Genomic DNA, 57671 nt, shown 5'->3' on the forward strand with positions numbered 1-57671 from the left:
ACCAACTGAGCTACGGACCCATTCCTTAAGAACGAAATGGATATTAGCTATATCCTATGAGGGGTGCAAGCATAAATTCACTAACTTTGATTCGTTTGGCGAAAATCTAAACTCAACACCCGCTTTTAGACGATTTTATCGACAAAGCATTGGCAGGTACGAGCTAAAAGTGTGATCTACTTAACTTTTATATTTTCGGCTAATTATCGTAGGACACTTCGCTGAGCATCCAAATTTGCAAAACTTGCGATACGTTTGGGCAATCGCCAAACAAAATTTGGTATTTAGGCTCGAAAGGTTCACCAATAAACGTGGTACGAATCAGTTTGCCAGTTTTTAGGTCCACCTGCGTACTCACCCTTCCCTTGAAGTTTTGAAAAATCGCAAATTGTTCACTGTGGTACACCATCTGCTCTCGATAGAACAAAAAGTGGTCTTGTGGTGTTTCAGTAAGTTGGCATTCTAGTGGTTTTAAAGGCTGCTGAGCTTGCACACTCAATGCCACTAGCAATGCAGATAGGCTCCATCCAAATCGCATCGTACGTCCCTATTCTTCTTTCTTTATCAAAGTATAGGAGCTATCGGGGTAACTGCAGCGAAGCTCGGAACTTGTGACTACCAAGAAAGAAAAAAGCTTCAACCAATCCAGTTGAAGCCTTTCTCTATCTCATTATCTGGGAACGAAATGTTTATTCGTCTTCGGTATCAAACACCACGTTGTAGTTTTCTGTGTAGGTACAGTTTGGCTGGCGGCTACAGGTAAAGAAGCGTCGACCTTTAAACTCACCTTGGCTTGCTGTTCTGATGATCATCGGACTGCCACACTTTTTACAAAAGCGGACTTCTTTATCCGGTTCAATCAAATCAATGTGTGCCGCCAATAAACGACGTAAACGCCCCACTTGATAACTGTGTTTCACCGATGCGCCAATCAAAGGAAGGTTCGCCGATTTACACACGTGCATCAGCAGTTTTTGGCGCTCGACTTTGCCTTTATGCAATTGCTGACCATTATCAAGCTCAATAATTACACGAGGTTCAAGCGTTCTAGGGTCGCAGATAACGTAATCAAAGTAGCTGCGTGAAATTCGGTTACTGGCAATAAAGAACTGTTTTTTGTTCTTAACCTCTTTTGGTGCGATCAACGTTGCCATGTTTACTTTGGCAAACACCACAGCATGATCACCAACCGCTGCTCTTAACGCATTAAAAAACGCGCCTTCCTGCCCTTTTAATAAAGGACCTTTCGAACGGTATGGGAAGTCTCGCGTGTCATCGTTTTTGATCACGTACTTTTGAATGATAAAGAAGAAAACAACAAGTAGAACAACAATGATAAAGATGTTGGTCATAGATAAAGTGCGCCTAAAACAACTAGTTGCTCAAAGCCTAAATGGAAATTTTAGCCAGAGCAACAAAACCGATAAATTTTGCGGGGTGATGATAACAGTAGCCAACGTTTTGAACACGATTTTTACGTCAAGTTGAGAGAACAAAAACGGACTCCATTAAGAGCCCGTTTGTTAATCATTGAGATGTAGAGAGAGTGCTAGCTGTTCGCGTCAGGTTGGTTCTCTGGCATGGCATCAATAAACGCAGGCAGTTGATTACATGCTTCTACAATCGAGCTAATTACCGGATAAGGAGTCATATCCACTCCAAAACGTAACGCATTGTACACTTGAGGCACTAAGCAAATATCAACAACAGAGGGAGAGTCAGTCACACTGTAGATACAGTTTCCATGTTGTTGTCTATGCTGGTTTAGCTTCTCTTCTAACGCAGTAAAGCCTTGGTTAACCCAATGATGAATCCACTCGACTTTCGCCTCTTGGTCACACGACAGCTGCCCTTCTAGGTACTGCAACACGCGCAAGTTATTGAGTGGGTGGACCTCCATCGCGATATCCTGAGCCATAGCCAAAGCTTGGTAACGAAGTGGCGATGGTTCTGGAATCACTGGAACTTGTGGATACTGCTCATCGAGATATTGAATGATGGCAAGAGATTGGTTGAGTTGAATATCACCATCCACCAGCACTGGCACAAGCTCAGAGGCGTTTAACTCATGGTATTCCGCGCTATGCTGCTCGCCGCCATTACGTACCAAATGAACCGATTTGGACTCGTACTTCAGCTCTTTTAAGTTCAAACAAATGCGAACTCGATAAGCCGCAGAAGACCGCCAATAGCCATAGAGGGTGATGTTATCGCTCATACTTCCCTTGCCCCTCCCTCTCAGTGTTTTAGGTATTGGCTGACTTGCTGATCAATCGCGCCAAAGATCGAGTTGCCATCTGCGTCAAACATCTCTAGCTTGATTGAGTCACCAAACGACATAAAGCTTGTCGACGGTTTACCATCACGAATGGTTTCAATCATGCGCACTTCTGCAATGCACGAATAGCCTACGCCCCCCTCTTCGATAGAGGTACCATGCTCCGTGCCCTGCTTGTTCGATACGGTGCCCGAGCCAATGATCGCACCCGCAGAAAGTGGACGTGTTTTGCTAGCATGGACAATCAAGTCGGCGAAATCAAACGTCATATCTACACCTGCATTTGGACAGCCAAACGGTGCATTGTTATAGGTTGAAACCAAAGGCAAATGAACTTTGTTTTCATACCATGCTTCTCCCAGTTCATCTGGTGTTACTGCAACAGGAGAAAACGCCGATGACGGTTTTGATTGGAAGAAACCAAAACCTTTCGCCAGCTCCGCTGGGATCAAACCGCGCAACGACACATCGTTAACTAGCATGATAAGACGAATTGCTTCTTGTGCTTCTGCAATGCTTGCTCCCATCGGGACGTCACCGGTGATCACGGCAACTTCACCTTCGAAGTCAATACCCCACTCGTCGCTGGCAAATTCGATGTTGTCGCAAGGACCAATAAATGCGTCGGAACCACCTTGATACATCAAAGGGTCGGTCCAGAAGCTTTCTGGCATTTCCGCACCGCGCGCTTTACGCACTAATTCGACGTGATTGACGTAAGCACTGCCATCCGCCCATTGATAGGCGCGAGGCAATGGTGATGCTAGATAGTGGGATTCAAACTCTTCACTTCCTGAAACCGAACCATTGTTTAGCGCGTTATAAAGATCTTCCAGTTGCGGAGCGACTTTATCCCAGTTATCCAATGCCACTTGCATGGTCGGTGCGAGATGCATCGCGTGGAAAATTTCGGTTGCCGGAACACATTGTGTCAGGTCTTTGCTCACGACCATCAACAGACCATCTCGAGTGCCATTTTTCTTGGTTGCTAATTTCATCCTTGCCCCTTACTTCTCTTGCCAGCTATAGACGTATTCTTTGTTTTCAACCTTATCGAGCTCGTCAGAAAACTCTAACGCGTGGCGCGTATCAATCATCACTGCCACTTCATCGGTGAACTTCTTCTTATACTCCTGACCCGCTTTGAACGCTTTCGGATGAGGGCCATGAGTAAAGCCTGCCGGATGGAAAGTCACCATGCCTGCTTCAATGTCGTCACGGCTAAAGAAATCCCCTGCGTGGTAGAACAAGACTTCGTCATAATCGTCATTGTTATGATAGAACGGTACCTTCAGTGCGCCAGGGTCGCTCTCGATTGGACGTGGCACAAACGTACACACCACGAATCCAGCACCAACAAATGTAGTGTGGGCAGAAGGTGGTAAGTGATAGCGATGCGACATCAAAGGTCGAATATCACGCCAGTTCACTTTCACCACTGCCAAGTCACCGTGCCAACCAATCGCATCAAGCGGGTTGAATGGGTAAGTAATCACGCTGACTTTGTCATGGCGCTTCACATGAACTTGGGTTTGCTCTTCTGAGTATTGCGCACGGAATTCGTCATTAATTGACGGCGTTTGCAGAACCGCTGGGTCAAATACAGCATGATTACCCACCATGCCTTTTTCTGGCAAAGAATAAGCGGCATCGGTGTTTTCAATCATCAGAACAAACATTGGCTCACTTGGTTCTAATCGCCAACTGGTTGAGCGCGGGATCATCACGTAATCGCCTTCGCTCACTTTGAGATGACCATAGTCGCAGTAAAGGTCTGCAGTTCCGTGATGGATGAACAGCAGCTCATCGCCATCGGCGTTACGCACCAAGAAGTCCATCTTCTCGTGCATACGCCATACACGGATCTTACAGTTGGCGTTGTGTAGAAGATGCGGCACTGCCCAAGGCGAAATCTGACTCGCCGTTTCGACTAGGTTGAAATCGAAAGCTCGCGGACGTAAATCGCCTTCCCACTCAGACCAACCTGTCGGTGCGTGTTGATGATGAAAGTGTGCCGCAGGACCGAAGAACCCACTTCGACCTGCTTCACGTTCGTAAATTGCCTCTTCCGGGAAATCAGCATGTGCTTGCTTGGAGCACACTCCCTCCCGATGAGGGAATGTGATCCATTTATGCATCGCTTAGTACTCCTCGGCGGATTTGATCTTCTTCAATCGATTCAAACAAGGCTTTGAAGTTACCTTCGCCAAAGCCCTCGTTGCCTTTACGTTGAATGATTTCGAAGAACACCGGACCAATAACGGTCTGGGTGAAGATTTGCAGCAAGATGCCGTCTTTGGTTGGCGCGCCATCAATAAGAACTTGTAGATCGCGCAGTTTGTTGACGTCTTCCCCGTGTCCTTTTACGCGCTCGTCGACTTTCTCGTAGTACGTATCTGGTGTCGGCATAAAGTCCATGCCACGATCACGCAGTGTTTGAACGGTTTGGTAGATGTCATCGGTGGTCATCGCGATGTGCTGAATACCTTCACCGTTGTATTCACGGATGAACTCTTCAATCTGGGATTTGTCGTCAGAAGACTCGTTGATTGGAATGCGGATCTTGCCACACGGTGCGGTCATTGCGCGGCTAACAAGCCCTGTCAGCTTACCTTCAATGTCGAAGTAGCGAATCTCGCGGAAGTTACCAATGCGCTCGTAAAATCCTGACCACACGTCCATGTTGCCTTGCTTCACGTTATGAGTCAGATGGTCGATTTCGTACATGCCAACGTCTGCTTCCGCTAGACGCTCTTCTGCATCATCGTAGAAGCGGAAGTCGACATCGTAAATGCTCTGTTTGCCGTAACGATCAACGAAGTACAGAAGACTCTCACCGATACCGTAAATTGCCGGAATGCTTAGCTCCATCGGACCGATTTCCGTTTTGTACTCTTCACCGCCGTTATCCAGCGCTTGCTTTAGCGCCACGTTAGCGTCTTGCACGCGAAATGCCATGCCACAAACGGAAGGTCCATGAACTTTAGCGAAGCCTTCTGCCTGACTGTGCGGCTGAGCATTAACGATAAAGCTGATGTCACCTTGTCGGTACAGCCAAGCCTCTTTAGAACGGTGTTTTGCGATTTCTGCAAAACCCAACGAAACAAACAGCGCTTTCAGTTGTTCAATACCTTCGCTATCCGCCGCTGTGTATTCCACAAATTCGAATCCATCCGTGCCTAATGGGTTGTAGGTGTCCACCATGACTTTCTCCTTATGTCATTGTTGTGTTTGAACATACGTTCTTGTTCGATATTTCTAACTTGGCGCAGGAGGAGAAAAATTGGAATACATACGAGGAAATCTAGCTTCATGCACTTTTTGCAACGTAATGTAAAAAATATGTTACACGACATTATTCGCCCGCAATCGTTTACGTGAAAAATAAGGAAAACACATAATATCAACGCATTAGCATATCGTTTTTAAATTTACACGCCCAATTAAGATGTAAACAGGTTGTTACCGCAATGACTTTTGTGGGCAGTAACGCGCAATTCTCATTCAAACAGTGTCAATATACGGACAATTATTCTGATAATATATGGAATGAGTGCCGATAAGTGGTAGTATCATTTTTTAACCACTACACTGGCAAATAGTTATGGCACGCCGAACTCAAGAAGATACCCAGATTACCATCAACACCATCCTCGATGTCGCGACAGAGCAGTTGATCAAGCTTGGTTACGAGAAGATGTCCTACACGACGTTGAGTGAGCAATCGGGAATATCGAGGACGGGCATAAGCCATCACTTTGCAAAGAAAGCCGATATTCCTCGCGCTCTACAAGGCCGACTACTAAAAATCATGGCCGATAAGTTGAACATGTCAGGTAATGAAAAAGACTTCATTGACAGTTGGGAACATGCGTTTGGCGATGAAGCGTTTATGGCGATTTGGCGTTTGGCATTTTTGATGACCGTTTGTGAGCATCACACACCTTATCTCAATGAGATTCAAACGCAGATTGAGACTGTTGCATCGTTCAAGCTTAACAAGTCATGCCAACGCACGATTGAATGGTTGATAGGCGTAACTTTATTGAGCTTGCAAAAAAGTTAACCCAATTATCTGGATACGAGGCCGAGTCAGTGACTCGGCTTTTTGCGTTTTTATACTCAGAAAACTTGGATTTGATTATTATTTAAGTATAGCGGCCGAACTCTTTGCAGAGTTCGGCCTATCCAGAAAGGCAGTGCGAGAGGACATGAATAAACAGAGACTGTATTAACCCATAGATGTGATACTGCTTCAATAATTACCCGTTAAATTACAATCGACTATGCAGTTATACTGTTAACTTTTCATCAATTACATAAATAGCTCGACTCTGTACATAAATACCACTCGCCCTTATATAAATCAGTCACTTTCGATATTTTTAAAAATTCGCTAAAAGCTCATAACAAACGATTAGTTTTTCTCTATCACCCCAAAAAACTGGGTGTTAGTCTTGTTTACATATTTACCTAGCCCATTTTTACTTTCGTGACCACCGCATCAGATCCGGTAATTCGTAGGTCAAGAGAATGTCAGGCAGCGGTATTTTTTGATTCAAGACAGTTTTGACACGGACTAGGTGTGTAATAAGAGGTGTTCTGTTCCCTTTCGGGCTCGCACTCTATACCGCTGCGGTCTCGACCAAGAAAGAAAGAGACATCCAAATGACACAAATTAATCAAGAACGTCTAGTTGAACATTTCTGCCAACTGGTTCGCATCGATAGCGAATCTATGAATGAAAAACAAATCGCAGAAACTCTGGCTGAGCAACTGGGCGAGTTAGGCTTTACGGTTCAAAAACTACCTGTACCAGAACACATTTCTAATGGCTTCAACGTTTATGCACGTCTAGAAGGTAAGAAAGAAGGCTCTATCCTCATGAGCTGCCACATGGATACAGTAACGCCTGGTATCGGCATTGAGCCGATCATCGAAGATGGCATCATTCGATCTAAAGGCAATACAATCCTTGGCGGTGATGACAAGTCTGGCATTGCTGCAATCATGGAAGCGGTTCGTTGCATCCAAGCTGAAAACCTAGAGCACAAAACGTTAGAGCTTGCTTTCACTGTGCATGAGGAAGGCGGTCTGTTCGGCTCTGAGTACTTCGACATGACACACGTAACGTCTAAAGAAGCGATCGTACTGGACACAGGCGGTCCTATCGGCACTATCGTGACAGCAGCACCTGGTCAGCAAAAAATCGTTGCAACAATCAAAGGTCGCCCAGCACACGCGGGGCTAGCACCTGAAGAAGGCATCAGCGCAATCATGGTAGCGGCAGATGCAATCAACCACATGAAGCTGCTTCGTATCGATGAAGAAACCACAGCAAACATCGGTATGGTGAACGGCGGTCAAGCGACAAACATCGTGATGCCAGAACTAAAAATCGTTGCTGAAGCACGCTCTCTAAACGGTGAGAAGCTAGAAGCGCAAGTGAACCATATGATCTCTACCTTCGAGTCAGTATGTGAAAAACACGGCGCAGAAGTTGAAATCGAATCAAGCCGCGCATACGACGCATTTGTTATCGAAGAAGACAACGCTCACGTCTCAGCAATCAAAGCGGCATTCGCTGACATGGGCATCGATGCATTCACAAAAGGCACTGGTGGCGGCAGCGACGCAAACAACTTCAACAAGAAAGGTCTAACAACGGTAAACCTTTCTACTGGTATGGCGAAAGTACACACAACTGAAGAATTCATCGCGGTTGACGACATGGTGAAAATCACGGAATTCGTTAAGCACTTCCTAGTGAAATAATCTAGAGAATAAAGCGTAACTAACGCTGAATTTGAAACGCTAACTCGAATCCCCTTCTTGCTTGTGCATGGAGGGGATTTTTATTTCCGTTGAGTAACGTCCCCTTCTATTACGCAGTTAAGCCACCAAAAAACAACGATTCCCCAGAGCAATATGGCGTACGCATACATAGAAAACACCATTTTGTATAGATGGATAAATGTGAATTTGGACATAAGGTACCAATCTGATTTCGTGATCAAATCAGAGCTGGAAGCAAAATCACAGGCATAATTCATGCTATCTATTTCGCCGGCGGTTCCCATCAGATAATCAAATCCATAAGCCACTTGCATTGAGAGTGCTTATGTAATCCCCCTCCATACTGTGTCGAGCTTCTGGCGACACATAAATGTCTATTCAATTGGCAAAAGTAGAGTCTAATATGAAGAAAAACACGCTCGCTTGGCTGATCTCATCCTTATTAGGAAGTACAGCCACTTTCGCATACGCGAACCACGATCTGACACTGGTCGAAATCGGAAACCAAACCTTTGAACGCATGGAAATGCTCAAGCAGTTAGCAGACAAAGGTCAAGGTACGTCTCAACGCGATGGCGAAACCTACCTTGATTTCCAAGGCTATGAATACTGGGTGAACTTTGATGGCTACCCTAAGTTCCCATTCTTATTCGGCGATCAAGACCAAGCCTACCGCAACGTGGTGGACTTCGTCGGTACTGAATGGGAATTCATCATGTACAACGGTGGCTTCTACCTGATGCACAAAGAGTTTGGCGTGATGAACCCAGACGACACAGGTTGCTACGTAGAATATATCCCTGCTGCGCGTGGCTCAAAGCGTCCAAATGGCGAATACATTTGGCAGTCGGACATGATTCAAAACATCGAGACTTCTGATTGTGGCGACCTATCTGCGCCAAACATCAATGCATTTAACGTAGCCAGCGTTTCAGATCAAGGTGTTCAGCTAAAATGGGCTACGCAAAACACGAATAACAATGTGGTTTTGACGTTGACCGAATCAGGTTCTGAGCCTGTTCGTTACGACAACGTTCAATCTGGCTTGTTCATTGATAACCTGAAACCAGACACTCGGTACACGGCGGAGCTTTCTTCGTGCAATGCGATTGATTGTATCGAGCCACAAAAGATTGAGTTCACGACAAGTGCAGCACGCCTTGGCTACGCAGACGAATTAACGCTAGTAAATCACTTGAATGGCGGTTTGACTGGTTCTATCCATTTTGCTCAAACCCATACTACCACCGCCCCGAATCAAAACGATGTGAACCTGTTCCCTGACTTGGTGATCGACCGTGAAGCTCTGCTTTTATTCACGCCAGAAGACAAAACCGTTCAGCAAGTTTGGGTAGAAGTGAGCTTTGAAGGCACTGTAATCACTCGCCTCCCAATGCTGTCACCAAGCGCGCTTGCGGCTTCTGATCAGCCAGATAATGGACGTTCTAAAGTGGTATTCTCCCATCACGCGTGGTCACTGCCGTTGCAATGGGATTGGATGAAGCCAGGCTTGTCGCTGCGCTTAACCGATAACACTGATCGCCAAGGCGACTTAGCTGCCAATGAACTTGTCTTTGGCGGCGCGCCGGAGCTTATCATTCAAAACATCGACATGGGTATGCTCACGGCGCCACGTGATGGCAACACCATGATCAAAAACATGGCAAAACTCAGCGCCGATTACTTCCAGAAAATCCCAGCATCTAAACTGGTGATGGCAGATTACACTGCCGCTTATTTCCCGAAAGTAACGCTGCCAAACGGTAAGGTTTACACCACAAGCTCCGATGGTGAAGGTGGCTGGCACGGTGGTGACATGCGTGAAGCCATTGGTAAAGCACTGGTATCTACAGGTGTGAATAATGCGAACGTCGGCATTGTCGATAGTGCCGGCTATTCGCAAGCTTACAATAAACGCTTCAACCACATTACTGCGCACACCAACCGCGGCGTGTACACCAACGGCGTTATTGACCATGGCGGCAGTGGCGGTGGCGGCATCGTGACGTTAACAGCGACAACCGGTAACGAATGGTCACACGAACTGGGTCATAACTATGGTCTCAGTCACTACCCTTGGTATGCTTCCACGCACGATTTGGAATCTGGTTGGGGTTGGGATGCTCTGCATCGCCGCTTTATCGGTAACTTACACTGGACAGGTGAAGCCACGACTAACGATGTGGGTGGTGAAGTGGTACCACCATTTGCGGGTGAATTCCGCTTTATGCGTGACGCTCAAGCCGGTGGTGAAGCCGCACTATTAGGCACCATTAGTCATTACACGTTAGAGCACCCTTCTCAGTCTCGCCGTGTACAAACTTGGCTCAATAACGGCTTTAACGTTGATTTAAACAGCTCGACTGGCTATGTTCGTTGGAATCAAGAAAGCCAAAGTTACGAAGAAGCACAAACCGACACGCCAGTACCTAGTGCGGCAGGCGTACCTGTTGTCACCATGTTGGGCATTTACGATCCGCGTAACGAACTTGCAAACCAAGTGTACCCGCTAATTTACTCCAACTACGGCAACGTATTTGAGCTGCCTTCTGCACCCGACGTAACTTACCATCCGGAAGGTTGGCAAGCGGTGTCTTCTTTGTCTGACGAGCAAATTCAACAAGATTTGTGGCAAACGATGAAGGTCAACAACCAGCAGGCTCGTATTTGTCAGTTCAGCTACACAGCAAGCAACGGCGAAAGCGCAAACTTCGTTGGTACAGTCAGTGCGGATATGGCTCGTTGTGAAAGCAGCGAAGATATGTACTGGGACATCAATGGTCACCGTGAGCGCATGATATCTCAAGATCATGACTACTCACTGCTGTCTAAATACGGTGAAGGCGCTGTGACTTACACGCCGAACACCGAAATTGGCGAAGTGCCACTTTGCGTGCTTGATAAATCTGGCACGAGCCATGATGGTGCGGGCTACTTTACCTCTTCCCATTGCCAACAGTTTAGCGGCGTGAAACACAACAACGGAGCAGATTGGCGTTACGCACGACATCAAGGTGGAATGCATCAACCGAGTATGATCTCTCAACGTAGCTGCGCAGTTACGGTGGAACGCCAGGATGGCTCAGTACAGAACATTGCGGTTGCAAGTAGCCGATTAAACGACTCACAAAGCAATAAGTTCCACTTTAACCTAGAGCAACTGCCACTGCCGACTCGTGTCACCTTAAGTTGTACTGACGTGAATGGTGAACAAGTGCTAGATAGCTTGATCCCTGATCAAAACCCAGCGATCGATAAGCTTGTTGGTCCTATCTTTGTTGGTCAGGAGCACGGTTACAAACAATACGTTGATGAACAAGTCATGTTTGCCGACAACGCAGCGTTAAACCGCATCGACTTTGGCTTTGTGGCTGACTTCGACAAGTTCGTAGCAGACAACTACGGAGCGGGTGTGCTGAACAATGGTGAGACAAGCGCAGAACGCCGCGCTGGTGCACTTTACGTGTACCCTAACCCAGTCACCGGCACTCGCGATTACTTCCTAATGCGTGATATCTCTGCGGCGGATTTCCCAACCAACCAAGCAGACAATGAAGGCTGGAAGTACCTAGGCTCAGCGGAAAACCATGTCCAGTTTGGTTTTAACCCACTGAAAGTCGATCGTAGTAACATCGACAATGCACAGCGCATTGCCAACTACTTCAATCAACCGCAGTTGCTAACGTGGGAACAAGCGAGTTCAACGGCATGGGGACAATCTGAGAACGCTATTTTCATTGATACCGATGAAAGTGGTGAGCGCCGTTACTTTATGCAAAAACGTCCGGGAGTGAACAGCGCGTTGCCAGTTCAAAACACCTCTGACGCTGATTGGCGCTTTATTGGTAGCGATACGGATATTGAACAGTACATTGCTGAGCTCAACAGTGACCTAGCTAAGTTTGAAGCCGAAATATTAAACTGGTACAAGCAAGATCGCATGGGAGTTTGGGGCGAGAACAACAACACGGGAACGATAAACGATATTTACGTGTACCACTTCCGTGGTGGTTACCATTACTACCGCCTCATTGACGGCAAGTACTGGTACTTCCCTTGGCCAACGGAGGCGAACCCAAACAACGCTGATTGGCAATATCTCGGTCAGTTCTAACTCGTAAAAATGTTCGTAGCATGATCATTTAACGTTAACGCCCTACCTAAGCTCAGACTTGTGTAGGGCTTCTTTCTATTTTATTTCTGCGGTCTTTTTGGCGTAGCCCTCAAACCGAGTTACACTACGCCCTCTTTTCCTTTTCTGATTCATTCCCATGACTGATGCTGATATCGAGCTGCAACACCTTTGGTTAGAAGTCCAAGCTGAGCGCTGGCAGAACCTGTCACGCTTTTTGTTTAGCTATTACTGCTACAAACACAACATCGTGAGTAAAACCAATAAAGTATGTTGGGAAACTGCCCGTGCTTCACTACCTTGTTCTAAGACAATTACCAAGCGCAAACATGCGGTTATCGAACCATTGATACCGGAAGATACGGTCGTTGGACTATTAAAAACCATCAGTAAAGATGGCGACATGAGCTTTGAAATAATGGTGAGCACACTCGACACATTTTTGCGCTATGTTGTGATCAGCAAACAAGAAAAAGCCCAGCTTAAACCCAACATGCCAGCAAGTTGGTATCAGCAAGAGAGCAAGCTATTAATGGCACGTTTTGAGCTCGCGGGAATTGTCGTTTAAGGTACGTCGATGCAATTACAAACCCTAGGTAAAGGACGCTTCGAGGCGCAATGGAGTGAAGATAAGCATCTCATCGAAAAAACGATCCGAGATTGCATCTGTACGCGCCGAATTTTTGATGAAAACGAAAAGCTCCTTACCCAAGGTGAGCATGTCGAAAACTTATATCTGGTCGATTCCGGTCGCATTTCCATGGGTGTCACGGCAAGAAACGGCAAAACCTTTCTGCTTGGTACGCTTGAGTGTGAACAACAAGTCTTTGGTGAGATGGAGTTCTTTACCGGCTATCGCTGCCAAATGGACATCGTTCCGGTAGAACCGGTTGAAGTTGCGATTATTGACGCGCAAAAGCTGCAAAAATGCTTGTTAGAACAGCCTCGACTGTCGCTTTACTTTGCCAGCGCCATCGCGATTGATTACCAAGATACGGTGGAGATTCTTTCTCGCCGATTACTCTACCCAATCACCTATAACGTGGCGTACGACATTTATCATCAGTATTTAAATGACCTGCCAGTGGATGGGTTCCAAAAGAACTATTTGGAAGCGGAGCGATTTGCCACCTCAGACCGTGTTTATCGCCGCGCAGTGAAAGAGCTTGAAAACAAGGGCTTTATCGCCAAAGAAAAGAAAGGATTACGTATTCTCGACTTGGACGGACTGCGTAATTTTGTTGAAGAATAGCTAAGTTCTTCAATCGTAAATGAGAAAAGGTCTGCATGGTGCAGACCTTTTTGTTCTCTTACTTAACTTCATTTAAGCGGTTTGCGTTTGCTCTACTGTCTTAAACTTCATTGAAACCACTAGCATTGCGACGACTACTGCGTAGATAACTGGGATAGCGTACATCACGGTTTGCAGACCAACCACGCTTTCCATTACCGAACTGATAGCTGGGCTAAACATCGCGCCCGCACTGCCGCTGATTAAGATGTAAGACACGTTCTTACTGGTTGCATTGCGCACAAACGATACACCATAAGCGATGAAAGCATTGTAAAGCGCTGCACAAGCAAAGCCGTAACCGTAAGTCAGGTATGACAACCATTCTAGTTTATCCGTAGTAACGATAACGCTGGTGATCACCATAGCAACAGAGATGATGGTCAGTAAGAAAGTCTGAATCTTCATGCGCGAAACAATCACGGTAGAAACCAACGCGCCAACCAGAGCTGCAGACCAGTATTGAGTGATGATGTTGCCCGCTTGCTCAAATGGAATATCAAACTTCTCTTTCACGAACATTGGCGCCCAAGTTAAGAAGGTGTATAGCGCAAGCATACCTAGGAACAAACCTACGCCACCGCTGATGATACCGAAGTTCCATTCAGATTTTGCTTCTTGCTCAGAGCCGCTTTCACCACCACATTGGTTAAAGTTGGTCAGCAGAGCAACAAACATGGTTGCCAACGCCACTACACCCACGCTTAGGTAACTGATGCTCCAGTTCATTGCGTTCGTCAGCGCGTAAGTGGTGATCAATGGGAAGACGACGCCTGCAACATTAAAGGTCGCATCTTGAACCACCAGCATGGTGCTTTGAATTTTGTCTTTCCACACCGATACTACGATAGTACCCGCGATACAAAGACCGACACCGCCACAGAAACCAATCACAGTCATGCCAAGCATCACGATAAACAGAGATGGCGCGACGTATAGACTCAGTGCTGCCGCGGCAATCGCGCCGTAACACAATACGGTCATGCGTTTAATGCCGACTTTTTCAATCAAAAAGAAAGCCGCGATCGTACCGGCAAGTGCGCCGCCGTTTAGCAGCGAGAAAATCGACGCGACTTCGTTAACGTTCGCATCAAAGGTGTTGGCAAGCGGTTCAACCAACATACCAAATTGGGTTGCAAAACCCGCCATGATGAAGTTGGCGAGAAAGCTAATTGCGGTGAGTGTTATTTTATTTTTCATAATTCACTCCAAGGGCTCATGAGATAGATGTTCTTAGTATTAGAGAGAGCCGACTAACCAGCTCTCAAAGAAAACTTAATTGTAGGGTTAAGCTTTAATCGCAGTTTCTAGCGCGATTTCAATCATGTTATTGAAAGAAAGTTGACGCTCTTCTGCTGTGGTTTCTTCACCAGTAATGCAGTGATCAGACACGGTCAAAATCGCCAGCGATTCAATGCCGAATTGGTGTGCCAAGCCGTACAAGCCCGCTACTTCCATATCCACACCAAGCGCGCCAAAGCGCTCTAGGGCTGGGATCATGTCTTCATCCGGATCGTAGTAAAGATCGCCTGTGAAGATGTTACCCACTTTGACATCAATACCCTTCTCTTTCGCAGACATGTAAGCGTTGTGCAGCAATTCAAACGTTGCAGACGTTGCCATATGGTAGCCACTGCTGCGCTTAGCATTCGTCGGTGAATCTGTGCCTGCCGCTTGGGCTAGGATAACGTCGCGCATGTGAACATCTTTTTGCGTCGCGCCGATGCTGCCGATTCGGATGATGCGTTTCACACCAAAGTCATTAATCAGTTCGTGACCGTAAAGCACCATTGATGGAATGCCCATGCCGTGCCCCATCACTGAAATGCGCTGACCTTTGTAGTAGCCGGTGTAGCCCAACATGTTACGAATGTCCGTAACCAGTTTGGCATCATCTAGGTAGGTTTCAGCGATGTATTTAGCGCGTAACGGATCGCCCGGCATGATAACAGTTGAAGCAAAATCTTCTGCAGAACCTGCGATATGAGCAGTCATAGTGTTTTCCTCTTTCGTTCTGATGGCGCAATCATAATGAGGAAACAGGACAAAGTTTCAGGACAAAAGTCCGGTTTGAAAGTGCGAGCTCTCATAACTGAGAAAACAGTAAATATGGGGTCAGTTCAACAGATAAACCGACGAAGTTGCATCGGTTCGAAGCGAATGATCATTAATGACTGAAATAGCTACGGTAAAGAAAGAAATATAAAAACAGATTACAAATTCTGTCATGGAGGTTTACAGGTTTGCTTTTTAATCAGAGGGCCGCTTATAACTTCAACTCATTCAATAAATCAGATTCATTGTCATTGATTTTTAAGAGCCTCTCAAAAGAAAAGTTGTAATTATAGTATTACTTTTCCTTTTTATTATATTTATAAAAATCACCTGTAGTTTTTATTTAGATTCAATAGTGAGTATAGATTCTGCAACAACCTTATTTCTTCCACTCAGTTTTGCTTTATATAAACACTGGTCTACTTTATCTAAGAAGTATCGAATGTCTAAGTGTGTTTCTACCCGTTGACTAAATACGCCAATAGAGCTCGTTAGCAAGTGAGCCTGAGCATTATTTTCGCATAGGATTGAAAGTTTAGAGATCGATTCTCTCAATGACTCTGCGCGCTCAACGCAATGTTCATGCTCTGAGTCGACAAGCACAATCAAAAACTCTTCCCCACCCATTCGAAAAGCGATTTCGTCAACACCATTGAATTGCGAAGATAATAACGTCCCAACCTTGGTGATGGCCTCATCGCCCTTTAGGTGACCAAGCTCGTCATTCAGTTGTTTGAAGTAATCTAAGTCAATGGAAATAAAGCTGACAGTTTGCTTTCCTGCTTGCGCTTTAGAAAGAATGTCTGGCGTCATGATGTTGAAGTATCGACGGTTATATAGTCCCGATAATTCATCAGTTATCGCAAGTTCTTGCAGCTTTTTGTTGAGACATCTCAACTCTTTCTCTGCCACAAAACGACGATGTTTTTCTCTAACAAGCTCGATGGATTGAGTAGACACTTCAAAATACATTTTGAGAACGGTATCTGCGACTAAGCCGTTGATACCTTGGAGTGTATCTACCGCATTCACTTTTGCCGTCTCTAAAGAATCGGTAGATTCCAACTCTTTCAACGCGACACTCATTTTCTTGTCGTCACCGATGATATGGAATACGAGCCAGCGAATTAAGAACTGCAGAATATGTTCGATAGATTCTTGCCAGTTGAGGGTTTTAGATTCAGATTGAATCTTGATGACTTCGTTAACGAACGATGCATGACTTTTCTTGTGATCATCATTCCAAACATCATCGAGAAAGTGTTCGTTCCAGATGCTTTCTTCAAAAGAGAAGTGATATTGAGCGTAGTCCTTTAATTCACTAAACACACCGTCAACTTCTATTTGGTCATCATAAATCAACGTATTGGCTAATTTATTTACCAATAAAAAGAGATGGTAATGTTGTTCATCGATCTTTTTAATCCCTGTCTCAAAATTGTGATTCCAAGGAAAAATGATCAGTTCATTATCAGACATAACTATTCATGCATTAACACTATTTCTTGTGGGGGATAGTACCCCATGTTATTTAAAGTTGATAGCCCTTATAATCAAATCAATTAAGCAGAACAATAACCAAATTTGTTATAAATATTAAATTAATAAATTTAATGTTAAAAAATAGCACCGACAGAGTGGTGCTATTTTTATGGGTTAGAACAGTATACTGTGAATAATTACTTTAATTCAATCCACGCTTTACGCTGCGCTTTGTCCATGTAGGACCAAGCTATAAAGCGGCTGATTTTTTGTCCTTGGCTCATTTCTACGATTCGGATCGCTTTTACACCCAACTTTTCAAGTTGCTTGCGCATCGGACGAACATTATCTTTCTTTGAGATTAACGTGGTAAACCAAAGCACTTGTGCACTGAATGCTTGGCTTTCGTTCGCCATCTTACGGATAAAAGCAGCTTCACCACCTTCACACCATAGCTCAGCATTTTGACCACCAAAGTTAAGCGTTGGTTTATTGGCTTTTACTTGCGGCGTTTTTGCTTGATTAGCATGAACCTTCACGCCCTTCTTACGCTGATTCGCTTTTAAATTCTCTAACTTACGCTGACTGCCCATCGCCGCTTCTTCAGCAGAGCGATGGAATGGCGGGTTACAAGTCGTAATATCGTAGCGATCGTTTGGCTGGATAATACCGAGGTAAATATTGGATTCACTGGTTTGTTGTACGAGTTCGATCTTACCGTTTAACGAGGCGTTACGTTCTGTGATTGCTCGTGCTGATTCAATCGATTTTGGGTCAACATCGCTACCGGTGTAATGCCATCCATATTGAGTCACACCTACGATTGGGTAAATACAGTTTGCCCCTACACCCACATCAAGCGCTCGCACTTTATGGTGGGCGTATTTGCCTTTTACTTCAGCATCAAGCAACTCGGCTGCACGATGAACGTAATCCGCGCGCCCAGGAATTGGCGGGCACAAGTAAGTATCAGGGATATCCCAATATTCAATATCATAGTGCGCCGCCAGCAATGCTTTGTTGAGCATCTTGACGGCTTTTGGATCGGAGAAATTAATTGAGTCTTCCCCTTTCGGGTTCTTTATCACAAATGATTTGAGCTGAGGCTCTGCTGTGATTAGCTTTTTGAAATCGTAGCGACCTCGATGTGCATTACGTTCATGCAAGCCACTTTTAGCAATTTTGATCACTTCCACATCGCTACTTTGGTTAACGGCGTTAGCTTTCAGACCAGTGTTTTTTGCTGCACTTGCGGCTTTTGCTGTCGGCTTATTTTTCACACGCTTTGGTTTGATCTTGGTGGCATCTTTGCTCGGCTTAGACTTCGCCGTTTTTGGCTGAGCTTGTTTCGCGTTGTGATTATTGGTCTTCATTCGAATTCGCTTTTAAATCGAGGTAAATCATAAACAGACGAGCATCAAATTCGAGTTGGTGATACTCAGGCTCCATATAACAGCACAGTTGGTAAAATGCTTTGTCGTGGTTTTTCTCACGAGTGTGCGCCAACTCATGCACCACCAGCATACGTAATAACGCTTCAGGTGCATCTTTAAACACGTTCGCAATACGTATCTCATTTTTCGATTTGAGCTTGCCACCATGGTTACGGCTGATCACGCTATGCAAACCAAGTGCATTGTTGACGGCGTGAATTTTCTTATCGTAGACCACTTTGCTAATAGGCGCGGCTTTCTTCATATAGCGGTTTTTGATCGCTATTGCGTACTCGTAGAGTGCCTTTTCGCTTTTGATTTGGTGTCTATCTGGGTAGCGTTTTTCGAACCAAGGCACCAGTTTACCGCTGTCGATGAGTGAACTGACTTGCTCAACAATGTTCTGCGGATAACCTTGAATGTATCGAAGTGACGGATGCATGCGTATTAAGTCTGCTATGACAAAAGAAAGGCGCTAAATATACCTGAGATAAGGAAGAGTTTCATCTTAGGTTTCGAGCTTTCCTTTGTTGCGAAACCTCGCTAAACTTCGCCTCCCGACGATAATGGAGAGAAATTGAATGAAACGTGTCGTTCTTTACGTCAAAGACAAATGCCCGCACTGCAAAGATGCTCAACGTTATCTTGATTCGAAAAATATTAACTACCGCTTGTGCAACGCAAAAGCATAGCGACCGATTTGGGGGAAGAAGAAAATGAAAAGATTGGTGTTATATGTCGCTGACAAATGCCCTCACTGTAAAGACGCTCAACGTTACTTGGATTCGAAAGGTTACAAATACAGGTTAACGAATGCGAAAATGCAAAGAGGTCGTAAGGAGTTGGACGCTATTGGTGCTAGGTCTGTGCCTGTGTTGAAGATTGGCGATCAAATCATGATTGGTTGGAATCAAAAGAATTTTGAGCGCATGTATAAAGCCTAACAAACAACAACTTAAATAAAATCAATAGCTAACACACTTATCCACAACCTTACCCACAGAATCAATAAAACTTATCAACATTGGCTTTTTCAAAAAAGTCAATTAGTTTGTTACTTCAGCAGCACAAATGTGACACAGATTAAGTTTTGACTCGCTTGTTTTTAATGAAATTGACGCTCCGTTAAGTTACTATGTGCGCATCAGACGTAATAATGACATGTTTTATGTCAGTTTGATAAAACCCTACTAAGCATTGCCGTGCTTTTCGGGTTTGAAAGGTTATCGCTTGGATAGCGACTTAATTACTTCAAAGAATTGTGATAGTGCTTTAATCAAACCAGTTGATGCTCTGATAAGTATCGATACTGCAATGATTACATACGCAAGATTGTATGGGTCGCTTATAGTCTTTCTCCTATATAGATTTCTATCTATGCCTCAGTAAATTACAGTTACCGAGGCAACCTTTCTTCTGTTCTTCATCAGAACGCAGCCATTATACAGCGTATTGTTTTTCGACACCAAATCACCTCTCTCGAACATATGTTGTAAGTTACTTAAAATACGTGGGTTTTTACACGTATTTCGGTCTATAACTGACCGCCTCAACCTCTAGCACACTTATATAAATCAATAAGTTACAAAGACCACAGTGATTAGATTCACAAAACTGAACATTTCTTTTTGGCACGTTTTTCTGTTAGTAGTCAAAAATCAAAAAAAACACTACATATAGTATTAAATGCACAAGCCATGCAACTACATGTAGATGTGACTTTTATATCTACAGCAGCAAATCTAAACCATGTTCTTGTCAACCGAATACTACTTCTTTTCGGATTGGTAGGATGAATCACCTTTCAAAACAATAAGTTTTCGATTGTCCTTTTTACCTCTGCTTTCGGATCTTAATTTTGTGATTGCCCTTTGCATTTTCAGACACTAAAACTAGATCTTATTTTTTGACCCTAACGGATAAAGAAATCACTGTTTACAGCCTGAAAAAACTATCGAGCACATTTTCAATGTAAACAACCGAATCGACGGTCAAAAAACACACAACCATTAGCAAGAGAACACGTTTCACAGAAAACCAGGTTACCTTTAAAACAACCTTCCACAATTACGCAAATAGTCTCGTATTCAATACCCTGTTTATGATTAAATCAAAAACATGCTAACTGTATGAGATGTCAGATGAAACTTGAAGAAAGAATTCATTGTCTATTAGAAGATGATAGTTTTCCTAGTATCCTTCTTTGCGATGGTCGTTGGGGGATCGGGAAAACTCACTATGTAAAGAACACTCTCAAACCTCACCTAGATGAATACTACAAGAAATCACACAAGAGCATCTACCTATCTCTATATGGTGTGTCTAGTTTAGATGACTTCAAAGATCGCCTACTCTCTCTCGCGTACACAAAGAATGACAACACAGCATGGTTTGCTCGTCGCTCAAACAGCGCTGCTGATTTTTCGGTACAAACTTTTGAAGGAACGAGAGGTGTCGGCAAAGCATTGAGTAGCATAGGCTCAATCGTAAAACAGAATTATTTCAATAAAATTAATAATTTATTGATATTCATTGACGATCTAGAGCGTTTATCTTCTGACGAACTAAGATCTCAAATCTTAGGCGAATGCTTAAACCTATGTGAGCAGAAGAAAGTAAAGATTGTAGTCATTGGCAACCTACAAAAGATCAAAGCCAAAGAAGATATGGAAAAAGCAGATATAGAGAAAGCATTTAGTGACATTGTGACTTTCAACCGTTCTCCATCTGAATTGATTGGAGTTCTAGACGACATGTATACTGGTTACAAAGCACTTTCAGAAAGTCAAAAACTACAGATCGAAGGAATTCTTACCGATTACAAAGTAGACAATATTCGAGTTATACGACGTTCTATTGACCGATACAATGCAATTAGCGGGCTATTTCAAAGAGACGATAACTTAGACTATTTACAGATCGATAGAAACAATCTCTTTACCTCATTCGCTGTATGTATCGCCATCTATAATCATGGTTTCACTCTAGACGAAGTATTCGAGGCTTTTCGCGAAAGTCCATATCGCGAAGAAACTAAACAGGATGACTCTCCGGAATCCCTATTACGAAGCCTAATACACCCATTACGCCATTTGGCTACCGAGAATCACATTCGATTCATCGCCTCATATGAAAATAACTTCAAAGATCTGACAACGGAGTTAAAACTGCCACTACCAGAAAATAAACTACAAGGAATCTTAGACTACAACTTCAGAAAAAACGACGACGATTGGCTTCAAGAACGGCTTCCCGAAATTAGACAACTGATAGCAAAACCAAAAAAAGAAGATTTCATAATTTGGATTCGAGCATGTAATGTCTACCTCTTCATGATAGATAACTTCTATGTAGAAGATGATGCTAGTAAGTTTCTATCACGAGTTAAAGACCTTTTGGAAACATCCAAATTCAGTTTACCCGAAGAACCAGAAGAGTTACGAAGTGATCTTAGATATTACGTCCATGACAAAGAACTAACTGAACTATTCTCACAATTCTTATCAGACACCGCTAAAAGTGAAAAAGACAGTAAGATTGAATCATACAAGCAGCGTTTTAGGGAGTCATGGCAGTTAGTAGTCGAAGAATCAAGGTTGGAGCATCATGACCGATTTTTACAATATTTTGAAAGCGAAGACTTTGACTTCATTCTGGAACATTGGAGCAATAAAGATATAAGTGACTTCGTCCGTTTTATTAGAAGCAGGTTTAACGTGGTTGATTGTGCCGGAGTTTATGGACAAGACCAAGTCCATATTGAATACCTGTTAGACAGTATCGACTTAAGACAGCCGCAGTTGAGCAAGGGTGCACGACTAGGTGTGATAACTGAACTTCGGGAGGAAGTCCTATCTATTTCTGAACGACTAAGAACAATTCCGGAGTTTGAAAAGCCTGTTTAATTTGGCATTAATAACAAAAAGAGGAAATCCGGAAAGGTACTCCGGCCCGTCCTATTTCTTTGTCTGTCGATCTTATTCAAACCACTACTCTGCAAAATTTCTGAATGTCGCATAATGGCAATTTTTAGTTACTCACACACTGTATTTTTACACTTAAGCCAACCGGTCTCAGTTTAATTCGCGCCAATCTTGCGTCGATGGTGAACTCTGACCATCTTTCTTCATCATTAGTGAGTGTTTATATGTCAGAGACAGCAGCAGAAAACCAAGTAAGCCAGACGCCGCGACCTGTTAATAAGGTCAAGCGCACAACCAATGCATTATTGGCACTCACTATGGTGTCCATTGGTACAGCGATTGTGGCAGATCGCATCATTCCGACGACCGACAATGTCCGTGTGGAAGGCAATGTCGTCTCATTGATCCCACAAGTTTCTGGCCAAGTAGACAGCGTCAGCATTAAGCCAAATACCGAAGTCAAAAAAGGCGATGTGCTACTGCAAATTAATACCACCGATCACCAGATTGCGGTCAAGCAAGCAGAAGCAAAGCTCAAAATCGCAGGACAGAATGTTGGCTCGCAAATGGCAGGTGTGATGTCGGCACAAGCTCAATTGACCACCGCGCTCGTGGCACAAGAAAATGCTAAACGCCAAGGTCAACGAGTTTTAGCCATGGCAGAAAAAGGCGTGGTTTCAAAATCAGATGCAGACACTACTCGCGCAGCCATTGATAAAGCGAATGCCGATGTCGTTAACGCCAAAGCGAACCTAGAAAAAGCAAAAGCTCAGGTGGGAGCGGAAGGTGAAGAAAACGCTCAGATCCAATCGGCTTTACTGGAACTGCAACAAGCGCAGCTGAACTTATCACGCACGACAATGCGAGCACCTTCTGATGGCGCTGTGACCAATTTTAATTTGTCGCAAGGCGCATATGCCACGGCAGGCTCTCCTTTGATGACGTTTGTTGAAAGCGACGGTTTATGGCTTGAAGCCTTCTTTCGCGAAAACAGCATGGGCAATATTAACGCCGGAGATAAAGTTGAAATTGCGCTCGATTATGCTCCCGGACAAACCTTCTCTGGCACGGTATCTTCCGTAGATTTAGGGGTTGCATGGGGCACGAATAATCAGCCAGGCACCTTAGCCACCGTAAAAAATCAAAATGGTTGGCTTCGCGATACACAGCGTATGCCCGTGACCATTAAGCTCGATGATAAACATGCGGCTGACTTCATGCGTATCGGTGGACAAGCAGATGTGGTGATCTACACCGAGAGCAATGCTCTATTTAACTTTCTGGGCAAGATTTGGATCAATCTAGTGAGCGTGTTCTCTTATGTTAGATAGTCTGACTCAAGAACAAGAACGTCGAATCCTGCGCTATGTTGTCACTGTAGGTTTGGCTACTTTCATCGCGTTATGGTTTAACTGGCCTTTGGCATTTTGTACGCCTCTTTTGACTGCAAAATTCATCGTCGATAAACCGCAGTTTCATATTCTACATGTCAAACAACTTGGCTATGCGTTGATCTCCACTGCGGTCATTGGCTTTTTGGTATCAAGCGGCTTGCCAGAGTACAAAATAGGTTTTCTGGCTGTTCTGTCGCTGGGCATGTTGTGGAGCTATTACCTATTTACCGATCCGAAATGGGTAATGTTTGCCACTTTCTTAATGATTGCCCTGATTTTGATTCCATCGGTTACTATCATCGACAAGCAAGCTGCGTTAGACGTAGGCATCGGTTTTGCGTTTTCTGGTATCGTCGCCGTAGCGCTTTACGGGGTGTCGCATGTTTACTTCCCAGAAGAGGATGCGACGGAATTTGCTGGCTTCCCTCCCCTCTAACTCAAGAAGTTCCTTGGAATGCTGCGATTCGAGCTTGGATGATGTCGTTTCCCTTGGTTTGTTTTTATTTCTATTTCCAACTGTCACAAATATTGCTCACCGTTGCGTTTGTCATGCTGCTTTCTCTGATGGCAACCAGCGACAAAGCGGGCAAAACATCATTGTTTTTTGTTATCAGTAATGTGTTAGGAGGACTACTCGCTTTCGCCGCTTTCGTTACCATTTCTCTGGTGCCAAATATGTACATCTACATGCTAGTGATGTTGGTGGTTATTACGTTACTTGGGACCAAGATTTACACCGAGCCCGCCAAAGCCCCAGTTTACGCCACTGCATTTACGGGCTTTATGGTGTTAATGGGTACCTCCATGAGCAGCGGTGCGCTAGACGATAAGTTTTACGTTCGGATATGGCAGTTAGTGTTGGTCGTTGCCTACATGGTATTTGTGACCTATTTCTTCGAATCTCGCGACAAGAAGATCGCGTAGTCGCATTAAGCTTGGACACTTTATGCTGCTCAAGCTTTCATCACTATTGTCGCAAACTGGCAATGAATATTTCATCAAATTGGTAATCTCATACCTTCCATATTGTTATTCACTGAAGGATGGGAAATACGCCATGCTCGATTCACTCGCTCAAAAATTCATCCCGCCAAAGCCTTACCTTGTGCTAGGCAACCGCATGTTTTTGCTTTCTATCGTGCTGCTTATCATCAGTGCGTATTTTTATGATGTCGGAGAAGCTTTTGTGGCGGTGGAAGTGGGAATCATCCACTACCTATACAATCTCAAATTCAGCACAACAAAGGACACGCTATTAGGTAGCCTTCATCCTTTGGTCATGACTTTGACTGCGGTACCACTTTCCATGGTGCCTATCGCTTATGCGCCTGTTACCAGTGCGCTGTTTGCTTTTTTACTCGTCATAACAGAGCGTGATAAACACCACCAAGGAGTACCAAAGTACATTCTGCCGCTGACGTTTATGTTGTTATCGATGATGATGCCAGTAGATATCCCAGCCACAGAACTCATGCTTCAACGTTCAGTATCGGTTGTGCTTGGCATCACTGTGGCGATCAGTGCTAGTACGCTGGTTTGGAGAAATACCAACGCCCAGAATGGCTCGATGAACACCACACATAAAATTGGTCGTGTTGATCTCAAGTACTCCAGCCGCAAAGCGCTAGGAATTGGCTTGGTGTTGTCGTTAGGCATATGGGGTGGCGCAGGAGCCGTTTTAGGTGCTTACCTATTTATGATGATCCATAGCCCGTTTAGTAAAGACTTAGCACCGAAAGCATGGCAACGGTTATCAGGAACCTTGCTTGGCGCATTAGTTTATTTGCCTGTGGGATTGCTATTGGGCTCGTTCAACGCCGACATGGCAATGACAATAACCATGTGGGTTTTGGTCATCGCTTCGCTTTACGGCATCCTTGTATATCTCGAGCACAACTACACCATTGCCACGGCTTGTATCATGCTGCTTATTCTTACTGTATCGGTAGGTCCTTTTAATCCGGAAATGGCTGAATTGATCTTTTCGCAGCGAGTATTGTTCACCGTAATCGGTGGCGCGGCCATGGTGGCTCTTGGGGTATTGATACCACTTAATGAGAAAGAGATAACTGCATAAAAAAGAAAAGTCTCCCAATTAAAGGGAGGCTTTCCATTGAATAGTTTGGTTTTGATTGGATGCAAATCAAACATACCGCTTCACAAAGTCAATGAAAGTACGGTCGGCGATGGATAGATAGCCTTGTTTTCGCCACGCGAGTGCAAGGTCGAGCTTAACGCTCGGTTCAAATGGAATACCCACCACCCCCTGTTCATGTTGTGTCACCAATTCGAGAAGCGCGGTAATAGCAAATTCTTGTTTAACGATACTCAGAATGAGCGGCAGCAAGTTGGTTTCGAATGAGGACTTCATCGTAAAGCCATGCTCTTCACTCACGTGGTCTAAGAATTCTCGGTGGAAGTAGCCATGTTGGAACATCACCAAGTCATGCTCGAAAAACTGATCAAATGTGATGGCATTACGCTGAGCTAAATCATGTTCCGGAGCCACGACGGCAACCATTTGGCTAGTAAACAAATGGTCAGTTTCTAAGTCGTCTGGTACATCGTCACAGCTGATCACGCCAATATCGAGCTGACCATTAAGTAACATTCGACGAATAGACTGAGTGCCCGCCTCCACCAGCGTCAGCTTTAAATCTGGATACTGGCTCTTAAACGCCATAACAATTCGAGGGAAAAAATAACTGCCCATCATTGAAGGCGTGCCAAGACGCACTTCCCCTTTGGCTAAACCTTTGAGCTCATCAATCGCTAGTTGCGCATCGTGTAACTGCTGAATTACTCGCTTAGCGTGAACCAACAAGGTTTCCCCTTCTTTGGTTAAGCTGATTTTCTTTTCTTCTCGGCGAAACAGCGTCACACCAAGAGACTGTTCGAACTTCTTAATTGAAATGCTTAACGCTGGCTGAGCAATGTGCAAAGCCTTAGCTGCATGAGTAATGTTGCCGTGTTCCGCGACCGCCAAAAAGTGTTTGAGTTGTTTCGATTCCATTAGATCAAAAATATATACCAACCATATTTTTAATATATTTTTTCAATCCACAACTAACTGATAGATTGATCACAGTTTCTTTATATTTGCTCGCTCGCATTAGGCAGGACTCATGGTCAGTTTCGGCACTCCGGAATACAAACGCATTACGCTATCTCTGGCGCTAGGCTCGTTTTTGGTTTTCTCAAACCTTTATCTCCTTCAGCCGATGCTGCCAAGCTTTGCGGTGCACTTTCAGATCTCGGAAACGCAGGTTAACTGGCTATTCGCCGCCACCACACTGGCTCTCTCCTTTAGCTTGGTTCCGATGGCTGTGCTCTCTGAATCGATTGGGCGCAAACCTGTAATGATGTTTGGTCTGTTTTCGATCCCTGCTATCTCCGCATTAATGCTGCTTGGCGATTCGTTTTTGTTCTTAGTGGTTTGTCGCGCTTTGATCGGTGTTGCGCTTGCCGCGTTTGCTGCTGTTGCCGTTGCTTATATGGCGGAAGAGCTAGATAAACACGCATTTTCAATGGCGATCGGTACTTATATCGCAGCCAATTCATTGGGAGGGATCGCAGGGCGTATCAGCGGAGGTTTGTTGGCAGACAACTTTAGCATCGATGTCGCCATCGAAGTTATGTTGCTATTCACCCTTATCGGCGTGGTCAGCGTGCATTACTTGCTGCCAAAACAGAAAAACTTCACCCCTTCTTCGAGCAGTTTAAGGCATCACAATCGAGCTATTATCGAACACTTCAAAAATCAACGAGTGTGGTTCGCCATGCTGATTGGTGGTTTGAACTTTGCGTTGTTCGTTAATCTCTATTCGGTAATGGGTTTTCGCTTAGTCAGTGCGCCACATAATGTGCCTGTCGGGTTAGCTTCTCTCATCTTTATTTGCTATTTGGGTGGTACGTTCTCTTCCCGCTGCGCCGGACATTGGAGTAAACGCTTTTCACCGATACTTGGCATGTTTTTGGGCTCTATCGTCAGCATGGCTGGCATGTGGATCGCGGTGATTGAAAGCATACCTGCGATGCTCACAGGGTTATTGTTGATCAGTTTTGGTGCGTTCTTCACTCACACACTCGCCTACGGCTGGGTTGGACAAAACGCGACACAAGCAAAAGCGACGGCGACCGCATTGTATCTCGTGCATTACTACATTGGCGGCAGTTTAGGTGGATTCCTATTGCTCTATTGCTGGCAAAACGGCGGTTGGTCGAGTGTACTCATCGGCGGTAGCACACTGTACATTGCCATGTTCGCTGCTATCGCATTCTTAAAACACATCACAGAGCGAATTGACGCTGGCGATAACGCAGACATAACGGCTTAGCAAAGCGTTAAGCCCTATTGATTTTATGTTGTGGCGCTGGTCTGCTATGCTTGCGCCACATTCATAAAAGCAAGAAAGTCGTATGCCAACGCGCTCAACACAAGAATCATCAAACACCGATACCAATGCGATCACAGAGCAAGTCGATCAATGGCTCAATGATGTCGTGATCGGGTTAAATCTCTGCCCATTCGCCGCTAAGCCACAGCGCAATAAACAAATCAAAATCTTCGTTAGTGAAGCCTCGCAAGAAGAAGCACTACTTGAAGACATTTTGCTGCAACTGATCGAACTCAGTAGTACCGAGCCAGAAAAACTGGAGACAACCTTGGTTGTGGTTCCAAACATGCTGCAAGATTTCTGGGATTACAACTTCTTCATTGATTGGGTTGAAGGCTTGATCAAACAGCAAGATTGGGAAGGCATTTTCCAAGTTGCCACCTTCCATCCTGATTACTGCTTTGGCGGTGCAGAACCAGAAGATGATGAAAACCTGACGAATCGCTCTCCATATCCAGTGTTTCATTTGATCCGTGAAGAGAGCATGGAAAAGGTACTCAAACACTACCCTGATCCCGAGTCCATTCCAGATACCAATATCGCACGTGTCTCAGCGCTTTCAGAAGAAGAACGTAAGAAGCTCTTCCCTTTCCTATTCCGCTAAAACTCACTCCCCAAGAGACAGATTTCTGACCAGTTAGAATGGGATCGCTTGGGGATTAAAGTTCGGTTTGATATGATTGCGACTTCAATCGATTCAATGGACATTAGAATGCAACTGTCAAAGCTAACCCAAGAGATTTTTGATCACCTATACCGTGACATTACCGAGTTCCGTAGCACTTTCGATCTACCAGTGGCGGATGTTGCAAGCCTAGACGCACAAGCAGATACTCTACACACTTCTCTTGCGATCGAAGAGCTTACTGAACTAGCGGAAGCGGATTGCAAAACAGAGCAAGCAGACGCAATCATTGACAGTGTTTACGTTCTAATGGGTCGTCTAGTACACCTTGGTGACAGCAAAGTTGAAGATAACCTTGCGATCAGCTACCTGATTGATCTACTGCTTAACGTAGCGGTGAACCGTGGTATCGACTTTATCCCTTGCTGGGACGAAGTACACTCAAGCAACATGAGCAAAGTGTGTCGCAACGAACAAGAATACGCAGAAACAGAAGCGTTCTACGCTGAACAAGGCATCAAACTGATGGCGGTTCAAAAAGGCGAATACATCATTGCGAAATGTGCAGAAGATTTTATATCTGAAGGTAAAACGGTACGTAAAGGCAAGGTTCTAAAATCGGTTTACTACCGCCCTGCAGACCTTAAGCCACTTACACAGTAAATCGTCGATTAGGCACTACAGATAAAATTCAGCGCCCACAATACTCGATATTGTGGGCGCTTTTTTATTCTGAGCTTTATTGAATGAGTGTCGAGAATTCAAGCTTTCACAGCATACACCGTAATATGGTTTGAAGTATTTCGTTCATATACCTCTACATTACGGACTTCAAAGCCTGCTTCTTCAAGTTCAGAAACGAGGTATTCTTTTGATGGAATACAGCGATAAGTGTACTCATCTTTGTACGTATGATGGCTGTTGCCATCTTTCGAGCACAAACTGCTCACGAAAAACACGCCATTTTCGGACAACAAGCGATACACATGACTGAGAAATGTGGCTCGGTCATTCCCGATAATACAGTGTAGGCAGTTACCATCGATGACAACATCATAACGTTCAGTAAGTTCCAGTGATGCTGCAGTTAAGTCAGCGACAACATACTCCCCAGCTATATCAGCCAATTGTGCTTTTTCTCTTGCCCATGCTATTGCTGTCTCTGAGATATCGACACCAGTCACTTCAAAACCATGTAGATAAAATGCCCTGCAGTGATGTCCTTCTCCGCAACCTAACTCAAGCAATCTTCCTCGTGTTGGACACCCTTCCAGCGCGAGAAAACGTTCCACCAAAATTGGCTTAGACATGCTTTTATTACCACCCCAGCCTTCCCACCCGGCTTGGCGCGCTTGAACATACATTTCTTCATGGACTAGATAGTTGGTTTTCATATCCTTTCTGCTATCACTCCCTGATAAAGCTCTACTCATCCAAATTGAATCTGCACGTTGCATTCCCAACTGCATTGTTATGCTCAAACTAAACACCTGTTCAGTATTTATTGATATTTCTGAGGTCTATCTCTCTGATAACCTTATCTCAGTTACCATATCGTGGATTACCTATGATTCATATATCTCAGGTGTTGCCGTTAGTCGAAAAACAGCTCAAAGAATTGCAGCCTAAAGAGGCGGTAGAGTTTAAGACTTACAAAAGAGATCGCGGCTTTCTGATTTGTTGCCTAGTTGACTGCGAGTTCCAAGTTGTTGAAACGGGGTATCACAATCAAACGATGACGGGAGATTTGGTCAGTACGCGTAAACACGTTAAGAAAGCCCTCAGACGAGAGCTTCCGAGAAGTAATAAAGAAAAAGCACCCAGTCTTTATGAGGTAGGTATTATCTACCATACGAGTATGCTTTAACTTTCGGTAAAACTGGGTAAATTTTTAAATCGACCTTGTATGGAGTTTGCCCTCTCAAGAGCTCTTCAATGTTGTAGTTCAGGTGCGATAACTTATAGCCATCAGATGTCGGAATGTCGCGTTTAGATATTGTTAACGATAAGCTATCGCTGCGGAATGTTTTATCAAACCGGACACCTCCTTTTTGTCCCCCTGAAAATCTGACGACAAATCTATTGAATACAGTGTTTTTCTTGAGCCCTACCCAATCTCTATAACCTTCACAATTGACTGTAAAAGAGGTGGCACTTTCAATTATTACTCGACATTGCTTAGGATATTTACTGGTCGCTTGAATCGGGTTGCCATAATAATATATATACTCCCAAAAAGGAGCCGACGTTTTGAATACTTTATTAGACGGGCTAATAACATCAACAACGTTGCACTGCTCCTCGCTCGATGACCTCGCTCTAGAACTAGACTCCACAGAGCAATACGATGAACAACTTGAGCTATCATCTGCCGCATCATCTGCGTAAACGTAAGGATACGCGCTTCCGTAACTGTCAGAGATTGCATCATTAACATAGTTCGCGTTATTTATGACACGAACTAAAGTGGGAGGGGTATTGACTCCAGTGGTAATATATTCACGGGCAGAAACAATTTGCTCAGCACTAATTCCTCCAAATGCAACAACTTCTGCCTGTCCTTGAAAGTAATAAGCAACATCCCAGAACCTCTGTCTTTGCGTAATTTGGCATCCCCTCAATAGGGTACTCGTTACATCATAGAAGTTATTGGTTGGCCTAATTTCATACACATAATAAGTAATTCCTGAATTTCTTCCTTCACTTAACCAGTTTACAGCGAAATCTGAGTGCAATGTTGTTGATATAAATGCTGAGTTCTGAGTACCTGAAAAGCATGACTCGCCTTCTACATGTTCAATAATACGATCATTATCACCTAGATTTTGGAAACCTGTATTAAAAACCTCTTCTGGAGGCCGCGTATCAGCACGATAAGTATTTTGTAGGACAATATTAAATATGTCATCTTCGTCCATTTGAGCATTTGCAACAGGAACGAAAAGAAATAATACAAATAACAATATTGTAGTTCTTGCCTCTCTCATAATGTTATTCCTCTTTTTATCTCATACTCAACGATATGAATAAAAAACCGCATCTAATTAGCATAAATAAAATATTAATATTGACCATGCTAACTATTGAGGCGCATTGAGATTTTTTGTACATTTCATACTTAACGATACATAGGTAGCCACATAAACATGAATGCCAGCGATAACATGTTGGCATAACTTCTTTCTAGCTTATGATGTCTATTTGAAATAGCTCGATAATGCTTAATTCTAACGAAATCATTTTCGATCAAGTGACGGTACCTATATAAGCACCAATCCGTACTGCCTTTGTCTGTATCTTGTCCATAATTTCGTTTAGTAATTACAGGTTTTCCGCCATACCTCTTAACAAAAAAACGGAAAGGTTCGCTATCATATCCTTTATCACAAACGATAGTATTAACCTCATCGAGTTGCTCTCCTAAATTTTCGGTATGCCCTATTTCGTGTCGCTAACCTTCTGACAAATAGAAATAAATCGATAAACCAAAACTATATACAGCCAAGTGAATCTTAGTTGAATTCCCTCAACGCTCCTTTCCGATGTGTTCAGGCCTTTCAGTAGCCAAACCCGTACTATATTGATGTGCTCGAACAATATATCCATCTAAGAAGCCCTATCCAAAATCAAGTCAAGACTCCAACGTGGTGATCTTGAGTTAGAATGGTCGTCCCTCAACTCTTAATTAAAACTTATGGGGAGTTTAAGACCTACAAAAGAGATTTCGGCTTTCTGATTTACTGTTTAACAGATAGTGAGTTCCAAATTGTTGAAACGGGGTATCACAATCACACGATGACGGGAGATTTGGTCAGTACGCGTAAACACGTTAAGAAAGCCCTACGACGAGAGTTTCCGAGAAGTAATAAAGTTTGGGTGGAGTACTTTCAGAGTGTCGATAACCCATTAGATATCAAGAAGTCCCATTCACATCAGATGCCTCTGTTTTAGCCTCGCAACAAATAAACAGTTTGGCATCTGGCTGCACTGTATTCCTTTAGGATACTAATCAAAAATCAGATACGGCCTTTCTTCTACTAAGACCTTCTTAACTTGAGTTTGGAACACCTCAGCTAATCCTTCTTCTGATAGCACTTCATCGGCGTTACCGGAAGAATGCAATACGCCGTTATTGAGCAGCAGCACCTTATCAGCATGCTTAAGTGTTCGGTTTAGATCGTGGTTTGCGACCAACACCCCGATGCCTTGCGCAGCGACGGCATTAATGAGCTGATATAGCAGTCCTTCTTGGGCAATATCCAACGGCGCTGCGGGTTCATCCAAAATCAATAGCTGAGAGTATGGGTTAATTGTGCGCCACACTTGCAAGCACACCCCAGCTAGACGGACACGCTGCCATTCACCACCGGATAATGTCTGAATGCTTCGATGAAGCTTGTCTTGCAATTGCACCAGCTCAATAACGATATTGACTACGTCCCGTACTTTCTCATCGCCGATATTGGCACCCGTTGGCAGTGAAAGTGCTAAGTATTGAAAGACGTCAACATTGAACGCAGGTCTTGATTGTTGACACAAATACCCGCGGATATGCGCTTGTTCTGAAAGTGGCATTGTGAGCAGGTCGTTATTGTCGACAAGTACTTCCCCACTTACACCTTCACGCTGATTTAAGGTTCCAGATATCGCGCCAAGTAATGTGCTTTTCCCAGAGCCGTTTGGACCCACGACATGCACAACCTCACCCGGCTTACATTCAAAGGACAACGGTAGCAGTCGACTTCCAACTGCGATGTGCTTAACGTGCATCATGACTTTTCACCAGCATCCAAATGAAGATAGGCGCACCGATAGAAGTGGTCATCACTCCGAGAGGTAGCTCTGCGGAATCGAGCAACAAACGCGCGCCGATATCCGCAAACACCAATAAAGCTGCGCCAGATATTGCCGACAGAGGCAACAGGTAACGGTTTTCTGTACCAAACGCTAATCGAAGCAAATGCGGCACAACTAAGCCCACAAAGCTAATGATCCCACCTAACGCAACGGAACCGCCAACAAGTACGGAAATTGCCAAAATGAGCTTCCAGCGCATCTGATGAACATCAATACCCAGTTGAGTTGCATGGATTTCCCCTAGCATCAACTTATCCAGCGGCTTGCCCTTGCTGCAGAGCCAAATCAGTACAGGTAGCATGACTAAAGTGACGGTGTGCTGATACCAACTTGCACCACCAATGCTGCCCATTAACCAGTACATTAACTGACGGAGGCTTAAGTCATCGCTAAAGTAGAATGCCCAAGTCACAATGGCGCTCGACAGAATACCCAGAGCAACACCGACAAGCAGCAGCCTTGCGGTAGTGAGATGCATCGCTCGCGCTATGCCAACCAATATGACGGTGAATAGCATCGAGCCAGCGATCGCGGCTAACATAAAAATCATTGGGGAAGGCAAAACAGGCAAAGCAAACATAGCTAGCACCATCGCCAAACTCGCGCCCCCCGAGATCCCGAGAACGCCGGGTTCGGCTAATACGTTCCCAAGCAAGACTTGCAATGTTGCCCCTGAGACCGCTAATGCGGCGCCAATTATCGCAGCGGCTACCAAACGTGGCAGACGCAAATCCAATAACAGTTTTTGTTCAAACGCAGAAAGAGATTGAAAAGGAGAAAGGAAAACCTCTCCGACCATCAAATGAATGGCAGAGAGCAGCACGAGAATCACTGACATAATCAAAAGATTGCGTTGCCAGCGTCGCTCCTTGTTCAGGATAAGTTGTTGAAAATCCATAGTAGCCGATAAATACAAACGAGGCTTAACCTTACAGTTAAGCCTCGGTAAATTGCAAATGTGTTCTTACGCTTTATTCGCCGAAATTAAAGCGATATGGCATTAATCGTAGACTAACTCACCATCTTCGTAGCGCGTTTTCACTTCACACACCATTAATGCTGCGCGTTGACCAATCGCGACGTGGCGATTTGGGAAAACAACGGCTTCGTTATCGTTCTTCGCCATCAATGGTTTGTCACCATCGTGACCAAACACTTCGCCGTGAACGAATGAGGTGAAGTTCTCAACATTGTCATCAAACATGAAATCGAAATCTTCGTGCAAGCGCACAATCGTACGACTAACACGGTACTTGATACATGGTTTAGACAAGTGCTCCGCTTTCGCCTCTGCAATTAGGTTACGCAGTGACAAATCGAACGCAGTCAGTTTGTCTAAGTCGTTTTCACCAATGCGAGCCACTCGACCAAGCTCCATCGTCAAAGCTTGAGCGCCGTAGTTCTCTGCACTGAACCAGCTGAATGTGCTGGTTGGTGAGTTAGACAGTAGCACGGCTTCAATATGTGCACTATCGAGGAAATCAATCAAAGCTTTGCTACGAACAGGATGGCGCGTTTTCGGACTCACCGCAAAGGTGTAGTGCTTTGAATCACGGATCGCACAGTGCAAATCTAAGTGCCAGCGTGTTTCCGCTGCCGTATCTTGATAGAAATCTCTGACTAACAATTTGAGAGTGTCAGCAATCGCAAGCTCTTTGGTTGGCTCGTGCTCTTTCTCATCAAACAGTCGGTTAAGGTTTTCTTCTAAAAATCGCGTGTGCGCCAGAGTCGATTCTGGGTGAGCGATAATGAATAAGCATCGAGCCTCGACTTTCTGGAAGCCAGATTCGATGTCTTTGATAATTGAATCCACCAGCTCCATCGGTGCGGTTTCATCCCCGTGGACACCACAAGAGATGATGACGTTCTTGGTTTCCTGAGTGTATTCATCAGGAATCACTTCTAGCACACCACGCTGATAGAGTTTAAGTTTTACACCATTAGACAGCACCTGCTCCGCTGGCGCGACATCAATATGAACATCTAACGTGTCAGTTAAAAACGATTGGCGAAAGAGAGACTTCGTCATGCGTTACTCCTTAATAGCACGGCGGGTATGTTAATAAATTGTACAAAGGATTTTTGTTGTTGCGATCCCACTTATGAGTAGAAGCCACCAAATTTATTTAAAATCCCATACCTTTTCGCGCCATGCACTCAAATCAAGCATTGAGGCGTTTATTTTTTAAACAATTACAAAGTGTTAGGGCTGTGAACTTTACCACAGCCCTAAAGAAGATCATTATGATTTGATCAACTTTTAGCGTTTATTCACCACGTTGTGCGAGTAAACGTTCAAATTCGTCTACTTTGTCACGAACTAGCTCCACACTCTGCTGCCAAAATTCTGGTTGCGTCAGATCCATTGAAAGATGCTTTTCGACAACCTCTTCAGCCATCATGTTGCCAGTGTCGCGCAATAGATCTACGTAATCGTCGTAGAAACGCTCCCCTTTAGCTTCACGTTGAGCGTAGATACCTTTACTGAACAAGAAGCCGAACAGATATGGGTAGTTGTAGAAGCTCACCCCAGAAATGGAGAAGTGCAGCTTGCTCGCCCAGAAATAAGGGTCAGCTTCGCTCATCACATCGCCATACCAATCTTTCCACGTTTCTGACATCAGCTCACAGAAGTCATCTGCTGTCAGTTCTCTCTCTTGGCGACGCTCGTAGAAGGCTTTTTCGAATTCGTAACGAACTGGGATATTGATCATCAGCGCCAACGCCGAAGAGAGCTCTTCCCACAGCATTTCGAGCTTATCATCCACACTTTCTGCTTTTGAAATCAGGTGATCACGAACGATGTTTTCAGCGAAAATTGAAGCGGTTTCTGCCAACGTCATCGGGTAGTACGTTTGGCAAAGCGGCAAGTCACGAATCACCCAGTTGTGGAAGGCGTGACCAAGCTCATGAGCAAGTGTCATAAGGTCTGAGCGGCTACCACTCCAAGTCATAAACACAAGCGGCGTACGCGTCGCCGGCAGCTTAGTACAGTATGCACCAAGGCGTTTATTGGCATTAGGCGCAGCATCAATCCAGCCGTTTTGTACCATCATGCGGACAAACTCGGACATGTCTGGATTCACGGTTTCGAACGCTTCACAAATGACGTCGATTGCTTCATCAAATGGGTAAACTTTCGCTTCACCACTCAAAGCAGGCATCGCAGCAAGATGATTCCACGGTTTCATCTCATCCAGACCGTGGACCTTAGCCATTAGCAAACCAGCTTTCTGACCGATTTCACGACTGTCTTTAGCCACTTTCATCATGGCATCCAACGTTTCGGATTTGATTCGGCTGCCATGCAAACTTGGATCAAGGAAATGAACATCGCGTTTAACAGAACGCTTTTTGTTTTCCGTTAAACGCCAGCCTGAAAGTGCATTGAGAATCGCTGCGAACGATTCTTGATGTGTGGCCATCGCCTTTTGCACACCGCGCCATGCACCTTCTTGACGCTCAAACTCCGAGCCATAAAGAATACTTGCCGCTTGGGAGAAGCCAAGCTCTTCACTTTCACCATCAGCGTAGTCAAGCTTCACTTTCAAAGAGCCCGTGAGGTTGTTGTATAACTTACCCCACGCAGATTTTCCATCCACGCTCATTGCCGCTAACAGCTTTTCTTCTTCGGTGCTTAAGCGTGTGTCAGCCAGTTTGCGAGAGTTTAAGATTGAAAACGCCTGACCACTGATATCTGGATTTTCATGATCCAAAACGCGAGTAATGAACTCTTCATCAGCGTGAGTCAATTTAAGCTCAAACGCACTGTAAGCTTGAGAAAGCTCAGAGAAAATACGCGTCATACGACCCAGCAGTGCTTTCGCCTCTGCATTTGTCGCATCCACTGACGCGTAACAGTTTGCGAAGTTAGCAATCGTGCCAGCCAAACGGCTTGCCGCCTCGCTGGTTAAGATTGCGTTTTGCATCACTTCAACAGAGTTACAATCGGCAGACTGTTTATTGAGTAGGTCAATGCATTGCTCTACAAGGGCAATGTCATCTCGAATTCGTGGGTCAGCGAGATCGTTATAAACGATGGATAAATCCCAGCTAGGAGCGGTCATTTATGGTTCCTTTTGATGTAATCGAGCCAGCCCTTTTCTCTCTTAAACTCGGTAGAGATCCAAGCGTTGGCTACTTCCGTGACTAATTTTCAAATAGTGGTACGCCTATCGAACGAATTGAGGCGTAAATCTGATCATCGATGGTAATTGTTATATGTGTTACTGACGCATTTCCTATAGCTAATGTCGAATACCATCGCGGATTGCGCCAATCTACACCCAATACATGGGCAAGAATTATTCTAATTACGCCACCATGCGTGACAATTAGCAAGTTGTCATTGATATCATTAATGATTTGAGACCAAGCACAAGTTACACGATGAGAGAAATCATCCAAGCTCTCGGCATTCGGTAAGGTTTGTTGTGCCGGTGCTTTCCAAAACGCATCAAGCTTATTCCAGTGCTCAGAAAGCATGTCAAATGGGATGCCGTCGAAATCACCAAAATCCAACTCTTGAAGTTGTGGCTCCACAATCAAAGGCAAAAGTTGCTGCTCAGCAAGTATCTCAGCAAGGTCGTGACAACGTGACAAAGGAGAGCTGATGACCCCTTCGACTTCTCGACCCGTTTGTTGCCACGCTTGAGCAATTTTGCGTTGCTCTGCTTCATCGACTTTTAAATCGGCTTGTCCGTGTAAACCTGGGGCAGCGTTCACTTTTCCGTGTCGCAGTAAATAGATATTCAGCGTTTTCATCTCTTCCCTTCCTGTGGTTTGAGCTCAAGCGGCAAGCCCGCAGCGACAAACGTGACTTGCTCACATACGGTCGCCAGTTTTTGATTCATCCGTCCCGCATTATCAACAAAGTAACGACTGACGGCGCCGAGCGGCACTATGCCCATACCGACTTCGTTAGAGACAAAAATCAGCGTCGCTTCAGATTGTGCAGCCGCATTTACCAACCGCCCAATTTTTTCCTCTAATCGCTCATTACAACAGTCATCACCAAGTTCAAAGATCCAGTTGTTGAGCCAAAGCGTGAGGCAATCAACTAACACGACATCTTGAGACGAAAATTCACAAATGAGCTCAGGCAAGTTAAGCGGACACTCATGTTCAATCCACCCAGCCCCTCGCTGCAGTCTATGGTGAGCAATGCGTTGCTTCATTTCATCATCAAAAGGCAATGCCGTCGCCACATAGTGAAGCGTTCCGTTTTTATTTTGTGTCCATTGTTGCGCCCTGCTCTCTGCTAAGCTCGACTTTCCTGAGCGAGCACCACCTAGAATAAGTTGCTTCATAATGAATGACTAAATGCGATAAGAATGAGATAAACAAGCAACTCTGAAAGCTGCTGCGCGGCACCAAGGCAATCGCCAGTAAATCCGCCGATACGTTTGGTCAGCCAGCGTTTAAAGCCGACACGAAACAGTGCCAATACCAATACAACCACAGCAGCCTGAGTCACGCCCAATAACAACGCGACAACCCCACCAGTTAAGAGCAGTATCGCGACCTCTAAGCTCGATTGTTTATTTGCTAACGGTTTGCTTTTCGAGGTGTCAGCGTCACTAACGTAAGGCATGTCGTATATGAGAGTGGCAGCCAGTGCTCGGCTCACGGTGTACGCCACAACAATCATCAGCCAAAATTGAGGTTCATTGGCTAACTCGCTCCAAAATACAAACTTCGCCAGCAGCGCCATCATTAGCGTTGCCGCGCCGTACGTCCCAATGCGGCTGTCTTTCATGATGGTTAAGCGGCGCTCTAACGTCATACCACCGCCAATGCCATCCGCCATATCCGTTAAACCGTCTTCATGGAACGCGCCGGTAAGCAATAGGCTAAAAGCCATAGTTAACACGATGGCAACTGAGTTTGGGAACAATAAACTTGCCAGTGAAAACACAGCTGCGCACAGTAGCCCAAGCAACACACCGACCAAAGCAAAATATCGGCCTGCTTGGTTCATGCGCTTTTCACTGTAAGGTAAATCTGCGGGCACAGGTATACGGCTAAAAAAGCTAATTGCGAGTAAGAAAAGCTCACTCTGATAGCGCAAAGAACGAGTCTCTGAAGTGTGGGTATTCTCAGAAGCAAACACTAAACCGTCACTCCCGCACTCTCAAAGCTCGCCATGTTGTTGTAAAACTGAGCCGCCGCTTTTACCAGTGGCAAAGCAAGTGCGGCTCCGGTCCCTTCACCCAAGCGCAACCCAAGATCCAAGAGAGGCTCCGCTTGTAGGCATTCCAGCACAAACTTGTGCCCATTCTCTTCTGAATTATGTGCAAACAGCATGTAATCTCGCGTCCCTTCATCTAATAGAGTCGCGACATAAGCGGCTACAGAGACGATAAATCCATCGACCAAGACTGGCGTTTTATGGCGTTTCACTTCTAAAAATGCGCCAACCATTTGTACGATTTCGAACCCACCGACTTGAGCCAACGCGCCTTTAGTATCAAAGTCACGACAGCGATTCACACCTTGTGCAACTAGCTTGATCTTGCGGTTGAGTTGCTCTTGAGTAATGCCCGTGCCATAGCCAACACAATGGTCGACTTCCAATGGACTCAGCGCAGTTAACAGTGCCGATGCCGAACTGGTATTGCCAATCCCCATCTCACCAAACATCAATAAGTTCGAGCCATTAAGGATCGCCTGCTGCGCGACTTGGGCACCATATTCCAAACCTAGCGCGACTTGTTCTAGTGACATCGCCGTTTGTTTAGCAAAGTTTGCCGTGCCATTTCCCAGACGTTTCTTAATCAAGTTGGGATGATTTTTAAAGTCAGGAACTAAGGTATCGATCGGTGACAACATGCCACAATCAATGACCATAAAGTCAATTTGGTTGAGATCGCAGAAACAATTAATGGCGGCGCCACCAGCGAGAAAATTCGCCACCATTTGTTGAGTCACAGCACTTGGCGCAATGCTCACCCCTTCTTCCGCGATGCCGTGATCACCAGCGAATACCAACATGGTTGGTTTGCGAATTTCTATTGTTTCAACCGCTTGCGGCTTATCTTGGCTTTGAATTAGCGCCAGTTCTAAGGCTACTTTTTCGAGCAAACCAAGAGCGCCTACTGGTTTGGTTTTGTTATCAATGCGAGCTTGAATTTCTGAGGCAAAAGAGCGATCCATGATGATGGTTCCTTATTCTTTATTTTGGACGAGCAACAGAGAACGTCTTTTCTAGCGTGGCGTACTCATTTCCACCAAGCCTTGCTAATGGGTCAACCGCAAGAGCGTCGACTTTTAAACGATCACCTTCCATGGATATGACCCGTTCATCAACATAAATGTGTTCAATCTCTGCAAAGATTAAACTTTGCGGTGTCAGCCCCATCTCTATCACTTCATGCAACTTACAGCCGAATGCAATTGGCGCGCCCTCTAGGCGTGGGAATTCGAAACCTTGGAAATCAACCGTCTCAAGTTGAGTCGTCTCCAGTTCAGATTCCCCATGTTCTAATGTGGCAGAAGATAAAGTGACTTTATCCGCGAGATCGCTGGGTGCGATATGGATAACCAACTTACCTGTCTCTAATGCATTTCGCGTGGTGTCTTTGATGTCACCATTGGGCTTTTTCCCCACAGAAATCATCAATAAAGGTGGGTGGCTGGAGACTGCAGTAAAGTAGGAGAATGGAGCGAGATTGAAGTTTTTCTCACCTGAGTCTGTGAGCACCCAAGCGATTGGGCGAGGAATGACAGTTTGAGTCATCAAATGGTACACCTGCGTTGGCGCAAGCGTACTGAGATCTATGTTCATACGACGTCCTTGGTCTGAAAAGTCTCGAATGAGCCAATGGCTCGTTTTTTAAAGACAACAAGTGTACGCCTCTTGTGTGCAATTTCACCTGATTTTCTCTTTTTGACAGCGCTTTTTGTCAATTCGACAGTCATATTGACAAAAATGTCACTTCAACAAGCTTGTTCCATTAAAGAGAGCGTTCAACTTAAACCAACTCAGTCTCAGTCATTTATTTTTCAGCGCTCTAATTGATAACGTCTGATGGTCAATATCAGTCTAACCAAACAACTTAAAGCATTGATAAATAAAACTATCCAATATCACGTCTAACAAAGATTGGGCGTAAATGAAACGAGAGCTAATTTCCTCATCGCCTGTATTTTGAAAGTTGGCACGTGTGATGCTGTAAATAAATCGTCCCTAACACAAAAAGCGAGAAATTATGTTTGCCAATCAAAGTCGTCGCCCCGCTAAGAGAGGCAAGCCTAACCCAACCCGCCAACCTCGGCGATCCATACCCTTATCATTCTCCTAATAAAAAAGACCCGTTTGTCCCGCGGGTCTTTTTATTTTTGAAAAGACAAAACAAACAAGTTAAATATCAAACATTGTATTCATGCCTAATGCTTGTTCAGGTAAATCAGCTACAATAGCGTAAGCATTTGTTCTCTATGAGGAAGAAGACAATGAGTAACAACACGAACGCATGCGTCATCATTGCTGGTGCGACTGGGCTTGTCGGCAAAGCTGTCATCAATAAATTGGTTTCACAACCAAGTATTGATTCGCTCTACTCCCTTTCTCGAAAATCGTTGACTGATGTCGCCGATCCTGACAACAAGATTATTTCCATCTTAGATGCTGAGTTAGCCATTCATGACTGGGACGAACAACAACCTACCCCAAACGTCGGCTTTATTTGCTTAGGAACGACGCTAAAACAAGCAGGTAGTAAAGATGCTTTGCGCAGAATCGATGTGGAATTGGTGTGTAAAGTCGCGCAACAAATGAAGATGATCGGTGTGAAACGCCTAGCTGTGGTTTCCAGCTTAGGTGCAAAAGCCTCTTCATCATCTCATTATCTTGCTTGTAAGGGCCACATGGAAAAAAACATCGAGAAAATGGGCTTTGATGAAGTGGTGTTTGCAAGACCAGGGCCTCTGGTCGGGCAACGAGAAAACCCTCGTACAGATGAGAAGGTTGTTCAGACTCTTTCTAAAGTAATTCGTCCGCTTATGCTGGGAAAACTGGCTAATTTTGTGCCTATTCAAGCTCAAGACGTCGCCAAAGCGATGATTTACCAAGTTTTCAGCTATCAACAAGACCCTATCGTTTTTTTGCATCGGAGAGAAATGCTCGACCTCATAAAGCACTACGATTAGACATCTGGTTGGAATTCGCTCTAAATCAATGATTAACGAGAAGTGCGTCGCGTATTTATATTCATTTTAGATCTATCTAATACCTGTTTTTCATTTTTAAAGTTATATCCCGAGCGTTATCTTACGCCATCAGTTTATAGCTCTATATAAAAAAACAGTCAGCATTTAGCGCTGATTGATAAGGTCAAATTATGAATTTCGCAGTGGTTGCCTCTCTGGCGGTGTTTATCGCCATATTATTCTTTCTTTTTAACCTACAACAAAAAAAGAACACGTTATCTCGTCTTGTGTTAATTGGTCTTGTGACTGGTTCACTTTTCGGTCTTGCTTTACAACTGATTCATGGCGAAGGCAGCGATGTGATTGCTCAAACGCTTGAGTGGGTTGGTATCGTTGGTAGTGGTTACGTTGGCCTGTTGAAGATGGTCATTATGCCATTGGTACTTGTCTCTATGATTTCAGCGGTTGTTAAGCTGGAAAAAGGCGGCTCTCTGGGTAAGATTTCTGGCCTTACGATTTCTGTTCTTCTCGTTACGACCGCTATCGCTGCCATGATTGGTATTCTGGTTACCACAACGTTTGGTCTTTCTGCAGAAGGCCTCACAGAAGGTGCGCGTGAAACAGCTCGTATTGCGGTACTAGAAAGCCGTGTAGGCTCAGTAAGCGACCTAACGATTCCTCAGATGCTAGTCAGCTTTATTCCAACCAACCCATTTGCTGACCTCACAGGTGCTCGCTCTACATCGATCATTGCTGTAGTTATCTTTGGTGTGTTAGTAGGTATCGCTGCGCGTAAAGTGATGGCAGAAAAAGAAGAGCTAGAATCTCCGATTCGCACTTTCGTTGAGGCTGCTCAATCTATCGTGATGCGTTTAGTTAAGATGATCATGGCACTGACGCCTTACGGCATCGCTGCGCTGATGGCAAAAGTCGTTGCCACTTCAAGTGCTGGTGACATCCTTAATCTGTTAGGCTTCATCGTGGCATCGTACGTTGCTATTTTACTTATGTTCCTTGTACACGGACTGCTAGTGTCTTTCGTTGGTGTTAGCCCAGCAGAGTACTTTAAGAAGATCTGGCCTGTACTGACATTTGCATTTACGTCACGCAGCTCAGCAGCAACGATCCCACTTAACGTTGAAGCACAAATCACCAAGCTAAATGTGCCACCAGCGATTGCGAACTTGTCAGCTTCTTTCGGTGCCACTATCGGTCAGAATGGCTGTGCAGGTATCTACCCAGCAATGCTTGCAGTGATGGTAGCGCCAACAATGGGAATTGATCCTCTAGACATCAACTTCATTTTGTCACTGATTGCTATCATCACGATTAGCTCATTCGGTATTGCCGGTGTCGGCGGCGGCGCAACGTTTGCTGCACTTATCGTACTCCCTGCAATGGGATTGCCAGTAACGATTGCCGCGTTACTTATCTCTATCGAACCACTAATTGATATGGCACGTACTGCACTTAATGTTTCTGGCGCGATGACAGCAGGTACGATTACTAGTCGACTATTGAAGTCTTCTGAAAAAGAGACACGATTGGAAGAACAAAAAGCGTAGATCACTCACTGTTTCAACCACTCAAATAATCAAGCCGATGGTTTTCCCGTCGGCTTTTTTGGTTTTCAGGCTCGCTAAAATAAAAGCATGGCGAATCTCCCCAACCTTTTTCAAAGACTTACTAGAGTCTAAATAAGATTTGCGGCAAATAGGTTTGTTAGCAAAATATGTTATGATATAACATTACAACAAATTAAATCCGCATACGAATAACATCGGAGGTTATATCATGACTTCAACTTTAACCGAGTCCATTACAACTGAAGCCTTGGGAAACACACACAAAACTGCATGTTTCAGTGCACGGAAAGAACCGACGGTGTTGGCAGACATTTATCAGGAAGACATAAATATCGCGATTTGGCAGCGTCAATTTGATCAACAACTGATTGATGCCAGCAAAGCGTTTGTTACATCAAACCCCAACTTTGGTAAGTCGTTGAGCGTCTCCCCAGAAAATGCTTTAGAAACATTGCAATTCGCAACTGACGGAAAAGCGCCAGACGTGCTACTAAGAAATATTGCTGAGTTGGTTGATATGTTTTGCTATTTGTTTGAACTAAAAGATACAGGATTACGCCTCGCAACGCTTAATAGCGCAATGTGCCCCCGCTTTCACGTTGACCAAGTACCTTGCCGATTGGTAACCACATATCATGGTACTGCGACACAATGGCTAGCCAACGATGACGTTAATCGCGCCAAACTAGGACACGGTAGCAATGGACTCCCAGACTCGAAGTCAGGTTTGTACCCGAAAGAGAGCGACATTCAACATTTGTCTGTGGGTGATGTTGCACTTCTGAAAGGTGAACGTTGGAGCGGCAATGAAAACAGAGGTCTGGTACACCGGTCTCCGAGCATTGATTCGAGTGAGCCTCGCTTGCTATTAACCTTAGATTTTGGGTGATACAACACCTCAATAGTCTAAGCATTAGTCAATTCCCAAATATTAAGCCGACGGTTCGCCGTCGGCTTTTCCATTTTCACAACTTCACCTTGCATCTTTCGTTGCGAGTCAAGGCGTTGAATGGTCTAATACTCCCATCGGTTCCGTAAACGGTAAGCAGAATGCACCAAGATAATCAGCCCACTTTTTTCTTCTTTGACTACGAGACTTGGGGTACAAGTCCAGCCAAAGATCGTCCGAGCCAATTCGCTGGCGTTCGTACAGATGAAAACTTCAATATCATCGGCGAACCATTAGTCATGTATTGCCGACCACCTGCTGATTACCTCCCTTCTCCCGAAGCAGCTTTGATTACCGGTATCACGCCGCAAAAAGCAATGCAAGAAGGCTTACCCGAGCCAGAATTTATTGCAAAAATTCACGCAGAGCTTTCGAAGCCAAAGACCACTAGCCTTGGATATAACAGTATTCGTTTCGATGATGAAGTGACACGCTACACCTGTTACCGTAACTTTATCGACCCTTACGCATGGAGCTGGCAAAACGGCAACTCACGTTGGGATTTGTTGGACGTAATGCGCGCATGTCATGCGCTTCGGCCGGAAGGCGTGGAATGGCCAGAAAATGATGAAGGCTTTACCAGCTTTAAATTGGAGCACTTGTCGGTAGCCAACGGTATCGAGCACAGTAACGCCCATGATGCGATGGCAGACGTCATCGCGACCATCGAAATGGCGAAGAAAGTCAAAGCGGCACAACCGAAGCTGTTTGATTACTTTTTCTCTATGCGTAACAAACGCAAACTGAACGACCTTGTTGATATCGTCAACATGACACCGTTAATGCACGTTTCTGGCATGTTAGGGCGTGAATGCCAGTATACAAGCTGGATCGTACCTGTCGCTTGGCATCCAACAAACAACAACGCCGTTATCACGATCGACTTGGCAAAAGATCCTCAGCCGATCCTCGACCTTTCGGCAGAAGAGCTAAAAGAACGCTTGTACACCAAACGCGATGAATTAGGAGACTTGCTTCCTGTTCCTGTCAAACTGGTGCATTTGAATAAGTGCCCTATTCTTGCTCCCGCAAAGACTTTGACAGCCGAAAACGCAGAGTTGATTGGTATTGATCGCCAAAAATGCTTAAGCAATCTTGCTTTACTTCGTCAGCATCCAGAGATCCGAGACAAACTTATTAGTCTATTCTCTATTGAGCGTGAATTCGAAAAGAGCGATGACGTTGATACGCAGCTGTACGATGGATTTTTCTCCCCAGCCGATCGAGCAGCAATGGATATCATCCGAGAAACGGATCCAAACAACCTCGCAGCTCTTGATATCGAATTCGACGATAAACGAATTAAACCACTGTTGTTCCGTTACCGTGCCCGTCACTACGCTGGCACACTGGATGAACAAGAACAAAGACGTTGGGCACAACACTGTCGTGAAGTTTTCGAAAGCCAAATTGAAGAGTATATGCTGAATTTAGAAAACTTAGTTCACGAACATGAAAGTGACGAAAAGAAGATAGCACTATTAAAATCTGTCTATCGTTACGTAGAGAGCCTAGCCTCCTAATTTCTTACCTTGTTCAAACGCACCTTCGGGTGTGTTTGTTGTTTTATATGCTGTCAAAATGATTAAAGACCGATTACTACAGCTGATCCATTTGCTTATTTCCCTCGCACTTATTATGGGAGCACTTGGTATCGGCAACACAATTCAAAAATTCGCTGGCATCTCCGTTCCCGGAAGTGTTCTTGGCATGCTTGTGCTGTTTTTCTCTATGACCCTTGGCTTAGTTAAAGTTGAATGGGTAAGGCCGGGAGCAACGCTTTTTATTCGTTACATGATCTTATTGTTCGTCCCAATCAGTGTTGGTTTGATGCAACACTTTGATATGTTGTTGGCAAACGCGCTCCCTATTATTGCGAGTGCAGTTGGCGGCTCACTGATTGTACTGGTCAGTTTGGCATGGTTCTTAGATTACTTGCTAAAGGAGAAGCATTAATATGTGGTTAATTGTCACTATTGTTGTTTTCCTCGCAGCACGTCAAATCGCCATTAAGGTCAATAATCCTATCGCGAATCCGCTACTGATCAGTATTGCTGTGTTAATTCCATTGCTTACCTTTTTGAAAGTACCGTTCGAGACTTACTATGCCGATAACGAGTACATCAGTTTCTTACTCCAACCCGCTGTTGTTGCGCTAGCGTATCCGCTCTATGAGCAACTGCCTCAAATCAAAGCCAATTGGCGCATTATCGCGCTGGCTTGTTCTTTAGGCAGCGTGATGTCTATGCTAACAGCGACACTGATTGCCGTTGCATTCAAAGCAGACATCAGTCTCATTGCAAGCTTAGTAGGCAAATCGGTAACTACCCCTATCGCGATGGAAATCTCTAGCCACTTAGGTGGTGAAGCCGCTGTTGCCGCCATTCTTGTGCTTATTGTTGGCTTATTCGGTGCGATTTTGGCGTATCCAATCTTCAATCTTATCGGCATCAAACACCCTATTGCGCGCGGATTAACAATGGGTACTGTTTCCCACGCGCTTGGTACGGCAACTTGCGCAGAGAAACAACCCGGTGATGCTGCCTTTTCATCACTCGCACTCGTGTTGTGCGGTATTATCACATCGATACTTGCGCCAAGCTTCTTTGCTTTAGCCGTTTGGTTATACCAATAAAGATAAATGCCAAAGCCTGCTCTTTCTTGACGTAAATAGACTGAGCAGGCTTTAACTCCTTTCCAAAAAACTCGCAGTATGAATCTGAGTTGATATAGTTATTTATGGGACAGAGATAACGTTAAGCCTCTGTGCAATCGAATACATGTGTGAGCTCACTCTAACTATGTAACGTAAATCATCATTACAGACATTAACGTGATCTAAAGCACAGAACATTTCCATCTTTCGCATAGAATAACTGTCCATGCAATAACAAGGATTCGACATGAAAAGTCGCATTGAACAGGCGCTAGCAAGCGCTCCTGAAGCACTTTCAACACATCTTGCTCCTATCGTTCTCGCTGACGATTTTGATGCCACTATTTCTGAGCAACAGTTTGATGAGCTGCTGAACGCTACCAACCTTTCAGACAAAGAGCTTCGTGTTGCTCTACTTCCTTTTGCCGCAGCGTTTTCTTACGCTCCGATTTCTGAGTTTTATGTAGGTGCGATTGTTCGCGGCCTATCAGGTCGTCTTTATTTTGGCGCGAACATGGAATTTTTCGGTGTTCAGCTAGGTCAAACCGTTCATGCTGAGCAGTGCGCGATTAGCCACGCTTGGATGAAAGGCGAACATGGCGTAAAAGACATTACCATCAACTACAGCCCTTGTGGTCACTGCCGTCAGTTCATGAATGAACTAAGCACCGCGAAAGAACTGAAGATCCAATTACCAGAACGTGAAGAAAAGTCACTTCATCACTACCTTCCTGAAGCGTTTGGTCCAGCGGATCTAGGCATTGAGTCAGGTCTTATGGCTGAGGTGAAGCGCGAGTTTGTTTGTGATGAAGACGATGCTTTAATCCAAAAAGCCGTCAATGCGATGAACATCAGCCACGCGCCATACACTAACAACTTAAGCGGTATTGCGCTTGAGATGAACAGCGGTCGCGTATTCCAAGGCGCGTATGCAGAGAATGCAGCGTTCAACCCTAGCCTTCCTCCACTTCAAGTTGCTCTGATTCAGATCTTGATGTCGGGTGAGCAGTTTGAAGACATCAAAGCAGCAGCCTTGGTTGAAAACTCACAAGGCAAGATCAGTCACCTAGCTGATACTCAATCAACGCTAGAAGCACTAAATCCTGATATTCCAGTGAGTTTTGTGAACGTTTAATTCATACGATGCTTAAGAGATAGGCTCTACTTGAAGTAGGGCCTTTTTTATTATCAAAAACCATGCGCAAACGTTTGCTTCATCCGTAAAAATCAGTATGATCCCCTGCAAATTCGGTTTCATCACTTTATTTTGTAAGGGAACACTATGTTCGGTACTGCTACTAGCACTCATGCTACCCGTGTATTACTTTTGGGCTCTGGCGAGCTTGGTAAAGAAGTGGCAATTGAATGCCAACGTCTTGGTTTGGAAGTGATCGCGTGCGACCGTTATGCCGATGCTCCAGCGATGCAAGTGGCGCATCGTAGCTACGTCATCGACATGCTTGATGGTCAGGCTTTGGAAGAGATCATCAATAAAGAGCAACCTGCTTACGTGGTTCCTGAAATTGAAGCTATCGCGACCGATAAATTGGTCGAGTTAGAAGAGAAAGGCTTGAACGTTGTTCCTACAGCGAAAGCAACTAAGCTGACAATGAACCGTGAAGGCATTCGTCGCCTTGCTGCTGAAGAGTTGGCCCTAAACACTTCCCCTTATCAATTTGCTGACAGCTTTGAGGACTTTAAAGCAGCAGTAGAACACGTTGGAATCCCGTGTGTTGTTAAGCCAGTGATGAGCTCTTCTGGTAAAGGCCAAAGCGTTATCAAATCAGAAGAAGATGTTCAAACGGCTTGGGATTACGCACAAGAAGGTGGTCGTACAGGTGCTGGGCGTGTGATTGTTGAAGGCTTTATTGACTTCGATTACGAAATCACACTTCTCACCGTGCGCGCAGCTGATGGAGTGCACTTCTGTGCTCCGATCGGGCATCGTCAAGAGGATGGTGATTACCGTGAATCATGGCAGCCACAAGCAATGTCAGACAACGCAATCAAAGCGGCTGAATACACGGCAGAGAAAGTCGTTAATGCACTGGGTGGCTACGGTATCTTTGGTGTAGAGCTGTTTGTTAAAGGCGATAAGGTTATTTTTAACGAAGTGTCCCCTCGCCCACACGACACCGGCATGGTAACCATGATTTCTCAAGAAATGTCTGAGTTCGCACTGCATGTTCGAGCGTTTACCGGCATGCCAATCAACAACATAGTTCAGTATGGACCATCAGCATCAGCGGTTATTTTAGGCCAAGGTACATCAACTGATATCCGCTTTGACAATGTTGCCAAAGCACTAGCTCAGCCACAAACTCAAGTACGTTTGTTTGGCAAACCTGAAATAGACGGTCGTCGTCGCTTAGGCGTTGTTTTAACGCGTCGCAAGACTATTGAAGATTCGATTGAAGATGCAGTGAATAACGCATCTAGAGTGCAGATCGTTTACTGATTTCATTAATCAGCCAAAGATAGACAAAAGCGCAGCTCAATTGGCTGCGCTTTTTCTTTCTGTGGGTTCGAAAAGTCCTTTATTCGCCCTCTATTAAGTACACTTCTTCAGAGAAGCGGCTTAGACCTTTCTTCGCAATTTTTGGATGGTTTTCGTCGGCTTGATCGACATTCAAACAAGTTACCTTATAACCCGCAAACAGCTGTTCAATCTCTTCGACTGGCACGCTAAATGGAGGGCCTGACATCTCATCTTGTGGGTAGTTAAGAGTCACAAGTAAAATACGTCCGCCAGGGTTCAACAGTTGCTTAAGACGAGCTACGTATTCTTCTCGCATTTCTTGCGGCAAAGCCACAAGCGCAGCACGATCGTAAATGATATCGGCTTTAGAAACAGGCGCAGTAAAGAAGTCGCCAGTGTAAATCGACAACTCATCGAACTGATACAACTCATGCATGCCGTTTAGTGATGTGACAGTCGGCGTGTAGAAGTGTTCAGCAAAAAACGCACGCACGGCGATAAGGCTGAGTTCGACACCTTGCACTTCATCATGCTTCGTCGCAAGCCATACCAAATCCTCTGACTTTCCGCACAAAGGAACTAACACGGTGTCTTCGCGTTTAGGATTGGTATGCTGCCAAAATGCAGGTAACAGTGGATTCACATCATCTAGGTGGAAACCAATTTGGTTACTCGCCCATTTACTGTGCCAAAATTCTTGATCTCTCATTTTACTTCTACTTGTCGGCTGATTGTGGATTCGAGCTTTGCGCTTCGCTTTTGTGGGGTAAGACTAATGATTTTTTCAAATTTGTCTATGCCGTTCATCTTTGGTTAATACTGCAATGGTAGTATGGCTATCGTTCAAGAATGAACCCTTCCTTTTTCTGGTTGTCAGAATAAAGGAAAGCAAAATGGTGATCTAGAACACGATTCCACCATACGGCTAAAAAACAGCCTTGGAATCTATCGTAGAGCCCCCATTAACTAGGTAGTACCTGATTTGCGAATCTTAGTGACCTTTTCGTTACCCATTTTCTAAGTGCAAGCAAGTTAAGGAGAGTGAATGAGCTTATTTCTACGTACTACAGCATTGATGCTTCTAGTACTAAGCCGTGCGCCGGCGTTCGCCGCACTTCCAAATGTCACAAATAACGAACAAGATCGTTCAGCTAGTCAAAACGAAGTTTGTTCAAAATTGTTCAAACATAGCCTTAGTGGTTTGTATGGCATTCAGTCAATCGACTCCAAACCAACTCAGCCTTATTCAGATTTCGACGTACTTTACAGCAAAGCTCACCAAGCGCAGTTCGAGCTAGAGACTATCTGTAAAAGTACTGCCCTTCTTACTGATGCTCAGCCTTACTTTGCTGGCGTTAAATCTCAGCACCGTGCCGAAGAGAAAATTGTTCACGAATTGGACGGTCAAGTAAACCGAATCACTGACTTAGCACGTGCAACCATTGTTGCTGACGATGTAGCAAGCTTGGTTTCGGTATACGAAGCGTTAGAGCGTGAAACAACGATAGTGAAAGTGAAAAACCGCTTTAAAAAACCAACAGATTCCGGTTATCGAGACCTAAACCTCTTAGTTCGTTTACCTAAGACCAACCTCGTTGCCGAAGTGCAGCTGCATTTAAAAGCTATTGCGGATGTAAAAAACGGTCCAGAACACGACTTATATGAACAGATTCAGAAATTAGAGCGTCAAGCTCTAGTGGAGGATCGCCATTTGAATGACTTAGAAATGGCATCAATTAGAAACATGCGTACGCAATCTAAAAACTTATATCAAGAGGCATGGCATCCATACCTAACGACACACTTAGAAGCGGCATAATTGACATAAACTGATGTACTTAATACTAAAAAACCACCGAAATTGCGGTGGTTTTTTATTTGTTCTTTAGTAAATACCGAAACCTACAGACAAAAAGACCACGACAAAGCGTGGTCTCAATCCATGTTACATGGCTTACTGGTCTGCCTTTAAGTTCTCTACGCGAGCTTTCAACTTCTGACCCGGGCGGAACGTAACGACACGTCGAGCAGTAATTGGAATATCTTCACCAGTTTTCGGGTTACGACCAGGTCGTTCGTTCTTATCACGAAGATCGAAGTTACCAAAACCTGACAGTTTTACCTGTTCGCCACTTTCCAGTGCCTTACGAATCTCTTCAAAGAACACTTCCACCGTTTCCTTGGCGTCCCGTTTACTAAATCCCAATTTATCAAACAGGTTTTCTGCAAGTTCGGCTTTTGTGAGCGCCATAAAACTTTCCTCAAAGCTATGTTAAACAATGCTACCTTATGTGTAGCGCCAGAGCAGTTTTACCCTACCAATTCAACAACATATCGGGGTTACATCAGGAAGTGTATGCCAAGCTTATGATTTTCGCCAACTTTTTTCTTTGCTAATATATCGTTCACTGGAAGAGGAAGCTACTTTACCCACCAATATTTCGAGATTTTACTTTAATTCTCTCTTTTCAAGGAAAAATATCCAGTTCAAATTACTAGTTTAAAAACAAAAAACAACATTAATCACTATTTAACAAAAATGTCAGATACTGGTCACTTTACAAACAATTGACAAAAAACTTTCCAATTTTTCAGTGGTTTGAGTGATGAGCAATATAGATCTGACCAGTACCATTCAAGTTACTTTTAATGCAGATACTGCTGATTTTTCCATAAAAAGAAAGCTTGAACGGTGCCAATATTCTGATGAGATAACAATGACGACATAGAGAAACGTTGGTACTGTTTGCAAATAAATAACTCCCGTTCAGAGCACCCAATGTTTCACCAAGTCATCAGTATTCTGTTCCCTGTTTTTGCTTTAGCTTGTGCGGGTTATTTAGTCGGACGTTATATCAAACCAGATTTTCGGCCGATCAATCGCATCAACATGGATGTGTTTACTCCTGCATTGGTCTTTTCGTCTTTGGTCAGCATGCCTCTTGATATTGGGCAAGCCCCCCTCCTACTGGCCGCAATTATTGCTGTTATCGTCCCTGGGTTACTCATGCTACCCATAGCCAAGTTAACAGGACTCTCTTTCAAAGCGTGGGCACCACCACATATGTTTAGAAATAGCGGAAACCTTGCAATTCCGTTGTTCACCTATACTTTTGGAGAGCTAGCTCTCCCTTCTGCAGTATTGTTGTTTGTGGTTTCTGCCTGTTTACATATCAGTTTGGGCGTGATGCTTCTAAGTAGTGGCAACCCATTGAAGCAAATGTTTAAAATGCCTATTTTTATCTCTGCTTCTTTAGCACTCATTATCAACCTTTCTGGATTCAACGTTTGGCCACCATTTTACGAAGCGACCGCTTTACTTGGACAAGCCGCTGTCCCTGTCATGCTGCTTTCTCTGGGTGCTCAGATGTGTAACTTAAGACTTGGTGGTTTGAGAGTAGGGTTGCTTTGTACAGTGCAGTCGTTGTTAACTGGTGCGGTCGCGTTTGCGGTAATTTATTGGCTTATCCCACTTCCAACCATGCAATTGCAAATGATGGTGCTATTTACAATGTTGCCACCAGCAGTGATGAATTATCTTTTTGCTGAACGATTGAACATAGAGCCGATGACCGTCGCCTCTATGGTGCTATTTGGTAACTTCTTTAGCATTCTCACGCTACCATTACTGTTAATGTTTACGCTTTCATTGACATAAAGGCATAAAGCTCGCGGACCACACAGCGATTAACAATGTTACACTGCACTAAATAACTCAACAGAATGTCAGGCTATTTCATAATCGTGCGTACCGTTATCCAAATTAGTGATTGCCACTTAAGCGATGAATCCAGCTTTAACCGCCTTCGCAAAGCCCTTAATACGGCTCAAAATGAAACAACCTGCGACACTCTCCTACTGACTGGAGACCTATGCTGCAACCCTAGGGCTAGCGACTATCAAGCTTTGCTTGCGTTCTTAAATAGACATATCCAAAACAAACACGTTTATGCCATTGCAGGTAACCATGATGACTTCATCCTAATGAAAGAAGAATTTCGTGATAGCAGCATTCATGTTGTTGAAAAAGCGGAAATTCATGGGCGACAAGTATTGTTTTTAGATTCGAGCGCTAAACCATTAGATGAACACCATCCTCTTGGCTCTGGCCGAGTTGATAACCGTGGAGTTGCCCGCTTTAAACGGCAGCTTCGCCATGCAACCAACCCGATTGTCGTTGTCCACCATCCCATTATTCCTGTCGGCTCAGACTGGATGAAAGCGATTTGTTTGGAGAACGATGCAAGCTTACTTGCGCTTTTGGCTAAGCATCGAGTTCAAGATGTAATTTGCGGGCATGGTCATGATGCACTAACGGTGACGAAGCAAGGTGTGACTCAACATATGGCCCCCGCCACCGCTTACGGCTTTGACCACAGTATTGACGAATACAACCGAAGTGAAAAGATTGGTGTGAATAAGATTTTCTTTGAAGATGAGAGGATCAAAGTGGAGACAATTTGGCTCTAGCTATTCCCTATTCCAAAAATACAAAAAACCCTGCCAAACTGGCAGGGTTTTCATTTCTTAAGAAGATGCGTTACGCAAGATTAGTCACGTAGAGACGCACCAAACTTCTCAGAAACGTGAGCAACGATAGCGTCAACCGCACCAGCGATATCTGCATCTTCAAGCGTACGCTCAAGTGACTGTAGAGTCAGAGCAATGGCTAGGCTCTTCTTACCTTCTTCAACACCTTTACCTACGTAAACGTCGAACAGTTTCGCATCTTTAAGGAACTCGCCACCTTGCTCTAGACAAGCGTTAACGATGTCACCAGATGCAACAGCTTCGTCCACGACTACCGCGATATCACGACGGTTTGAAGGGAATTTAGAAAGTGCTACCGCTTCTGGGATCACTTTGCTGTTGATTGCAGACCATTCGATTTCGAATACGATAGTACGACCGTTTAGACCGAACTTACGCTCAAGCTCAGGGTGAACTGTACCGATCACGCCCACTTCTTTGCCATCTACGATGATTGTCGCAGATTGACCTGGATGAAGTGCTGGGTTAGCTTTTTTGCTTTCAGGTGACAGTGCAGCGAAAGAGTATGCTTTTTCGTTCGCAGATAGCTCTAGAATCGCTTCTAGATCGCCCTTAAGATCGAAGAAATCAACCGTGTTAGTTTCGATATCCCAGTGCTCTTCACCACGAGTACCAGCGATAACACCTGCAAGCATTGGCTCTTGGCGCATACCGTTTTCTGCAGATTCACATGGGATGAAACGTAGGCCGTATTCGAATAGACGAACGCGTGGCTGTTGACGTTTCTGGTTGTGAACAACCGTGTTCAGCAGACCTTGGATAAGACCAAGACGCATCGCTGACATATCCGCTGAAATTGGGAATGGCAGGATTAGCGGCTCAACACCTGGAACAACTAGCTTTTGTTGCTCTGGCTCAACGAAGCTGTATGTAATTGCTTCGTGGTAACCGCGGTCAACAAGAAGATCACGAACGCGTTTCAGTGGAAGATCCGCTTCAACGTGGTTGTGCATCTTAAGCGCTGCTGCTGGGTGTTGGTTAGGGATGTTGTCGTAACCGTAAATACGGCCAACTTCTTCAATCAGGTCTTGCTCGATAGCGATATCAAAACGCCATGTTGGCGCTACTGCCATCCAACCTTCTTCTGAAGCTTCAACAGTCAAACCTAGACGCTCTAGGATTTCTACTACGTCAGCATCAACAATGTGGTGACCTAGTAGGTTGTCTAGTTTAGTACGGCGTAGAGCAACTTTGTTGGGCTTAGGTAGGTCTGTTTCAGACTCTACAGCAACAACAGGTGCAACTTCACCGCCACAGATTTCAACAAGAAGCTCTGTTGCACGCTCCATTGCGTTTACTTGCAGTGCGTAATCCACACCACGCTCAAAACGCATAGAAGAATCTGTATGCAGACCGTAGCTACGTGCGCGACCACGGATGTGGTCAGGTGCAAAGAATGCACACTCTAGTAGAACGTCTTTAGTCTCAGTTGTTACACCAGACTCCTCACCACCAAAGATACCTGCAATTGCAAGTGCTTTGTTGTGGTCTGCTACTACTAGCGTATCTGCGTTTAGTTCTGCTTCGCTGCCGTCAAGAAGAGTTAACTTCTCACCTTGCTCAGCCATACGAACTACGATGCCACCTTCGATCTTCGCTAGATCGAATGCGTGCATTGGTTGGCCTTGCTCTAGAAGCACGTAGTTAGTGATGTCTACAACAGGATCGATTGAGCGAATACCACAACGACGCAATTTTTCTTGCATCCATAGTGGCGTTTCAGCTTGAACGTTCACGTTCTTAACCACACGACCTAGGTAACGTGGACACGCAGCTGGCGCTTTCACTTCGATAGACACTTTGTCTTCGATTGAAGTCGCTACTGCTTCTACTGATGGCTCAGTCACGTCAGCGCGGTTTAATACACCTACTTCACGTGCCATACCGCGAATGCTGAAACAGTCAGCACGGTTTGCTGTTAGGTCTACGTCTACCGTTACGTCGTCTAGACCTAGGAATTCACGGAAATCGGTACCGATTACTGCGTATTCTGCTAGTTCCATGATGCCGTCTGACTCAACGTCGATACCTAGTTCAGTGAATGAACAAAGCATGCCGTGAGATGGTTGACCACGTAATTTCGCTTTTTTGATTTTAAAATCGCCCGGAAGAACAGCACCAACTGTTGCTACTGCTACTTTCAAACCTTGGCGACAGTTGTGTGCGCCACAAACGATGTCTAGAAGCTCTTCTTCACCCACGTCAACTTTCGTTACACGTAGCTTGTCCGCATCTGGGTGCTGACCACATTCAACAACGTGACCAACTTTAACGCCGTTGAACGAACCTGCTACAGGTAGTACGTCGTCAACTTCTAGACCCGCCATTGTAATTTGGTGAGTTAGTTCGTCAGTGGTAATCGAAGGACTAACCCACTCACGAAGCCATGATTCGCTGAATTTCATAGTGATTTATCCCCTGGATTACTTGAACTGTTTTAGGAAACGAAGGTCGTTCTCGAAGAACGCACGTAGGTCGTTTACGCCGTAACGAAGCATCGTTAGACGCTCTACACCCATACCGAATGCAAAGCCAGAGTATTTCTCAGGGTCGATGCCTACACTGCGTAGTACGTTCGGGTGAACCATGCCACAGCCTAGAACTTCAAGCCATTTGCCGTTTTTACCCATTACGTCT

The 57671-nt window shown here is 44.7% G+C and carries 51 protein-coding genes and 3 pseudogenes (1 of these 54 cut by a window edge); 26 read left to right on the forward strand and 28 right to left on the reverse strand.

Annotated elements, in window-relative coordinates; all coding sequences use genetic code 11:
- Positions 1 to 199: 199 nt before the first annotated feature.
- The 6 genes from BCT11_RS20970 to hppD form a co-directional block, all read right to left on the reverse strand.
- Entirely contained in the window at positions 200 to 538 is a 339-nt protein-coding gene (locus BCT11_RS20970; RefSeq protein WP_045406942.1) for a hypothetical protein, read from the reverse strand.
- A 151-nt stretch (positions 539 to 689) separates the two neighbouring features.
- Positions 690 to 1352 carry a DUF2726 domain-containing protein gene (locus tag BCT11_RS20975; protein WP_039978152.1) on the reverse strand — a complete coding sequence of 221 codons (663 nt, stop codon included), beginning with the start codon at positions 1350 to 1352 and terminating at the stop codon, positions 690 to 692.
- A gap of 197 nt (positions 1353 to 1549) precedes the next feature.
- The gene (maiA, locus tag BCT11_RS20980; RefSeq protein ID WP_102389198.1) at positions 1550 to 2218 is read right to left on the reverse strand and encodes a maleylacetoacetate isomerase; all 669 of its coding nucleotides are present in this window, start codon (positions 2216 to 2218) and stop codon (positions 1550 to 1552) included.
- A 20-nt stretch (positions 2219 to 2238) separates the two neighbouring features.
- Positions 2239 to 3276 (reverse strand): fumarylacetoacetate hydrolase family protein, encoded by a 1038-nt coding sequence (locus tag BCT11_RS20985; RefSeq protein ID WP_102389199.1) that lies wholly within the window; start codon positions 3274 to 3276, stop codon positions 2239 to 2241.
- Positions 3277 to 3285: 9 nt separating this feature from the next.
- The gene (locus BCT11_RS20990; protein WP_102389200.1) at positions 3286 to 4416 is read right to left on the reverse strand and encodes a homogentisate 1,2-dioxygenase; all 1131 of its coding nucleotides are present in this window, start codon (positions 4414 to 4416) and stop codon (positions 3286 to 3288) included.
- Positions 4409 to 5482, reverse strand: coding sequence for a 4-hydroxyphenylpyruvate dioxygenase (gene hppD / locus BCT11_RS20995; RefSeq protein ID WP_102389201.1), 1074 nt, complete (start codon positions 5480 to 5482; stop codon positions 4409 to 4411). The genes BCT11_RS20990 and hppD overlap by 8 nt, the downstream gene beginning before the upstream one ends.
- Before the next feature lie 400 nt (positions 5483 to 5882).
- On the opposite strand from hppD, the gene BCT11_RS21000 reads away from it, so the two are divergent.
- The 5 genes from BCT11_RS21000 (at position 5883) to BCT11_RS21025 (ending at position 13458) form a co-directional block, all read left to right on the forward strand.
- Positions 5883 to 6344: a TetR/AcrR family transcriptional regulator gene (locus BCT11_RS21000; protein ID WP_102389202.1), complete on the forward strand. Its 462-nt coding sequence runs from the start codon at positions 5883 to 5885 to the stop codon at positions 6342 to 6344.
- A 602-nt stretch (positions 6345 to 6946) separates the two neighbouring features.
- Positions 6947 to 8053: a M20/M25/M40 family metallo-hydrolase gene (locus BCT11_RS21005; protein WP_102389203.1), complete on the forward strand. Its 1107-nt coding sequence runs from the start codon at positions 6947 to 6949 to the stop codon at positions 8051 to 8053.
- 424 nt (positions 8054 to 8477) lie between these two features.
- On the forward strand, positions 8478 to 12188 hold the full coding sequence (locus BCT11_RS21015) for a M66 family metalloprotease (RefSeq protein WP_157939366.1): 3711 nt from the start codon (positions 8478 to 8480) through the stop codon (positions 12186 to 12188).
- A 157-nt stretch (positions 12189 to 12345) separates the two neighbouring features.
- Positions 12346 to 12774 (forward strand): hypothetical protein, encoded by a 429-nt coding sequence (locus BCT11_RS21020; protein WP_102389205.1) that lies wholly within the window; start codon positions 12346 to 12348, stop codon positions 12772 to 12774.
- A gap of 9 nt (positions 12775 to 12783) precedes the next feature.
- Positions 12784 to 13458 carry a Crp/Fnr family transcriptional regulator gene (locus tag BCT11_RS21025; RefSeq protein WP_005439924.1) on the forward strand — a complete coding sequence of 225 codons (675 nt, stop codon included), beginning with the start codon at positions 12784 to 12786 and terminating at the stop codon, positions 13456 to 13458.
- A gap of 72 nt (positions 13459 to 13530) precedes the next feature.
- Here the strand turns inward: BCT11_RS21025 and tsgA are convergent, their stop codons facing one another.
- The 5 genes from tsgA to BCT11_RS21050 form a co-directional block, all read right to left on the reverse strand.
- The gene (tsgA, locus tag BCT11_RS21030; RefSeq protein ID WP_102389206.1) at positions 13531 to 14697 is read right to left on the reverse strand and encodes an MFS transporter TsgA; all 1167 of its coding nucleotides are present in this window, start codon (positions 14695 to 14697) and stop codon (positions 13531 to 13533) included.
- A gap of 87 nt (positions 14698 to 14784) precedes the next feature.
- Positions 14785 to 15492 (reverse strand): purine-nucleoside phosphorylase, encoded by a 708-nt coding sequence (gene deoD / locus BCT11_RS21035; protein WP_102389207.1) that lies wholly within the window; start codon positions 15490 to 15492, stop codon positions 14785 to 14787.
- 399 nt (positions 15493 to 15891) lie between these two features.
- Positions 15892 to 17031 carry a diguanylate cyclase gene (locus BCT11_RS21040; RefSeq protein WP_102389208.1) on the reverse strand — a complete coding sequence of 380 codons (1140 nt, stop codon included), beginning with the start codon at positions 17029 to 17031 and terminating at the stop codon, positions 15892 to 15894.
- A gap of 200 nt (positions 17032 to 17231) precedes the next feature.
- Positions 17232 to 18407, reverse strand: coding sequence for a 23S rRNA (adenine(1618)-N(6))-methyltransferase RlmF (gene rlmF, locus BCT11_RS21045; protein WP_102389209.1), 1176 nt, complete (start codon positions 18405 to 18407; stop codon positions 17232 to 17234).
- The gene (locus BCT11_RS21050; RefSeq protein WP_005427832.1) at positions 18394 to 18909 is read right to left on the reverse strand and encodes a M48 family metallopeptidase; all 516 of its coding nucleotides are present in this window, start codon (positions 18907 to 18909) and stop codon (positions 18394 to 18396) included. Before BCT11_RS21050 ends, rlmF begins: the two co-directional genes overlap by 14 nt.
- 139 nt (positions 18910 to 19048) lie before the next feature.
- Here BCT11_RS21050 and BCT11_RS21055 point away from each other — a divergent pair.
- From BCT11_RS21055 to BCT11_RS21080, 6 genes and pseudogenes are all read left to right on the forward strand, one after another.
- Positions 19049 to 19156: pseudogene (locus BCT11_RS21055) on the forward strand (glutaredoxin domain-containing protein); the annotation flags it as partial.
- A gap of 27 nt (positions 19157 to 19183) precedes the next feature.
- Positions 19184 to 19411 (forward strand): glutaredoxin family protein, encoded by a 228-nt coding sequence (locus BCT11_RS21060; protein ID WP_102389210.1) that lies wholly within the window; start codon positions 19184 to 19186, stop codon positions 19409 to 19411.
- 1197 nt (positions 19412 to 20608) lie between these two features.
- Positions 20609 to 22372 (forward strand): hypothetical protein, encoded by a 1764-nt coding sequence (locus BCT11_RS21065; RefSeq protein ID WP_102389211.1) that lies wholly within the window; start codon positions 20609 to 20611, stop codon positions 22370 to 22372.
- A 242-nt stretch (positions 22373 to 22614) separates the two neighbouring features.
- Entirely contained in the window at positions 22615 to 23721 is a 1107-nt protein-coding gene (locus BCT11_RS21070) for an HlyD family secretion protein (RefSeq protein ID WP_102389212.1), read from the forward strand.
- Positions 23711 to 24708: pseudogene (locus BCT11_RS28620) on the forward strand (DUF2955 domain-containing protein). Before BCT11_RS21070 ends, BCT11_RS28620 begins: the two are co-directional and overlap by 11 nt.
- Before the next feature lie 133 nt (positions 24709 to 24841).
- Positions 24842 to 25861, forward strand: a complete 1020-nt coding sequence (locus BCT11_RS21080) for an FUSC family protein (RefSeq protein ID WP_102389275.1) — start codon at positions 24842 to 24844, stop codon at positions 25859 to 25861.
- A 66-nt stretch (positions 25862 to 25927) separates the two neighbouring features.
- On the opposite strand, the gene BCT11_RS21085 is transcribed toward BCT11_RS21080, so the two are convergent.
- Positions 25928 to 26797 carry a LysR family transcriptional regulator gene (locus tag BCT11_RS21085; RefSeq protein WP_038868612.1) on the reverse strand — a complete coding sequence of 290 codons (870 nt, stop codon included), beginning with the start codon at positions 26795 to 26797 and terminating at the stop codon, positions 25928 to 25930.
- Between the two features lie 112 nt (positions 26798 to 26909).
- On the opposite strand from BCT11_RS21085, the gene BCT11_RS21090 reads away from it, so the two are divergent.
- From BCT11_RS21090 to BCT11_RS21100, 3 genes are all read left to right on the forward strand, one after another.
- Positions 26910 to 28121 (forward strand): MFS transporter, encoded by a 1212-nt coding sequence (locus tag BCT11_RS21090; RefSeq protein ID WP_102389213.1) that lies wholly within the window; start codon positions 26910 to 26912, stop codon positions 28119 to 28121.
- A gap of 82 nt (positions 28122 to 28203) precedes the next feature.
- The gene (locus BCT11_RS21095; RefSeq protein WP_042606237.1) at positions 28204 to 28785 is read left to right on the forward strand and encodes a DUF1415 domain-containing protein; all 582 of its coding nucleotides are present in this window, start codon (positions 28204 to 28206) and stop codon (positions 28783 to 28785) included.
- A 108-nt stretch (positions 28786 to 28893) separates the two neighbouring features.
- Positions 28894 to 29469, forward strand: a complete 576-nt coding sequence (locus tag BCT11_RS21100) for a nucleoside triphosphate pyrophosphohydrolase family protein (protein WP_042606236.1) — start codon at positions 28894 to 28896, stop codon at positions 29467 to 29469.
- 98 nt (positions 29470 to 29567) lie between these two features.
- On the opposite strand, the gene BCT11_RS21105 is transcribed toward BCT11_RS21100, so the two are convergent.
- On the reverse strand, positions 29568 to 30200 hold the full coding sequence (locus BCT11_RS21105; RefSeq protein WP_102389214.1) for a class I SAM-dependent methyltransferase: 633 nt from the start codon (positions 30198 to 30200) through the stop codon (positions 29568 to 29570).
- Positions 30201 to 30373: 173 nt separating this feature from the next.
- Between BCT11_RS21105 and BCT11_RS21110 the strand changes: the two genes are divergently transcribed.
- Positions 30374 to 30673, forward strand: a complete 300-nt coding sequence (locus BCT11_RS21110; RefSeq protein ID WP_102389215.1) for a hypothetical protein — start codon at positions 30374 to 30376, stop codon at positions 30671 to 30673.
- Here BCT11_RS21110 and BCT11_RS21115 read toward each other — a convergent pair.
- The 11 genes and pseudogenes from BCT11_RS21115 to BCT11_RS21170 form a co-directional block, all read right to left on the reverse strand.
- Positions 30648 to 31793 (reverse strand): hypothetical protein, encoded by a 1146-nt coding sequence (locus tag BCT11_RS21115; protein ID WP_102389216.1) that lies wholly within the window; start codon positions 31791 to 31793, stop codon positions 30648 to 30650. The genes BCT11_RS21110 and BCT11_RS21115 overlap by 26 nt on opposite strands.
- A gap of 131 nt (positions 31794 to 31924) precedes the next feature.
- Positions 31925 to 32419: pseudogene (locus tag BCT11_RS21120) on the reverse strand (transposase); the annotation flags it as partial.
- A gap of 392 nt (positions 32420 to 32811) precedes the next feature.
- Entirely contained in the window at positions 32812 to 33579 is a 768-nt protein-coding gene (gene btuD / locus BCT11_RS21130; RefSeq protein ID WP_102389218.1) for a vitamin B12 ABC transporter ATP-binding protein BtuD, read from the reverse strand.
- A complete protein-coding gene (gene btuC, locus BCT11_RS21135; RefSeq protein WP_042606235.1) occupies positions 33566 to 34561 on the reverse strand; it encodes a vitamin B12 ABC transporter permease BtuC in 996 nt (331 codons plus the stop codon). Before btuC ends, btuD begins: the two co-directional genes overlap by 14 nt.
- A 102-nt stretch (positions 34562 to 34663) precedes the next feature.
- A complete protein-coding gene (locus BCT11_RS21140) occupies positions 34664 to 35692 on the reverse strand; it encodes a succinylglutamate desuccinylase (protein ID WP_005439838.1) in 1029 nt (342 codons plus the stop codon).
- A 238-nt stretch (positions 35693 to 35930) separates the two neighbouring features.
- Positions 35931 to 37730: a M3 family oligoendopeptidase gene (locus tag BCT11_RS21145; RefSeq protein WP_102389220.1), complete on the reverse strand. Its 1800-nt coding sequence runs from the start codon at positions 37728 to 37730 to the stop codon at positions 35931 to 35933.
- Positions 37731 to 37812: 82 nt separating this feature from the next.
- Positions 37813 to 38427 carry an alpha-ribazole phosphatase gene (cobC, locus tag BCT11_RS21150; RefSeq protein WP_102389221.1) on the reverse strand — a complete coding sequence of 205 codons (615 nt, stop codon included), beginning with the start codon at positions 38425 to 38427 and terminating at the stop codon, positions 37813 to 37815.
- On the reverse strand, positions 38424 to 38972 hold the full coding sequence (gene cobU, locus BCT11_RS21155) for a bifunctional adenosylcobinamide kinase/adenosylcobinamide-phosphate guanylyltransferase (protein ID WP_102389222.1): 549 nt from the start codon (positions 38970 to 38972) through the stop codon (positions 38424 to 38426). The genes cobC and cobU overlap by 4 nt, the downstream gene beginning before the upstream one ends.
- On the reverse strand, positions 38969 to 39775 hold the full coding sequence (locus BCT11_RS21160) for an adenosylcobinamide-GDP ribazoletransferase (RefSeq protein WP_102389223.1): 807 nt from the start codon (positions 39773 to 39775) through the stop codon (positions 38969 to 38971). The genes cobU and BCT11_RS21160 overlap by 4 nt, the downstream gene beginning before the upstream one ends.
- A complete protein-coding gene (cobT, locus tag BCT11_RS21165) occupies positions 39775 to 40818 on the reverse strand; it encodes a nicotinate-nucleotide--dimethylbenzimidazole phosphoribosyltransferase (RefSeq protein WP_102389224.1) in 1044 nt (347 codons plus the stop codon). The genes BCT11_RS21160 and cobT overlap by 1 nt, the downstream gene beginning before the upstream one ends.
- A gap of 19 nt (positions 40819 to 40837) precedes the next feature.
- Entirely contained in the window at positions 40838 to 41449 is a 612-nt protein-coding gene (locus tag BCT11_RS21170) for a flavin reductase family protein (RefSeq protein WP_102389225.1), read from the reverse strand.
- A gap of 668 nt (positions 41450 to 42117) precedes the next feature.
- Here BCT11_RS21170 and BCT11_RS21175 point away from each other — a divergent pair.
- The 8 genes from BCT11_RS21175 (at position 42118) to purT (ending at position 50462) form a co-directional block, all read left to right on the forward strand.
- The gene (locus BCT11_RS21175) at positions 42118 to 42813 is read left to right on the forward strand and encodes an NAD(P)H-binding protein (protein ID WP_102389226.1); all 696 of its coding nucleotides are present in this window, start codon (positions 42118 to 42120) and stop codon (positions 42811 to 42813) included.
- 191 nt (positions 42814 to 43004) lie between these two features.
- Positions 43005 to 44378: an L-cystine transporter gene (locus BCT11_RS21180; protein ID WP_102389227.1), complete on the forward strand. Its 1374-nt coding sequence runs from the start codon at positions 43005 to 43007 to the stop codon at positions 44376 to 44378.
- A gap of 229 nt (positions 44379 to 44607) precedes the next feature.
- The gene (locus BCT11_RS21185) at positions 44608 to 45288 is read left to right on the forward strand and encodes a DUF1826 domain-containing protein (protein ID WP_102389228.1); all 681 of its coding nucleotides are present in this window, start codon (positions 44608 to 44610) and stop codon (positions 45286 to 45288) included.
- A 161-nt stretch (positions 45289 to 45449) separates the two neighbouring features.
- On the forward strand, positions 45450 to 46871 hold the full coding sequence (gene sbcB, locus BCT11_RS21190; RefSeq protein WP_038868626.1) for an exodeoxyribonuclease I: 1422 nt from the start codon (positions 45450 to 45452) through the stop codon (positions 46869 to 46871).
- Positions 46872 to 46929: 58 nt separating this feature from the next.
- A complete protein-coding gene (locus tag BCT11_RS21195; protein ID WP_102389229.1) occupies positions 46930 to 47304 on the forward strand; it encodes a CidA/LrgA family protein in 375 nt (124 codons plus the stop codon).
- Between the two features lies 1 nt (position 47305).
- Entirely contained in the window at positions 47306 to 47983 is a 678-nt protein-coding gene (locus BCT11_RS21200; protein WP_038874735.1) for an LrgB family protein, read from the forward strand.
- A gap of 268 nt (positions 47984 to 48251) precedes the next feature.
- The gene (cdd, locus tag BCT11_RS21205; RefSeq protein ID WP_102389230.1) at positions 48252 to 49139 is read left to right on the forward strand and encodes a cytidine deaminase; all 888 of its coding nucleotides are present in this window, start codon (positions 48252 to 48254) and stop codon (positions 49137 to 49139) included.
- Positions 49140 to 49286: 147 nt separating this feature from the next.
- Positions 49287 to 50462: a formate-dependent phosphoribosylglycinamide formyltransferase gene (gene purT / locus BCT11_RS21210; RefSeq protein ID WP_102389231.1), complete on the forward strand. Its 1176-nt coding sequence runs from the start codon at positions 49287 to 49289 to the stop codon at positions 50460 to 50462.
- A 79-nt stretch (positions 50463 to 50541) separates the two neighbouring features.
- Here the strand turns inward: purT and BCT11_RS21215 are convergent, their stop codons facing one another.
- Entirely contained in the window at positions 50542 to 51192 is a 651-nt protein-coding gene (locus BCT11_RS21215) for a thiopurine S-methyltransferase (protein ID WP_102389232.1), read from the reverse strand.
- Positions 51193 to 51528: 336 nt separating this feature from the next.
- Between BCT11_RS21215 and BCT11_RS21220 the strand changes: the two genes are divergently transcribed.
- Positions 51529 to 52302 (forward strand): RelA/SpoT domain-containing protein, encoded by a 774-nt coding sequence (locus BCT11_RS21220; RefSeq protein WP_102389233.1) that lies wholly within the window; start codon positions 51529 to 51531, stop codon positions 52300 to 52302.
- Positions 52303 to 52437: 135 nt separating this feature from the next.
- On the opposite strand, the gene ihfA is transcribed toward BCT11_RS21220, so the two are convergent.
- Complete coding sequence (gene ihfA, locus BCT11_RS21225; RefSeq protein WP_005427969.1) at positions 52438 to 52734, reverse strand: integration host factor subunit alpha; 297 nt, start codon at positions 52732 to 52734, stop codon at positions 52438 to 52440.
- Positions 52735 to 53262: 528 nt separating this feature from the next.
- Between ihfA and BCT11_RS21230 the strand changes: the two genes are divergently transcribed.
- Together BCT11_RS21230 and BCT11_RS21235 are read left to right on the forward strand one after the other, a co-directional pair.
- Positions 53263 to 54141 (forward strand): AEC family transporter, encoded by an 879-nt coding sequence (locus BCT11_RS21230; RefSeq protein ID WP_038868634.1) that lies wholly within the window; start codon positions 53263 to 53265, stop codon positions 54139 to 54141.
- 86 nt (positions 54142 to 54227) lie between these two features.
- Positions 54228 to 54953: a metallophosphoesterase gene (locus tag BCT11_RS21235; RefSeq protein WP_102389276.1), complete on the forward strand. Its 726-nt coding sequence runs from the start codon at positions 54228 to 54230 to the stop codon at positions 54951 to 54953.
- Between the two features lie 80 nt (positions 54954 to 55033).
- On the opposite strand, the gene pheT is transcribed toward BCT11_RS21235, so the two are convergent.
- Both pheT and pheS read right to left on the reverse strand, forming a co-directional pair.
- Positions 55034 to 57439 carry a phenylalanine--tRNA ligase subunit beta gene (pheT, locus tag BCT11_RS21240; RefSeq protein ID WP_102389234.1) on the reverse strand — a complete coding sequence of 802 codons (2406 nt, stop codon included), beginning with the start codon at positions 57437 to 57439 and terminating at the stop codon, positions 55034 to 55036.
- A gap of 18 nt (positions 57440 to 57457) precedes the next feature.
- Positions 57458 to 57671 carry the 3' portion of a phenylalanine--tRNA ligase subunit alpha gene (gene pheS, locus BCT11_RS21245; RefSeq protein ID WP_038868637.1) on the reverse strand. Its footprint extends 770 nt past the window's final position, so 214 of the gene's 984 nt are visible here — the last part of the coding sequence; its start codon lies off the right edge, out of view; it ends in the stop codon at positions 57458 to 57460.

Origin of the sequence: Vibrio sp. 10N.222.52.B12, assembly GCF_002875385.1 — a bacterium.
In the GTDB taxonomy this organism is placed as follows: domain Bacteria; phylum Pseudomonadota; class Gammaproteobacteria; order Enterobacterales; family Vibrionaceae; genus Vibrio; species Vibrio jasicida.

Bases quoted from the DNA above. Each gene is read 5' to 3' on its own strand.
- BCT11_RS20970 (WP_045406942.1), bottom strand. From the start codon at position 538: ATGCGATTTGGATGGAGCCTATCTGCATTGCTAGTGGCATTGAGTGTG.
- BCT11_RS20975 (WP_039978152.1), bottom strand. From the start codon at position 1,352: ATGACCAACATCTTTATCATTGTTGTTCTACTTGTTGTTTTCTTCTTT.
- maiA (WP_102389198.1), bottom strand. From the start codon at position 2,218: ATGAGCGATAACATCACCCTCTATGGCTATTGGCGGTCTTCTGCGGCT.
- BCT11_RS20985 (WP_102389199.1), bottom strand. From the start codon at position 3,276: ATGAAATTAGCAACCAAGAAAAATGGCACTCGAGATGGTCTGTTGATG.
- BCT11_RS20990 (WP_102389200.1), bottom strand. From the start codon at position 4,416: ATGCATAAATGGATCACATTCCCTCATCGGGAGGGAGTGTGCTCCAAG.
- hppD (WP_102389201.1), bottom strand. From the start codon at position 5,482: ATGGTGGACACCTACAACCCATTAGGCACGGATGGATTCGAATTTGTG.
- BCT11_RS21000 (WP_102389202.1), top strand. From the start codon at position 5,883: ATGGCACGCCGAACTCAAGAAGATACCCAGATTACCATCAACACCATC.
- BCT11_RS21005 (WP_102389203.1), top strand. From the start codon at position 6,947: ATGACACAAATTAATCAAGAACGTCTAGTTGAACATTTCTGCCAACTG.
- BCT11_RS21015 (WP_157939366.1), top strand. From the start codon at position 8,478: ATGAAGAAAAACACGCTCGCTTGGCTGATCTCATCCTTATTAGGAAGT.
- BCT11_RS21020 (WP_102389205.1), top strand. From the start codon at position 12,346: ATGACTGATGCTGATATCGAGCTGCAACACCTTTGGTTAGAAGTCCAA.
- BCT11_RS21025 (WP_005439924.1), top strand. From the start codon at position 12,784: ATGCAATTACAAACCCTAGGTAAAGGACGCTTCGAGGCGCAATGGAGT.
- tsgA (WP_102389206.1), bottom strand. From the start codon at position 14,697: ATGAAAAATAAAATAACACTCACCGCAATTAGCTTTCTCGCCAACTTC.
- deoD (WP_102389207.1), bottom strand. From the start codon at position 15,492: ATGACTGCTCATATCGCAGGTTCTGCAGAAGATTTTGCTTCAACTGTT.
- BCT11_RS21040 (WP_102389208.1), bottom strand. From the start codon at position 17,031: ATGTCTGATAATGAACTGATCATTTTTCCTTGGAATCACAATTTTGAG.
- rlmF (WP_102389209.1), bottom strand. From the start codon at position 18,407: ATGAAGACCAATAATCACAACGCGAAACAAGCTCAGCCAAAAACGGCG.
- BCT11_RS21050 (WP_005427832.1), bottom strand. From the start codon at position 18,909: ATGCATCCGTCACTTCGATACATTCAAGGTTATCCGCAGAACATTGTT.
- BCT11_RS21060 (WP_102389210.1), top strand. From the start codon at position 19,184: ATGAAAAGATTGGTGTTATATGTCGCTGACAAATGCCCTCACTGTAAA.
- BCT11_RS21065 (WP_102389211.1), top strand. From the start codon at position 20,609: ATGAAACTTGAAGAAAGAATTCATTGTCTATTAGAAGATGATAGTTTT.
- BCT11_RS21070 (WP_102389212.1), top strand. From the start codon at position 22,615: ATGTCAGAGACAGCAGCAGAAAACCAAGTAAGCCAGACGCCGCGACCT.
- BCT11_RS21080 (WP_102389275.1), top strand. From the start codon at position 24,842: ATGCTCGATTCACTCGCTCAAAAATTCATCCCGCCAAAGCCTTACCTT.
- BCT11_RS21085 (WP_038868612.1), bottom strand. From the start codon at position 26,797: ATGGAATCGAAACAACTCAAACACTTTTTGGCGGTCGCGGAACACGGC.
- BCT11_RS21090 (WP_102389213.1), top strand. From the start codon at position 26,910: ATGGTCAGTTTCGGCACTCCGGAATACAAACGCATTACGCTATCTCTG.
- BCT11_RS21095 (WP_042606237.1), top strand. From the start codon at position 28,204: ATGCCAACGCGCTCAACACAAGAATCATCAAACACCGATACCAATGCG.
- BCT11_RS21100 (WP_042606236.1), top strand. From the start codon at position 28,894: ATGCAACTGTCAAAGCTAACCCAAGAGATTTTTGATCACCTATACCGT.
- BCT11_RS21105 (WP_102389214.1), bottom strand. From the start codon at position 30,200: ATGAAAACCAACTATCTAGTCCATGAAGAAATGTATGTTCAAGCGCGC.
- BCT11_RS21110 (WP_102389215.1), top strand. From the start codon at position 30,374: ATGATTCATATATCTCAGGTGTTGCCGTTAGTCGAAAAACAGCTCAAA.
- BCT11_RS21115 (WP_102389216.1), bottom strand. From the start codon at position 31,793: ATGAGAGAGGCAAGAACTACAATATTGTTATTTGTATTATTTCTTTTC.
- btuD (WP_102389218.1), bottom strand. From the start codon at position 33,579: ATGATGCACGTTAAGCACATCGCAGTTGGAAGTCGACTGCTACCGTTG.
- btuC (WP_042606235.1), bottom strand. From the start codon at position 34,561: ATGGATTTTCAACAACTTATCCTGAACAAGGAGCGACGCTGGCAACGC.
- BCT11_RS21140 (WP_005439838.1), bottom strand. From the start codon at position 35,692: ATGACGAAGTCTCTCTTTCGCCAATCGTTTTTAACTGACACGTTAGAT.
- BCT11_RS21145 (WP_102389220.1), bottom strand. From the start codon at position 37,730: ATGACCGCTCCTAGCTGGGATTTATCCATCGTTTATAACGATCTCGCT.
- cobC (WP_102389221.1), bottom strand. From the start codon at position 38,427: ATGAAAACGCTGAATATCTATTTACTGCGACACGGAAAAGTGAACGCT.
- cobU (WP_102389222.1), bottom strand. From the start codon at position 38,972: ATGAAGCAACTTATTCTAGGTGGTGCTCGCTCAGGAAAGTCGAGCTTA.
- cobT (WP_102389224.1), bottom strand. From the start codon at position 40,818: ATGGATCGCTCTTTTGCCTCAGAAATTCAAGCTCGCATTGATAACAAA.
- BCT11_RS21170 (WP_102389225.1), bottom strand. From the start codon at position 41,449: ATGAACATAGATCTCAGTACGCTTGCGCCAACGCAGGTGTACCATTTG.
- BCT11_RS21175 (WP_102389226.1), top strand. From the start codon at position 42,118: ATGAGTAACAACACGAACGCATGCGTCATCATTGCTGGTGCGACTGGG.
- BCT11_RS21180 (WP_102389227.1), top strand. From the start codon at position 43,005: ATGAATTTCGCAGTGGTTGCCTCTCTGGCGGTGTTTATCGCCATATTA.
- BCT11_RS21185 (WP_102389228.1), top strand. From the start codon at position 44,608: ATGACTTCAACTTTAACCGAGTCCATTACAACTGAAGCCTTGGGAAAC.
- sbcB (WP_038868626.1), top strand. From the start codon at position 45,450: ATGCACCAAGATAATCAGCCCACTTTTTTCTTCTTTGACTACGAGACT.
- BCT11_RS21195 (WP_102389229.1), top strand. From the start codon at position 46,930: ATGATTAAAGACCGATTACTACAGCTGATCCATTTGCTTATTTCCCTC.
- BCT11_RS21200 (WP_038874735.1), top strand. From the start codon at position 47,306: ATGTGGTTAATTGTCACTATTGTTGTTTTCCTCGCAGCACGTCAAATC.
- cdd (WP_102389230.1), top strand. From the start codon at position 48,252: ATGAAAAGTCGCATTGAACAGGCGCTAGCAAGCGCTCCTGAAGCACTT.
- purT (WP_102389231.1), top strand. From the start codon at position 49,287: ATGTTCGGTACTGCTACTAGCACTCATGCTACCCGTGTATTACTTTTG.
- BCT11_RS21215 (WP_102389232.1), bottom strand. From the start codon at position 51,192: ATGAGAGATCAAGAATTTTGGCACAGTAAATGGGCGAGTAACCAAATT.
- BCT11_RS21220 (WP_102389233.1), top strand. From the start codon at position 51,529: ATGAGCTTATTTCTACGTACTACAGCATTGATGCTTCTAGTACTAAGC.
- ihfA (WP_005427969.1), bottom strand. From the start codon at position 52,734: ATGGCGCTCACAAAAGCCGAACTTGCAGAAAACCTGTTTGATAAATTG.
- BCT11_RS21230 (WP_038868634.1), top strand. From the start codon at position 53,263: ATGTTTCACCAAGTCATCAGTATTCTGTTCCCTGTTTTTGCTTTAGCT.
- pheT (WP_102389234.1), bottom strand. From the start codon at position 57,439: ATGAAATTCAGCGAATCATGGCTTCGTGAGTGGGTTAGTCCTTCGATT.